This window comes from Roseovarius confluentis (assembly GCF_002917925.1).
GTDB lineage: Bacteria > Pseudomonadota > Alphaproteobacteria > Rhodobacterales > Rhodobacteraceae > Roseovarius > Roseovarius confluentis.
Genome location: NZ_PPFE01000013.1, coordinates 1 through 55,328 on the forward strand (window position 1 = coordinate 1; position 55,328 = coordinate 55,328).

The following is a 55,328-nucleotide window of genomic DNA, read 5'->3' on the forward strand; positions in this document are numbered from 1 at the left end:
GTCGGCCGGCGCGGGCTTCGTCGTCGTCGTCTGCGGCGAGATCATGACCATGCCGGGCCTGCCCAGCCGCCCCGCGTCCGAATCCATCCGCCTGAACGACCAGGGCGAAATCGAAGGATTGTTCTAAAGGACCGGTTTTCCCCACCCCATGCGAGCGGTATAGGGTGGGGGACCATTTTCGGGCCGGGAGGAAAGACATGACGGCAGAGATTATCGACGGCAAGGCGTTTGCCGCAAAAGTGCGCGAGAAGGTGGCGGGCCACGTGGACCGCCTGAAGGAAGAACACGGCATCACGCCGGGGCTGGCCGTGGTGCTGGTGGGCGAGGACCCGGCAAGCCAGGTCTACGTCCGCTCGAAGGGCAAGCAGACCGTCGAGGTCGGCATGAATTCCTACGAGCACAAGCTGGAGGCGGACACCTCGGAAGAGGATCTGCTGGCGCTGATCGACAAGCTGAACAACGACAAGGACGTGCATGGCATCCTTGTGCAGCTGCCGTTGCCGGACCACCTGGATTCCGACCTGGTGATCAACTCGATCGACCCGGCGAAAGACGTGGACGGGTTTCACATCTCGAACGTGGGCCTGCTGGGCACGGGACAGAAAAGCATGGTGCCCTGCACGCCGCTGGGCTGTCTGATGATGCTGCGCGAACACCACGGGAGCCTTTCCGGCATGGACGCGGTGGTTGTCGGGCGCTCGAACATCGTGGGCAAGCCGATGGCGCAGCTTTTGCTGGGCGACAGCTGCACCGTGACCATCGCGCACAGCCGCACCAAGGACCTGCCCGAGGTCGTGCGCCGCGCCGATATCGTGGTGGCCGCCGTGGGCCGGCCCGAGATGGTGCCGGGTGACTGGATCAAGGAAGGGGCCACCGTGATCGACGTGGGCATCAACCGGGTCGAGCGCGACGGCAAGAACAAGCTGGTGGGCGATGCCGATTACGAGAGCTGCGCGGCGCGCGCGGGGGCGATTACGCCCGTTCCCGGCGGCGTCGGGCCGATGACCATCGCGTGCCTGCTGGCCAACACGGTGACGGCCTGCTGCCGTGCCAACGGGTTGTCGGAGCCGGAAGGCTTGACGGCGTAAGACCTCTTGCCCGGCGGCCCCCGCCGGGCAGCCCCCGACCGCCCCCACGGGCGGGGGCTTCACCCCCACCCTCGGTCGGGGACTGCCCTCATTTCTTTTCGGCCTTGTCGCAGGTCTTGCGCACGTCGCTAAAGGTCCACCGGGATCATGGTGCCGACCATCATGGCGATGTGGCGTTCCGCACCGTCGGTCACGGCAAAAATATCCGATTGCACCACCATCAGGCGGCGGCCCGGCTTGATCACCCGGCCCCGGGCCACAAGGGTGTCGCCCGCGCCGGGAGCCAGCAGGTTGATCTTCATCTCAGTGGTCATCACCTCCATCCCCTCGGGGATCAGGGTCAGCGCGGAATAGCCCGCGGCACTGTCGCCGATGGCGAAGGTCAGGCCGGCATGGGCGACCCCCTGCTGCTGGCGGCTGCCCTCGAGGATGGGGGCGGTGATCTCGACCCGGCCTTCGGCGATGCCGGTGAGCGTGGCGCCCAGCGTCTGCATCATGGATTGCCGGGCAAAGCTGTCGCGGATGCGGGTCTCGAAGGGAGCAGACATGGGGCTGGGGTCTCCGTAGGGTGTCCGGACAGTCTAGGCCGTGCGCGTGTGAATAGGAACCGCGCCGGTCATGCCTTTGCGCCGCGCGGCATGGGCGCGGGATGGGGGGTCTTGCCCGTCAGGATCGCCAGCGCCTCGGGGCGCATGAGATCGCAGAGCGCGGTGTCGTGGCTGCGCAGGCCGCCGGTATAGGTGCCGTAGGCGGGCATCACCAGCCGGTCGCTGTCGAGCAGGAAGGCGGGCCGGGTGATGGCGCGGCCCCGGACAGGCAGGGTGACCTTGGGGTGATAGTGCCCTGACACCTCGCCGGAAAAGCCCTGTTGCGCGATGTGGCGGAAGGTGAGCGGCGGGACAGGCAACTCGAACAGATGCGCGCCGCCAAGGTCGACGGGGCCGGGATCGTGGTTGCCCTCGATCCAGACCCAGCGGCGGCCGGCCTGAAGGCGGCTGATCCAGAGTTTTTCGGCATCGAGAAGGGCGCGGGCGGCCAGCGCGTCGTCGAAGCTGTCGCCGAGGCAGATGACGGTATGGGCACCGGTGGCTTCCAGGTCGGCCTGCAGCCGCGACAGGGTGTCGTGGGTCTCGTAGGGGGGCAGTTGCGCCTCGCCCAGGCGGGCCCGGCGTTCGGTCTTGCCCAGGTGCATGTCCGACACGCAAAGCAGGTTCAGGTCACGCCAGAAAAGCGCGCCGGAGCCGAGGGCGGTGAGACGGGCGCCTGCCAATGTGAACTCGTAGCCGTTCATGCTTCGTTCATCACGCGGGGCGACTGATTTTGCAAGGGCTTTTCCGGGTGTCAGGCGAGACCGGCAGCCTGCATCAGGCGTTGGGTTTCTTCCTCAATCAGGCGGTCCTGTGCGCTGCCTTCGACGGGGGTGCGTCCGGCCTCGAGGAACAACGGCGCTGCAAAGGGCGTGACGCGGGGCAGGCGGACAAGGTCGACGCGGTTGCCGATGCGGTCGAGCATCTCCTCGATCCGGCCAAAGTCGATCAGGCCGCGCATTGCCTCTTGCCTTGTGATGTCCAGGAGCAGGTGATCGGGGTCGTATTTGGCCAGCGTGTCGTAAAGGATATCGGAGGAAAACGTGGCCTGCCGCCCGGATTTGCGGACCTGGGGCAGGTTGCGCTGGATCAGGCCCGCGATGGTGGCGGAGGCGCGAAAGGTACGTTTTATCAGCTGGTTACCGGCCAGCCACTTGTCGAGGCCTTCGCGCAGGGCGGCGCGGTCCAGAAGGCCGGTGGCGTCGGTCAGCGGTTCCAGCCCCCAGATGAGGGTGGCGTAATCGGTCGAGACGAAACCCATGGGGGCAAGACGCATCTCCTCCATGCGTTTGCTGAGGATCAGGCCCAGCGTCTGTTGCGCGTTGCGGCCGGCGAAGCCGTAGATGCAGGCATGTTCGCGCCCGTCATGGGGGAAGCTTTCGATGAGCAGGCGGCCTACCTTGGGCAGTTGCGACACGTCTTGCTGGAGCGCAATCCAGTCGGCGGTATGGGCCGGAAGGGCGGAGTGGTCGCCGGAATGCAAGAGCGACAGGATGCGCTGGCTGAGCTGGGTGGAGGTGGCGAACTTCGTCCCGGCGAAGGTGGCGATCTTGGGTTTCTTCGCGGCGTCGCGGCTGACCTCGACCACGGTTTCGCGCAGGCCTTCGTATTTCACGATCTGCCCGCCGATCAGGAACGTGTCGCCGGGGGTGAGGGAGGCGGCGAAGCCTTCCTCGACCTCGCCCAGCGGCTTGCCGCCGCGGTTGCGGCGCATCCGGACCTTCAGCAGATCGGCGTCCTGGATGGTGCCTATGTTCATGCGGATCAGGCGGGCGCTGCGTGGATCGCGCAACTGCGACAGGCCGTCGCGATTGAGCAGGCGCTGCCATTGGTCATAGGCGCGCAGGGCATAGCCGCCGGTTGCGCAAAAATCGAGGCAGGCGTCGAACTGGGCGCGGGTGAGGGTGGCATAGGCGCCGACGGTCTTGATTTCCTCGAACAATGCATCTGCATCGAACGGTCCGGCGCAGGCGCGGATGAGGATGTGCTGGCAGAGCACGTCGCGGGGGCCGGGGCCGCGTGGCTCGCCGTCGAGGTCGTGGTCACGGACGGCCTCCAACGCGGCATGGCATTCGATGACCTCGAACCGGTTGGCGGGGACGAGCAGCGCCTTTGATGGCGCGTTGTAACGGTGGTTGGCGCGGCCGATGCGCTGCACCAGCCGCTTGACGTTCTTGGGCGCGCCGACCTGGATCACGAGGTCGACGTCGCCCCAGTCGATGCCGAGGTCCAGACTGCCGGTGCAGACCACGGCGCGCAGCTCGCCGCGCTGCATGGCGGCCTCGACCCGCTCGCGCTGTGCCCGGTCGAGCGAGCCGTGGTGGATGCCGATCGGCAGGGCGTCTTCATTGGCGAGCCAGAGGTTGTGAAAGAAGATCTCGGCCTGGGCGCGGGTGTTGTGGAAGATGAGGGTGATGCGGTGGCGTTTCACCTCTTCCAAAACGGCGGGGATCGAATAGGCCGCACCACCCCCGGACCAAGGTGGGGTGGCATCGGTTTGCAGCATGGCGATATCGGGCTCGGGGCCGGGATCGGCCATGAGGATTTCACAAGGGTCGGGGTGGCGGGCGAGCAGGCGCGCGATGGCGGCGGGGTCCTCGACCGTGGCCGAGAGGCCCACGCGGCGCAGGCCGGGACACATGGCCTGAAGGCGGCTGAGGGCGAGGAAAAGCTGGTCGCCGCGCTTCGACTCGGCCAGCGCGTGGATCTCGTCGACGACGATGCGTTTCAGCCCTGCAAAGATGCGCGGGGCATCTTCGTAGGACGTGAGGAGTGCCAGGCTTTCGGGCGTCGTCAGCAGGATATGCGGCGGGTCGGCGCGCTGGCGGCGCTTGGCCGACGAGGACGTGTCGCCGGTGCGGTCCTCGATGCGGATGGGCAGGTCCATCTCTGACACAGGCGTGGTGAGGTTGCGCTTGATGTCGGCCGCGAGCGCCTTGAGTGGCGAGATGTAGAGCGTGTGCAGCCCCTCGTGGCCGTGCTCGGCGATGTCCACCAGCGTGGGAAGGAAGCCCGCCAGTGTCTTGCCGCCGCCGGTGGGGGCGATGAGCAGCAGGGCGGGGTCATCGGCGCGGTCCAGCATCGCCTGCTGGTGCGGGTGGATGGACCAGCCGCGCGAGGCGAACCATTCAGTGAACACGGGGGGTAACGACGTCATCCGCCAGATGTAGGCGGAACCGCAAAACTTTTCAGGAAAAGTTTTGCCCGGAGTTTTCAAAAACTCCGGGCGGCGCTTACTTCACGATGGTCTCGTCCTTGACGAACATGTTCGCCCAGGCACGGTCCAAGAGGTCGGGACGCATCTGGTAGGGAATGCCCTCGAATTCGCAGATCGAAATCATCTGGTCGATCAGGAAGATCGGCTGGTAGTTGGCGTAGACGTTGTTGATCGTCGGGTACTTGACCTTGAGCAGATGCAACAAGGTGTCCTCGTCCAGCGGCATGCCGCGTTTCTTGGCCACCATGGCGAAGATCTTGAGGAAGTCCTGCTGGTTCGGGCCGTCGATCTTGATCTTGAAGAAGATCCGGCGCAGGGCGGCCTGGTCGAAGATCTCGTTGGGGTGGAAGTTGGTCGAGAAGATCACCAGCGTGTCGAACGGCACCTCGAACTTTTCGCCCGATTGCAGCGCGAGGATGTCCTTGGATTCCTCGAGCGGGACGATCCAGCGGTTGACGAGGCTTTGCGGCGGCTCTGCCTGGCGGCCAAGGTCGTCGACGATGAAGATGCCGCCCGTCGATTTCAACTGCAGCGGTGCCTGGTAGGTTCGCGCGGTCGGGTTGTAGACCAGGTCGAGCATCGACAGGCTGAGCTCGCCCCCGGTGATGACCGTGGGCCGTTCGCAGCGCACGTAACGCGTGTCGAAGGTGCGCTTGCGGCGCAGGGAGTTGGGGTCGTCGACCTCGACCTCGGCCTTGGAATGGACGATCGGGTCGTAGACGGTGATGACCTGGCCCGCGTATTCGATGGCGCGGGGGACATAGATCTTGTCGCCCATGGCGTCGCGGATGCCGTTCGAGATCGAGGATTTCCCGTTGCCGGGCGGGCCGTACATCAGGATCGAGCGGCCGGCCGACACGGCAGGGCCGAGGTGATCGAGCAGATCGTTGGGCAGCACGAGGTGGCCCATGGCGCCGGTCAGCTCGTCCCGGGTGATCTGGATGTTGCGGATCGACTGGCGCTTGACCTGTTCACGGTAAACCGCCAGCGGCACGGGCATGGCGCCGAAATATTCCGATTGCGACAGCGCGTCGAGGGCGCGGGACTTGCCCGCGTCGGTCAGCTGAAAGCCCATCTCGCCGCCCGAATTGGCGTTGAGCGTGCCGGTCGCCTCGAGCAGGCGTTGCTGGCGCGCCATGTCCACCAGTTCCTGCGTGACGGCGCGAGGCAGGCAGATCGCCTCGGAGATTTCGCTGACCATGTCGAGGTTCTTGCGGAACATGGTCTTCAGCAGGATGTCCCGCATCATGACGATGGGGAGCTGCATTTCGTCGAGCCCGGAGGGTGGCGGGGGCGGCTGAACGCCGTTGGTCACTTGCATATTCATGGTTTTCTGCCCGTTTTCTTCGACAAGTTGACATGTCTCAGGCACCGCATACTGCGGCGCAATCCGGGGCAGGATGGCATCAAATCATGCGGAAATTGTGGTCGCGCGCGGGCGTGGTTGGGGCAGGCGCCTCAGGCGCCGTAGGCGGCGCCGAGGCCGAGATAAATCACGAGTGTCGCGCCCAGGGCGAAGCCCATGGGAAACTTCTTGCCGCGGTCCCAGCTGATCCAGTCGGGGGCGAGCCGGCGCAGCGGCGTGTGTTTCGCCAGCCGGTGCGTGACGAAACAGGCCAAAAGGTTGGCGGTAAAGAGAAACATGATGATCCGCCAGTCGGCTGGGGCGATGAAGGGCGCCGCGGCGGCGATGAACTTGCTGTCGCCCGCGCCCATGAGCCCGCCGGCATTGGCGATGAAGCCGATCACGAGGGCGATGAACATGATCGCGATGCGCCATGCGTAGTCGGGCCAGAACGGGGTGACGGCCCAAAGGCCGACGATCACGAAGATCCCCGCCAGCGTCAGCACCGAGGTGTTGGGAATGCGCATGGCCTTGAGGTCACTCCACATCACCCAGAGGCAGACCGGAGTGACGAAGGGCAGGAACCAGAGCGCCGCCCAACTGGTGATTTCAAGGGGCATGACCCGCGCCTCGCACGTCTTTTATTCGACGTTGTTTTCCAGCGCATTCAGGCTGCGCGCGGCGGCCTCGAAATGCTGGGGATGCGTGTCGATGGCGTCGCGCAGAAGGCCCTTGCCGATATTGGTGTCGCCCTGCTTGATGGCCGAAAGACCCAGCGTGTAGAGCAGTTGCGCGCGCTCTTCCTGGCTGGTCTGCAGGACAGGCATGGAATATTTCTTTTGCGCGCCGCGCGCCAGGACAAGGTTGTTCTTGGCGGTGAACAGGCTGTCATCCTGTCGGATCGCGTCGGTGAACAGGCGCTCGGCGGCGGCGAAGTCGCCGCGGGTCAGCTTGGAATAGCCCCAGTTGTTCATGACGCTGGCGGGCTGGGTCGTGAGGCCGACGGCGGTCTCGTAGAAGCTGTCGGCCTTCTGCCAGTTCTGGTTGCTGTCGGCGATCATCGCCTCGAGCCGGTAGCGCTTGAAGGTCTCATGGGTCGGCGGGACGGAATCCAGCACCTCGTCGGCGCGTTTCCATTCGTTGTTGCGAATGAGCGCGTCGGCGTATTCCACCTGGTCGTCATTGGTGGACTTTTCATGCTCGACCACGTTTTGCCAGGCCGCGACGGCCTCGGTGTGGCGCTTGGCGCGAATGAGCGATAGCGCGAGGCCGCGGCGCACGTCGATGCGGTCGGGCTTTTCGCCCAGAGTGCGCTGGAAATATTTCACGGACTCGTTTGGGTCTGCCACGGTCAGCATGACATCGCCGAGATTGCTTTCGTCGACGACGTTGAGATCGGACAAGGCCCGGTCCACATCGGCCTTGCCGGCCTTTTCATCACAAGCGGAAAGGGCAAATGCGCTGCCCACGCAGATGCACATAAGAATAGGGTGGCGCATTTTTTGCGTCCTTTTACTGCCTTTGCCTCAGCCTGGTATACTGCGGATCAGGTAGTCGCTGCTCCCGCGCCGCACCAGTTTATAATCTTGCTCTAACTCTTCACTATAAAGAGAATTTTCCGATTTTGCGAGAACTAACCGCAAATTGTCTCGGATTGAGTCACTTTGGCCATTGTCGAGCGCGTAGGCCTTTTTGAACACCTGTTCGGCCTCGCCGTTTTCGCCCTTTTCCAGCAGGACAACGCCAAGGTTGTTCCAGACTTCGGGCGAGAATTCGTCTTTTTCGATGGCCTGTCGCAGTAGGCGTTCGGCGGTGTGCAGACGCCCCAGGCCGAGATTGGCGGTGCCCAGGCCGCCAAGCACATCGGCGCTCATGCCCTCGTCGAGGGCGGCGCGGGAAAAGGCGTCGATGGCCAGTTCGTACTCGCCGGCGGCCACGAGGCGGTGACCGACCAGCTTGGAGTCGACGGCCTCGCCATCCTTTGCGACGCCGGGGGCGTAGGGGCTGTCGGGATCACGCGAAGCGCCTTCGCCGCAGCCCGCGACGAGAGCGAAGGAAACCAGAAGCCAGACACCTGCTCGTGCCATGCCGGTTATGTCGCCTCTTCGTTGTGGCGGCAGGCCCGCGCGGGACCTGCCTTTCGTTGGTCCGGCCGTTACTGGCCCGCCATCGTGAAGAGTTCCATGATCCCCAGCACCGACGGGCCGACCAGAATGATCAGCAATGGCGGCACTGTAAGCATCATCGTGGCCAATGTCATCTTCGTCGGCAGCTTGTTGGCCTTTTCTTCGGCCCGCATGACCCGTTTGTCACGCATCTCGCCGGCATAGACGCGCAGGGCGTCGGCGATCGAGGTGCCGAAGGATTGTGATTGCACCAGCACGGTCACGAAGCTGGAGATATCCTGCACGCCGCAGCGTTCGGCCATTTCGTTCAGGACCGAGGGTTTGTCCCGTCCGGCCTTGACCTGGTGGGAGACGATCTCGAATTCCTCGGACAACGCAGGATAAGAGGCGCGGATTTCCTTGGACACCCGGATGATTGCCTGGTCGAGCGACTGGCCCGCCTCGACGCAGGTCAGCATCATGTCGAGGCTGTCGGGGAAGCCTTCCTCGATTTCCTGCTGGCGCTGCTGCTGGCGCTTGGTCACCCAGTATTTCGGTATCAGGTAGCCGATCCCGCCAGGGCCGAGGATATACATCATCGTTTGCGTCGTGGTCGTGTCCTCGGCACCCGCCAGGAACACCAGGAAGTACAGCACGCCGAGGATCAGAAACCCGATGCCGAGCGCGAACTGCGCGAAGTGGAAATAGCGCACGGCGTCGCGGCTGCGATAGCCGGCCTGCATCAAGGTCAGGCGGATCTGGCTGAGCTGCTTTTCATCCTCGGGTTCGAGGAACTTCGCATATTTGTCCAGCTTCGCGTTGCGCTGGCCCGAGCGAAGTTTCTTCTTCTGCTCTTCCTGCGACACGCCCGAGCGCGACGCCTTCTTGATCTTGTCCAGAGGGTCTTTCGACTCGCGGATCAGGATCGGGATCGTCAGCAGGACCAAGAGCAGGCCCAGCGTGCCGACCGCGATCAGCGGGCCGAAGGGTCCCAGCGTATCTGTCATGAGTTGTGTCAGGGTATCGAGCATGATCGTGGCCTTACACTTTGATGTTCACGAGGGCGCGCATCACGAAGAGGTTCGCCACGAGGAAGAAGCCCACGGCCAGGCAGGCCGGGATGAAGTAGGGGTGTTCCATCGCCTCGTCGTAATAGTTGGGCTTGATCATCTGGATCGCGATCAGCGCCAGGATCGGGAAGCCCGACAGGAACTTGCCCGACCACTTGGCCTCGGCGGTGATGGCCTTGACGCGGCGGAACAGGCGGAAGCGGGCGCGGATCACCTTGGCCAGACCATCGAGGATCTCGGCCAGGTTACCACCCGATTGCTGCTGGATGGTCACGGCCACGGCGAGGAAGCGCAAATCCTGCATGTCCAGCCGTTCGGCCATGTCCTTAAGCGCCTCGCCCATGTCGCGGCCATAGGCGGCCTCGTCGGCGATGACGCCGAATTCGGTGGCCAGCGGGTCGGCGACCTCGTTGGCGACGATGGAAATGGCCGAGCTGAACGGGTGGCCGACACGCAAACTGCGCACCATGAGTTCGATGGCGTCGGGCAGCTGTTCTTCCAGCATGGCCATGCGTTTGCTGGCCTTCATGTTGACCCAGACAAAGATGCCGCCGACGCCCATCGCGACGGAGACGAGAATGCGCACGGGTAAGGCGGTGCTGGTGCCGACCGACAGGCCGATAAAGGCGATGAAGCCGCAGGCCACCATCAGCATCATCAGCTGCTTGGGCGAGAACGCGATGGCCCCCATCTGGGCCTTGGTGGCGAGGATCGAGTAAAGCGGGATCTTGCGCGCCTTGAGATGCTGTTCCATCTCCTTGCGCAGCTTTTCCATCACCTCCTCGCGATTTCCGCCCTTGTCGAGCATCTCCAGCCGGCGGTTCACGCGGTTGTTGAGGCTGATGGAGCGTCCGAAGACGGTCAGGTAAAGACCCTGAACGAGGACCATGATCCCGATGAAGATCAGGCCGTAAATGATTGGCTCTGCACTGATAGACATAGCGTTTACTCTCCCACGGGTTCATAGATGCTGGGCGGCAGGTCATACCCCCACAAGCGGAACCGTTCTGAAAAATTCGACCGCACACCTGTGCCGGTGAAATGGCCGATGATCTTGTTGTCGGGCGACAGGCCGACGCGCTGGAAGCGGAAGATCTCCTGCATGGAAATCACGTCGCCCTCCATGCCGGTGATCTCGGTGATCGAGGTCATCCGGCGCGAGCCGTCCTGAAGGCGGCTGGCCTGCACCAGAAGGTTCACGGCCGACGCGATCTGCGAGCGCACCGCCTTGAGCGGCATCTCGATCCCGGCCATGGCGACCATGTTTTCCAGGCGGCTGATCCCGTCGCGCGGGTTGTTTGCGTGGATCGTGGTCATCGAGCCGTCGTGGCCGGTGTTCATGGCCTGCAGCATGTCGATCACTTCCTCGCCGCGCGTCTCGCCGACGATGATGCGGTCGGGGCGCATCCGCAGGGCGTTTTTCAGACAGTCGCGCGGGGAAACTTCGCCTTTGCCCTCGACGTTGGGCGGGCGGCTTTCCATTCGGCCCACGTGGATCTGCTGCAGCTGAAGTTCCGCGGTATCCTCGATCGTCAGGATGCGTTCGGCATTGTCGATGAAGGACGACAGCGCGTTGAGCGTGGTCGTCTTGCCCGAACCGGTACCGCCCGAGACGATCACGTTGAGGCGCGTGGCAACGGCGGCCTGAAGATAGGCCGCCATTTCCTCGGAAAAGGCGCCGAAATTCACCAGGTCGTCGATGCCCAGCTTGTCCTTCTTGAACTTACGAATGGACACCAGGCTGCCATCCACCGCGACGGGCGGGACCATGGCGTTGAAACGCGAGCCATCCTGCAGGCGGGCGTCGACGTAGGGGTTGGATTCGTCGACGCGCCGGCCCACGGCCGACACGATCTTGTCGATGATCCGCAGAAGGTGCTTTTCATCCTTGAAGGTCGTGTCGGTCAGTTCCAGCCTGCCCGCACGTTCCACGAACACCTGCTGCGGGCCGTTGACCAGAATATCGTTGACGGTGTCGTCCTTCAGGAGCGGTTCCAGCGGGCCAAGGCCGCGCACCTCGTCATAGAGGTCCTGTGTCAGCGTGGACCGGTCCTCGCGATTCAGAACGATGCTGCGTTCTTCCAGCGCCTCGCCTGCAATCGACGCGATCTCCGCGCGCAGGTCAGCCTCCGTCGCACTTTCCAACGCGCCGAGGTTCAGGTTGTCCAGAAGCGCGCGGTGCAGTTCGATCTTGATCTCGGACAAACGTTCCTTGCGCTTGCGGTCCTTGTCCTGCGGCGACGTAGTTGCCGCCGCTTTCTGAAGCGGTTTGCGCAGCGAGACGCTTTGCGCCTCTTCCACGGGGGCGGTCCGGGGTGCTTCGGCGACGGGCGTCTTGTTGGCCTTGACCGGCTGGGCGCCTTCGGTCGTCTTCTTGTATCGCGAGAACATTGGTTAACTTCCTTTATGCGGCCTGATCGGCGTCGCTTTGGCCAAGCGCGTGCAGCGAGACCGCCAGCTTGGCGATTTCCTTGCGCAGCGGGTTCTTGCCGGCGGCGCTTGCCAGCGGCGTGCCGTGGTCGCCCGCCTGCATCACCGGCTTGCCGCCGTCGGGCAGCTGCACCTCGATGCTGATTTCCAGGCTTTCGGCCATGCGCTTGACCCGGCTTTTGCCGTTCAGGTCGGTGAACTTCGGCGCGCGGTTCAGGCAATAGCGCAGCTTCTCGACCGGCAGGTCCTCGGAGCGCAGCGCCCGCTTGAGGCGCAGGGCGTTCTGGGCCGAGCGCATGTCGAGCTCCAGCGTGGTGAAGTAGATCTGCGCGGAATGCAGCACGGTTTCGGTCCACTGGACCAATGTGCCGGGCATGTCGACGATGACATAGTCGAACTTGGCGCGGGCCATGTCCAGCACACGCTGTACATCCTCGGGCGTGATCATGTCGAGCGGCAGGATGTCGGTGGGTGCGGTCAGAACCCAAAGCTTGTCCTCGTAGGAGACCAGCGCCTGCTTGAAGATATCCTCGTCCATCGAGTCGGTGTCGGCCCACATTTCATAGACGACATCCTTGCGCGGCAGGTCGAGATAGGTGGCGACCGAGCCGGTTTGCAGGCCGAGGTCCAGGATGCAGACGCGCGGGGCGTCGTTCTTGGTGACCGTGGCCAGTTCCCATGCAAGGTTCACCGCCAGGGTCGTGGCGCCGGTGCCGCCGGCAAGGCTCTGAACCGCCAGCAGAACACCGTCGCCCGGGCTGCTCGAATTGCCGAATGGGGCGGCGGCGGCGGCAGAGGCAGAGATATCGGTGCGCTGCAGGCGGTCGATCGCGGCCTGCAGCTCGTTCTCGGGCAGAGGGTAGGGGACGAATTCATCCGCGCCCTGCCGCAAAAGCTGGTGCAGGGATGAGGGGCTGACATCCTCGGCGATCAGGATCACCTTGATCCCGCGTGCCTTGGCCATGGTGATGATTTCGCTGAGCAGGCCGATCTCGTCCTCGTCGCTGGCGTCGATCGCCAGCGCCACGAATTCCAGACCGTCGGCTTCGGGCTGGTTGAAGAAGGCCAGCGCCTCGGCAAAGCCAAGATCGCCCCAAGCCTCGCCCAGGGCGGTTTCCATGTCCTCGATCAACAGGTCGAAATCCTGCACGTCACGGCTGACGGTGCAGGCCGTGATCGGGCTGGACTCGGGTTGTTTTTGCACACTACTCATCTCAGGTCGGCCCCATGCTTGTTGCGACGTCGATGCGTCGGAAACCGTTATCTTTCGGACTTCGGGACGATGCGCATACACGCACGGACCCATTGCCATGCGCTGAAACTGCTGGAAAATCTGGGCAATAATTGGGCCAAAAGATCGTAATTGTGCGATATCTCAGGACAAAAAAAACCCGCCCAACAGATTGTTTCGGGCGGGTTCTTGAGGTGGCCCGGCCTGTGGCCGGACAGGGAGAATTCAGATCATTCCGAACTACCGCTGGTGACTTCACCACCTTCTTGGACCATGATCAGTTCCGAGCGCGGTACGGCGCTGGCGACGTATTCGCGGTAGACCACCTCGGCATATTTGCCGTCCATCACGATGGGATGCGACGCGACAAAGCCGGTGACCTCGGTCACGGTGCGGCGGTTGCGGCGTTCGCGGCCTTGCGTGACGACCAGCGGCTGTGCCTCACCGAAGGAGACGACGGCCTCGAGGCGGCTGCGGCTGATGCCTTGCGATACAAGGAAGTTGACCACCGCGTTGGCGCGTTGCTGTCCGAGGCTCTTGTTATAGCCGGCGGACCCGACAAGGTCGGTGTGGCCGTAGACCCGGAAGCGGACCTCGGGGAACTGCCTGATCCAGCGGGCCTGCTCGCGCAGCGTGTCACGGGCGCCGGCATCGAGTTTTGCGCTGTTGAAGGCGAAGTTGACCGTGCTCAGAACCTCGTTAGAGAAGCGGTTGGCCAGATCGTAGACGTAGCCTTTCTCGCCGCGCATCACCAATTGGTTGTGGACGGTGGCATTGCCGAAGTTGCCGCCGTCGACGAGGCTGCCCGCTTCGCCGAAGTAGGACTTGTAGACCTGCCCCTGCTGCGAACACCCGGCGAGGGCGAGAACCGACGCTGTTATAAGAAACTTTTTCATGGCCTCGTCTCTCCTCAGTCCATCACGTAGCCGTAGGACCCGTTGAAATCCTGCCGGGCGACTTCGCCAGTCGAGCCGCCTGACTGGCGCACGTCCTTGGCGACGCGGCCGTTCAGGAACAGGTCTTTTTCCGTCGGCAGCTTGACCCGGTCGGTCGGCAGGGCAAGAACCGTGCCGCTGGTCGGGGTCACGAGATGCGCGGTGACGATGATCACCAGCTCGGTCTGGGCGCGTTCGTATTCCGCGCTGCGGAAAAGCGCGCCGAGGATCGGGATGTCACCCAGCCACGGGATCTGGCCCGCATTGTCGCGGAAGTCGTCCTGCAGCAGGCCCGCGATGGCAAAGCTTTGCCCGTCCCGCATGACAACGGTGGTCGAGGCGTCGCGGCGGCGGAAGGCGGCGACGTTCAGACCGTTTGTCGTCAGGCCGTTGGCGGGGTCGAGCGAGGAGACGGCGGCGGCCATTTCCAAGTTGATGACCTCGTCGTCCAGCACGCGCGGGGTGAAGTTGAGCTCGACGCCGAAGGGCTTGAACTCGATCGTGGTGGTGCCGTTTTCCTGGGCCACCGGGATCGGGAATTCGCCGCCTGCGAGGAACTTCGCCTCCTGGCCCGAAAGGGCGGTCAGGTTGGGCTCGGCCAGCGTGCGCACGACGCCTTTTTCTTCCAAGGCTTCCAACAGGATACCAACCTCGGTCGAGCCGATGTCGAAGCCGATGGCAAGTGCGCCGAAATTGTTCTGAACGTTCGGGATCGCGCCCGCCAGCGTGCCCAGGACGCCGCCCTGGGTGTTGGTGGTGCCCGAGCCGCCGATCGCGCCGGTGTTGCCCCCGGACCGGCCATCCAGAGACAGCGAGGTGCCCAGTGCCTTGGACACGGTGCGCTGCATCTCGGCAAAGCGGACTTTCAGCATGACCTGCTGTTTGCCCGAGACAGACATCAGGTTCGACACGCGCTCGGGCGCGTAGCGGTTGGCCAGTTCAAGCGCGCGGTCCATCTTGCCGGCGCTGGTGACGGTGCCCGACAGAACGATGCCGTCATTGGCCGACCGGACCTCGATCTTTTCGCCCGGCATGATCTGTTGCAGCCGTTCCTTGAACTCGGAGATATCGGGGCTGACATGCACCTCCACGTTGGTGATCAGCCGGCCCGTCGCATCCAGAAGGGTCAGGGTGGTGCGCCCGGGCGCCTTGCCCAGCACGTATACGGTGCGGTCCGACAATGTCGAAAAGTCCGCGATGGAGGGGTTCGCGATGCTCAGTTCCGCGAAGGGCACGTCACTTTCTACGACGACGGCCCGGTTCATCGGGATGCTGAGATCACGGTTTGCGCCCTTGCGGATCACGGTGATGGATTCCGCCATGGCCATTTCCGCGAGGGGAGAAATCAATACAGCCAGCCCCAACAGGGCAGCCTTACACAAGCTCGAATTTTTCATGTGACCTGCCTTTCCGATCACGCCTCATTAATCGGGTCTTTTCGCCCAGAATTGGCAAGACTGTGGGCCAGTTCAAAAATTTTTTCAAGAATCAACCACTTTCGAGGCGCTGTTGCTGTGGATTTTTGGGGACAGTTGCCGGAAAGAAACGAGGCGCCCTGTGGTGGGGGCGCCTCGGGTATACAAGATGTTGTGTTGATCAGTTCGTGGCGCAGGGGATCGGTGTCGAGATCACTTCACCGCCGCGGCGGGTTTTGATCGTGCAGATCTCTTCCTTTACCTGCGGCGTGGGGGCGGCGGCCTGTTCGATCCCCAGCAGCATGTTCTGGTCGACCTCGATCACCTCGGCCACGGATTCGTCGTTCGCTCCGACCAGCGACAGCGACAGGCTTCCGGTGGATTGGGCCTGCGCCAGGGCAGCGACCTGCTGCGGGTTGACGGCGACGGTGACGGTGCGGGCGATCATCGCCTCGGTGGTGTCGCCGTTGGCCTCCTGATCGACCGCGATCAGGCGGACTCCGGTCTCGATCAGCTTGGTGATCTCGCGGCCACCGCGGCGGCCGTCAATTCCCCGTTCGGAAGCGTCTCTGCCGGTCCAGTAGACATCCACGCGGTCGCCGGGACGCAAAAAGCCCGACACGCCGCTGGCCACGTCCACCTTGATGGCAAATGCACGCATGCCGCGCTGGAGCTGCGAGGTGATGCCGGCATCTTCACCCGGTCCGGTGACCTTGACATCAAGGATCGCTTCCTTGGGTTCCATCGTGCGCAGCACCGTGCGTGGTTCGTCCTCGCCCTCGGGGAAAAGGTCTTCCTCGGTGGAATATGTGCCCTTGGGCAGCGAGCCGACGGGGTAGGTCACCAGCGATACGTGATCCTTCAGCAGGCGCTGACCGTATTCCAGCTTCTGCGTGGCCACGTAGACGTCGACCGTTTCAAAGGCAGGGGCGCTCTTGGCACGTTCCTGTGCAAGCTGGGCCTGATAGCCCTGGATGTAATTCTTGGCCATGTAGACGGCAAAACCCGCCAATCCAATGCCCAGAATGAGTACAAGTCCAAACACCAAACGCATGGCGTGTCCTTTCAAGTTGTGCTGCTCTCGTGGCGTTTCGAGCGCCTTATGCTTTCTAAGCGCAATCCAATGTCTTCAAGCAAAGATCACAGTGTATAGCCTCACCGGATTGACACCGGAAACGCCTTTGAACTGGAATTGCGCACCCTCATGCCACCGCATGTTGATGAGCCTCTTCAAGCTTCATTCTTCGCCCACTGTCTGTTCAGCAATCCTTTGGGAAGTGGACGTTCCGAGTGCTTCGTTGGCGCTACCGATAGTTTGAATGGTACCCGCAGCCAAGCCGACGATTGCCGCTGTCAGAACAACCCAGTCCACGGTGACAGCGCCGGCTTCCGAATTCGAGAAGTGCTTCAGCATCTTCAACATTTTAGACCTCACTCGCTTCTTGATAGTCCGACATTGCTTAATGAATGTGGCCTTAGTTAGGCTCAGGATCGGCAATTTCGCCGGATTTCTCCTTAACCCAATGACAAAACGCCGCATAACTTGTGGTATGCGGCGTTTTGCAAGTCACGAGACTGACTTGTTAGGTGCTGCCGTCGTCGGCGGGCGCGGCGGTACCGACATCTTGGCCCTCAACGCCGCTCGAGATCGCTTGGGCCAGGCTGTTCACGCCACCGGAAACGGCAGTAACGCCAGCAACGCCCAGGCCCACGACAGCTGCGGTCAGCACGACCCAGTCAACAGTCACGGCACCTTCTTCGTCCTTGCGGAATTTTTTGATGAATTTGATCATGGTTGGTCCCTCCAAAGGATCAGTTTTACTCAAGTTGCAACCGCTTGCAGTTGAGTGGGCCGCCTCTCTCTTTGGCCCGCTGCGTTGCGGTATGGGGAGAATATAGCCGTCCGATTCCGGCAAGATTTGGGCGGCATTTGAGCGTTTTTGGACCGCGTTAACTTTTCCGCGAAGAGCTTGCCTAAGGCATTGATTTGCAATGTTTAAAAAAGGTTAAATTTTTTGAATCATTCGTTTGATCGGGGCTTTTCCTGCCGAAAGGCCGGGTTTGGCGTTCGTTATAGAACGACAATTATAGGCAAATGGCGCGATTGGTGTCATACTGGCAAAAAATCAACCGAGGCAGAGCAGGCCCGACCATGCGATTCAAACGACTTCTCGCCCTCGGCGTGTGTCTGGCGTGTGCATTCCCCGTTCATGCAGGCGATCCGCCGCCGTTTCCGGAGTTCACGTTCAAGAAAGGCAAGCCGCCCAAGAAAGGCGGTGGCAAGCTGATCACGGTGCAGATCGATCCCGAAGACCAGGCCCACCTGAAACCCACCGGCAAAAGCAAGAGCGGCGACGACGGGGCCGCGGACATTCCCGTCGTGCCGAGCGTAACCGCCGCCTATGGCTGGTTCTGGACGAAAGTGCCCACCGATGACGAGACCAGCGGGCCGGACCGGCTGCGCCTCGCGTTCGAGAACCTGCGGGACGGGCCCGGCGGTGCGTCGGTCAAGGGGCCACGGTTGCAGCACATGCAGGAGATCGCCCGTGTCCACGGCGCCGACATCCTGCGCGCCACGATCGGGACCGAGGTGTCGCCGGCGCTGGTGCTGGCGGTGATCTCGGTGGAATCGGGCGGCCGCACGGATGCTGTCAGCGGCGCCGGTGCCCAGGGACTTATGCAGCTGATCCCGGCCACGGCGGAGCGTTTCGGCGTGGCGGACTCGCTGCAGGCGGGGCAGAACATCAAGGGCGGGGTGGCCTACCTCGACTGGCTGATGAAGGAATTCCGCGGCGACGCGGTGCTGGCGTTGGCGGGCTACAACGCGGGCGAGAACGCGGTGAAGAAGCACGAAGGCGTGCCGCCCTATGCCGAGACCCGCGATTACGTGCCCAAGGTTCTGGCGGCCTTCAAGGTGGCCAGCGGGTTGTGCAAGACGCAGCCCGAACTGATCACCGATGCCTGCGCGCTGACGCTGGCGTCTTACTGAGAACCGGCGTCACGCTTTCTTCTTGGCGCGGCTTGTTCCCTTCTTCGTGCCCTTTTTCGCGGCCTTCTCGGCGATGAGTTCCACGGCCATATCCATGGTCACGTTGGCTGGCTCCACATCCTTGGGCAGGGTGGCATTGACCTTGTCCCATTTCACGTAGGGGCCATAGCGGCCTTCCATGACATTGACCGGCCCGCCGCTTTCGGGGTGCTCGCCCAGTTCCTTGAGCGGTTTGGCGGCGGTGCGCCCGCGTCCGCGCCCCGGGTTGGCGCGCTTTTCGGCCAGAAGTTCGACCGCGCGGTTCATGCCGATCTCGAAGACGTCCGCAGGATCCTTGAGGTTCACGTAGACCGGCTTCGCCTCGTCCTCGGCCTGGTGCATGACATAAGGTCCGAACCGCCCGAAATTGGATTTGACCTCGCCGCCGTCGGGATGTTCGCCCACGATACGCGGCAGGCTGAGCAGGGTCAGCGCCTTTTCCAGCGTCATCTCGTCCTTGTCCCAGCCCTTGGGCAGCGACGCGCGTGGCGGTTTCTTGTTCTCTGGCGTCGGCTCGCCGCGCTGCACGTAAGGCCCGAAGCGCCCGGACTTCAGCCAGATCTCGTCGCCCTGATCCTCGCCCAGCAGACGCTCGTCACCCTCGGCGCCTTCACCGGCGATGGGGCGGGTATAGGTGCATTCAGGATAGTTGCCGCAGCCCACGAAGCCGCCGGTGCGAGAGGTCTTCAGATGCAGGCGTCCTTCGCCGCATTTGGGGCAGATGCGCGGATCGGACCCATCCTCGCGCGGGGGATAAAGCTGCGGCGCCAGCACCTCGTCCAGCTTGTCGAGCACCTCGGCGATGCGCAATTCCGACGCTTCCTCGACCGCGGCGTGGAAATCGCGCCAGAACTCGGCCAGCACCTTTTTATAGTCCGCGTCGCCGGCCGAGATGACATCCAGCTCTTCCTCGAGGTTGGCGGTGAACTCGTAGCCCACGTATTTTCGGAAGAAGTTCAGCAGGAAGATCGTGACGATCCGGCCCTTGTCCTCGGGGATCAGGCGGTTCTTGTCCTTGCGGACATATTCACGCTCCTGGATCGTGGTGACGATACTGGCATAGGTCGAGGGGCGGCCGATGCCCAGCTCTTCCATCTGTTTCACCAGCGTCGCCTCGGTATAGCGGGGCGGGGGCTGGGTGAAATGCTGTTCGGGGGTGACCGAGCGCTTGTCGGTCTTGTCACCCTCGGCCAGTTGCGGCAGGCGCTTGTCGTCGTCATCGACGACGGCGTCGTCACGGCCTTCCTCGTAGACTCGCAGGAAGCCGTCGAACAGCACGACCTGCCCCGTTGCGCGCAGGCCGACCTGGCCGTCCTTCGAGCCGATCTCGACCGTGGTGCGTTCCAGCCGCGCGCCTTCCATCTGGCAGGCCAGCGTACGCTTCCAGATCAGGTCATAGAGCTTGCGCTGATCCGGCTCGCTGAGTTTCAGGCTGTCCACGTCGCGCGTCATCTCGGTGGGACGGATGCACTCGTGCGCTTCCTGCGCGTTCTTGGCCTTGTTCTTGTAGATGCGGGGGCTGGACGGAACGTAATCCTTGCCGAAGCGCTCGCCGATGGCGTCGCGGGCGGCCTCGACCGCCTCGGGCGCCATGTCGATGCCATCTGTCCGCATATATGTAATGTGTCCCGCCTCATACAGACGCTGGGCCGCGCTCATGCATTGCCGGGCACCCATGCCGAACTTGCGGCTGGCCTCTTGTTGCAGGGTCGAGGTCATGAAAGGCGGGCTGGGGTTGCGGCTGCCCGGCTTGGCCTCGACGCTCGTGACCGTGAGGTCGCGGCTCTCGATTGCCTGTTGCGCCATCTCCGCCTGCGTGGCGTTCTCAAGGTCATACTTGTCGAGCTTGTCACCGGCCAGGCTGACCAGCCGCGCCTCGAACTCTTGCCCGCGGGGCGTGGTGAGCAGGGCCTTCACGCTCCAGTATTCGCGGGGATTGAACGCCTCGATCTCCATCTCGCGTTCTACGATCAGGCGCAGGCAGACCGATTGCACCCGGCCCGCGCTGCGTGCGCCGGGCAGTTTGCGCCAGAGCACGGGAGACAGGTTGAAGCCCACCAGATAGTCCAGCGCGCGGCGGGCCAGATACGCCTCGACCAGCGGGCCGTCCACGTCGCGCGGGTTCTGCATCGCCTCGGTGACGGCGGTCTTGGTGATGGCGTTGAACACCACGCGCTTGACGTCGGTGTCCTTCTTGATGGCGCGGCGCTTGCGCAGGGCCTCTTCCAGGTGCCAGCTGATCGCCTCGCCCTCGCGGTCGGGGTCGGTGGCGAGGATCAGGGAATTGTCGTCCTTCAGCGCGTCGGCGATGGCCTTGATATGTTTCTTGCTGTCGTTGCCGACCTCCCAGGTCATCTCGAAATCCTGGTCGGGATCGACCGAGCCGTTCTTGGCCGGAAGGTCGCGCACATGCCCGTAGGAGGCCAACACGGTGTAGTCCTTGCCCAGGTACTTGTTGATCGTCTTGGCCTTGGCCGGGGATTCGACAACAACGACTGGCATGAACACTCCTATGGTCTGAAAAACGGGGCGGGCGACTCGGCCCGGCCCCATGGCGGCGCAACATGTGGTGTCTGTGCGGGGATTGTCAATGCGGCGCGGAACGCGTGGTTGTCGGGGCGCTTCGTCTCAGTTCAGCGAGACGAGCCCGCCGGGATGGCGCCGGATCTTGCCGTCGACCTCGAGATCGGTGAGCACCGGCGACACTTGCGCGGCGGGGGCCGAGAGGTCGCGGATCAGCTGATCCTCGGCCAGCGGGGCGGGGCCGAGGCGGTTCAGGATGTCGGTATGAAGCCGGGCGGTTTCGGTCAGGCTGCGCTTTTCCGGCGGCGGGGCCAGCCGAAGTTCGGGCTGCGGCGGTGGCGCCGTGTCCGAAAGGGCGGGCAGGGCGGCGAGCACGTCATCTGCGTTGCGTACCAGTGTGGCCCCGTCGCGGATCAGCATGTTGCAGCCCGCGGCGCGGGCGTCGAAAGGATGTCCCGGCACCGCCAGCACGTCGCGCCCCTGATCCAGCGCGTTGCGGGCGGTGATGAGCGATCCGGACTTGGCCGCGGCCTCGACCACCACGACGGCCTGCACGAGGCCGCTGATGATGCGGTTGCGGGCCGGGAAGTGCCGCGCCTGCGGGGTCATGGCGATGGGTTGTTCCGACAGGCGCAGGCCGGTCCGGGCGATATCCTCTGCCAGCTTGGTGTTCTCGGCGGGGTACATGACGTCGACGCCGCCCGCGACGACTGACAGCGTTCCGTGATCCAGCGCGGCCAGATGCGATGCCGCGTCGATTCCCCGGGCGAGGCCGGAGACAACGACATGACCCTGCTCGGACAGCGCGCCCGCCAGTGCCTTGGCCATGCGCAAGCCCAGCGAAGACGCGTTGCGTGCGCCGACAAGCGCCACCATGGGGCGGTGCAGCAGTTGCATGCCCTGTCCGGCGGCCCACAGGAAGGGCGGCGCATCGGGGATGCCTGCCAGAAAGTCGGGGTAATCGGGGCTGCCCATGAAGATCAGCCGGGCGCCAATGGCGGCGCCGGCCTTCAGTTCAGCCTCGGCCACGCCGATGGGGCAGGGGGTATATTTCTCGACGCCCGCGGCACGGGCGACCTCGGGCAAGGCCTCCAGCGCCGCTTGGGCGCTGCCGTGTTCGTTCATCAGCCTGTGGAACGTCGCCGGGCCGACCCGGCGAGAGCGCAACAGACGAAGCCACGCTACCCGATCATCTTCCGTGGTGGGTGGGAGTGGGGGGTGAGTGGAAGGATGTGTTTCCTCGGACATCGTGACTTCGCCTAGCTGCAGGGTCAGTGATACGCGCGGTTGGTTAATAGGGAGTAAACCAAAACCATTCTGGTTGAAGAAATTTTGATTGCATACGCATCAAGGTTCATTCGCGCCGAATGATCGGTTCATACACCGCCAAGAGTACCGGTCACTAGCCAGACCCGGTGCGGCACCTGCAAGGTGCCGTCGGGGAAGTCGCGCGCCAGCAGGGCCGCGAGGTCGGCGTCGAATCGCGCCGTCGCCTCGGCGTCAAGCGAAGCGGCGACGCCGGCGCTTGCCCGGATGCGCCCGCGCCAGGCGGTATGCGTGTAAGGCTGCAACACATCGAAGGAGGCGGTTTCCAACGCGGTGAAGCCTGCGCTGGCAAGATCCGTCAGCCACGCGGGATAAAGACCTGTGCCGCCCGCCCCGGCCCAGCCGGGAGTGTAGTGCAGGATCAGCGCCTCGGTCGCCGCCACCACGTTGCCGGGCAGAGGAAGCCAGTCGAAATGGGCAATCACGACCCGCCCGCCGGGGCGCAGCAGGCGCACGACCTCTGCCGCGGCGGCGGGACGGTCGAACCAGTGCCAGCATTGGCCCGCAGTGACGAGGTCGGCCGAGGCGGCGGCAAGTCCTGTCGCCTCGGCCTTGCCCATCTTGTAGGTGATTTCGACATCCGCAGCTGTGTCCAGCCTCGCCGCTTCGTCGAGAAGCGGCTGCGCCGGGTCTATGCCGGTGACCTGAAGCCCGCACGCCGCCAGTCCGCGCGCGACGGTGCCGGTGCCGCAGCCCAGGTCGATGGCGGTCTGGCCGGGGCTGGCCCAGCCGCGCTCTGCGAGAAGGTCGAAGAAGGCAAGCGGGAAGCCGGCGCGATGGGTGGCATAGTCTGTCGCGGTGCGGCCGAAATCGACGTCCCTGCCGAAGGCGCGGAGGGCACCGGTGTCGAGGTTTTGGGTCGGGTCTGTCATTTTAGTACGTGCTTTCGGAGCTTGGTTCGCGCGGAATAAAGGCCGGAGGCCGCCGCGCGATCGCCAGACCGCCCCCCGGGCTGGCGATTTGGGAATGTCGGCGCTTCGATTTGAAGTCTTGCGGATGTGGCTGCCATAAAGCGCGCTAAACCACTATTGGGTCGCCAGCCCGCGGTCTGGCAATCGCGCGGCTCCTTGCAGTCCTTGGCTCAACTCCCCGCCTGCGAGCCGCCCACGGTCAGCCCGCCGATCATCACCGTGGGCTGGCCCACGCCCACCGGAACCCATTGCCCCTGCTTGCCGCAATTGCCCATGCCGGGATCGAGCGCCATGTCGTTGCCAAGCGCCCTGATCTGTTGCAGCGCCGTGGCGCCGTCGCCGATCAGCGTGGCGCCCTTGACCGGCGCGCCGATCTTGCCGTTCTTCACGCGGTAGGCCTCGGTGCAGGAAAAGACGAACTTGCCGTTGGTGATGTCGACCTGCCCGCCGCCGAAGCCCACGGCATAGATGCCGTCCTTGAGGTTCGACACGATCTCGTCCCGCGTCGCCTCGCCGCCCAGCATGTAGGTGTTGGTCATGCGCGGCATCGGTGCGTGGGCATAGCTTTGGCGGCGGCCGTTGCCGGTGGCCTCGACCCCCATCAGGCGGGCGTTCTGGCGGTCCTGCATGTAGCCCACCAATATGCCATCCTCGATCAGGACGTTCTTGCCCGAGGGCGTGCCCTCGTCATCCACGGTGATGCTGCCGCGCCGGTCGGGAATGGTGCCGTCGTCCAATACCGTGACGCCCGGCGCGGCGATGCGCTGGCCCATCAGACCGGCAAAGGCCGAACTGCCCTTGCGGTTGAAATCGCCTTCCAGCCCGTGGCCGATGGCCTCGTGCAGCAGGATACCGGGCCAGCCGGGGCCAAGGACCACGTCCATCACGCCTGCGGGCGCGGCTTCGGCCTCGAGGTTGACCAGCGCCACGCGCAGCGCCTCGCGGGCCTTGGCCTGCCAGTCTTCGGGGGCGATGAGCCCGTCGAGCATGACGCGCCCGCCGCCGCCGACACTGCCGGTGTCGCGGCGGCCGTCCTTTTCGACGATGACACTTATATTGAGGCGCGTCATGGGCCGGGTGTCGGAGACCTCGTGCCCGTCTGCCCGCAGGATCACGACCTCCTGCAGAGAGGCGGCGATGGTGGCGGTGACCTGCACCACGCGCGGGTCCATGTCGCGCAGGTAGGCGTCGATCTCGCGCAGGGTGTCGAGCTTTACCGGGAATTCATGCCCGGCAATGGGGTCGGCGTCGGAATAAAGCCGCTTGTTGGTAGGCGAAGGGGCGTCGGCCATCGTGCCGCCGCCATCACCCACGGCAAGGCGCGCGGTTTCCACCGCGCGGCCCATAGCGGCCTCGGAAATCTCGGACGAATGGGCATAGCCCGCCACCTCGCCCCGCACGGCGCGCAGGCCGAAACCTTGCGCGGCGTCGTAGGAGGCGGTCTTGACCCGGCCATCGTCGAAGACCAGCGATTCCGCCCGGCGGCGTTCCAGGAAAAGCTCGCCATCGTCCGCGCCGGCCACCGCCTCGCGCAGCTTGGTCAGGGCCGCCTCGCGCTCGATCTGGGTCTCGAAGGGGCGAAAAACGTCTGCTGTCATCTGCTTGCTCCTGCTCCTGGCGGCTGAAACGCCAATATTTTAACGGTTTCAAAAGCGTCCGTTTGCCGCAACGCATTTCCTTGTACGCCCCGTAAGAATATTGTTATTTACACCGCGAACAACGGGATTCCATGGCCTGCGCCTTGGAACGTTCTGCAAAGACAAAACCGAACTAACGGGATCAGGGTGCAACATGCGCAAATTCACCAGCTTTCTGGCGACCATGATGGCCGCCGCAACGGCGCTTCCGGCGATGGCTCAGGAAAATCTTGAAATCATCGGCAAGCCCGAAACGGGCGGGATTGGTTTTCAACCGGCGGCAACCGAGCTTGCGCGGGACCTGCAATGGCTGGACGGCATGGTGCTGGTGATCATCACCGCGATCACCATCTTCGTCTGCGGCCTGCTGGGCTATTGCATCGTGCGCTACAATGCGAAAGCCAACCCGAAACCGGCCAGCTTTACCCACAACTCGCCGATCGAGGTGGCGTGGACCGTCGTGCCGATCGTGATCCTGGTCTTCATCGCGGCGTTCTCGCTGCCGGTGCTGTTCAAGCAGCAGGAAATCCCCGAGGGCGACGTCAACATCAAGGTCACCGGCTACCAGTGGTACTGGGGCTATGAATACATGGACCACGACTTTGCCTTCGACAGCTACATGATCGGTGCACCGGCCACGGGCGGCGACAACCGCCTGACCGACGACGTGCGCGCGCAGCTGGAAGAGGCAGGTTACTCCGAGGACGAGTTCCTGCTGGCCACCGACACCGCCGTCGTCGTGCCCGTGGGCCAGACGGTCGTGATGCAGGTCACCGGCGCGGACGTGATCCACAGCTGGACCATCCCCGCCTTCGGCGTGAAGCAGGATGCGGTTCCGGGCCGGATCGCGCAGCTTTGGTTCACCGCCGAGAAGGAAGGCATCTATTTCGGCCAGTGCTCGGAACTGTGCGGCCAGGCGCATGCCTACATGCCGATCACGGTCAAGGTCGTCAGCCAGGAAGAGTATGACGCGTGGCTGGAAGGCGCGATCGACGAATACGCCGGCGACCCCTCGACGCTGCCCGACCGCGTGAAGCTGGCCTCCGCCGAGTAAAAGACAGCCGGGGCGCGCAGCACGCGCGCCCCATGCCATCCCCCGCAGGATGCGCCCCCGGGCGCATCCCGTGTTTCGGAGACGACATGAGCGACGCAAGTCTGAACACCACCAGTGTGAAGAGCCTCGAGGACGAGGCCACCTTCGGCGATTTCTTCGCGTTGCTGAAGCCGCGCGTGATGACGCTGGTGGTATTCACCGCCTTTGTCGGACTGATCGCCGCGCCCGTGTCGGTGCACCCGGTGGTGGGCTTTGCCGCGATCCTGTTCATCGCCGTGGGCGGCGGTGCGTCGGGCGCGCTCAACATGTGGTGGGATGCCGATATCGACGCGGTGATGAAACGCACCGCCAAGCGCCCCATCCCGGCGGGCAAGGTCACGCGGGACGAGGCGTTCGCCTTCGGCGTGGCGCTGTCGGGCTTCTCGGTGGTCATGCTGGGGCTGGCGACCAACCTGCTGGCGGCCGGTCTGCTGGCCTTTACCATCTTTTTCTACATCGTGATCTACACCATGTGGCTGAAACGCTGGACACCGCAGAACATCGTGATCGGTGGCGCGGCGGGCGCCTTCCCCCCGATGATCGGCTGGGCCGCGGCCACTGGCTCGGTCTCGGTCGAGGCGGTGCTGATGTTCTGCCTGACCTTCATGTGGACGCCGCCGCATTTCTGGGCCTTGGCGCTTTTCACCAAGATGGATTACGACAACGCGCAGGTGCCGATGCTGACCGTGACCCACGGCCGCCGGTCGACCCGCGTGCACATCCTGGTCTATACCATCCTGCTGGCCGCGCTGGCCATCGGGCTGGGCTTTACCAGCGTGGGCGGCCCGCTTTACCTGGCCGTTGCCGTGGTGCTGAACCTCAACTTCCTGAAAGGGGCCGTGGACATCTGGCGCCGGGACGAGGCCGCCTCGGAGGCCGACAAATATCTGGCCGAGCGCAAGTTCTTCAAGGCGTCGCTGCTGTACCTTTTCGCCCATTTCGGCGCAATTGCCGCCGAGGCGCTGCTGGCGCCCTACGGATTGGGAGGCTGGTAAGCCATGTCCCTGTCGCGCCAACACGAAATGCACAAGCGCCGCTTTTCGCGGAACCTTGGCCTTGGCCTCGTGCTGGCCGCTTTTGTCGCACTTGTGTTCGGGCTGACCATTGCCAAGGTTTCTGACGACGATTTCGCGGTGACGACGGAGGAGGCAAGCTGATGGCGATGGACCGGAATACCAAGACGGTGATGCGGCTGGTGGCGGTGGGCGTCACGATGGGGGCGCTGGCCTGGGCGTCAGTGCCGCTGTACGACTGGTTCTGCCGGGTCACCGGCTATGGCGGCGAGACCAACGTGGCGGATCTCGGCTCGGACGAGATCCTGGACCGGACGATCAAGGTGCGGTTCGACGCCAGCAACGAGCGCGGCTTCCCGTGGGAGTTCAAGCCGGTGCAGCGCGAGATGGAGATCCGCATCGGCGAGACGGGCCTTGCCTTCTACGAGGCGTATAACCCGACCGATCGTCCGATTGCGGGATCGGCCACCTATAATGTCACCCCGTTCGAGGCCGGCGGCTTCTTTACCAAGATCGATTGCTTCTGCTTTACGCAGCAGGTTCTGCAACCGGGCGAACGCGTGCAGATGCCGGTGACGTTTTTCGTCGACCCCGAGATTGTCGACGACCGCGACGCCAAGTACACCAAGACAATTACTTTGGGCTACACGTTCTACGAGACGGAGATGCCCGAAGACGAAACGCAGGCCGCGCTCGACAAGGGCGAGACACCTGATAATAACGTGAACTGAGAGCCACCGACGAGGGACCAAGCCAGATGGCACATGAAAAAAATCACGACTACCACATTCTGAACCCCTCAATCTGGCCCTTGCTGGGCGCACTTGCCGGGTTTGTCATGCTGTTCGGCGCGGTGCTGTTCTTCCACGGCAGCGGGCCGTGGATGCTGCTGGCCGGCTTCGTGGGCGTCGCCTACGTGATGTTCGGCTGGTGGGCCGACACGATCAAGGAGAACCACGCAGGCGATCACACGCCGGTGGTGCGGATCGGCCTGCGCTACGGCTTCATCATGTTCATCATGTCCGAGGTCATGTTCTTCGCGGCCTGGTTCTGGAGCTTCTTCAAGCACGCGATCTACCCGATGGGCGAGATGTCCCCGATCCAGGACGGCGTCTGGCCTCCGGCGGGGATCGAGACGTTCGACCCCTGGCACCTGCCGCTGATCAACACGCTGATCCTGCTGTGCTCTGGGATGGCGGCGACCTGGGCGCACCACGCGCTGGTGCACGAGGACAACCGCGACGACATCAAGTGGGGCCTGACCATCGCCATTGCGCTGGGCGCGATCTTTACCGTGTTGCAAGCCTATGAATACAGCCACGCGGCCTTCGGCTTCTCCGGCAACATCTACGGCGCCAACTTCTTCATGGCGACGGGCTTTCACGGGGCGCACGTGGTGATCGGCACGATCTTCCTGTTCGTCTGCCTGATGCGGGTGCTGAAGGGCCATTTCACCCCGGAAAACCACATCGGCTTCGAGGCCGCCGCCTGGTACTGGCACTTCGTCGACGTGGTGTGGCTGTTCCTGTTCGCCGCGGTCTACATCTGGGGCGGCTGAAGAATTTTCGTACGAAAATTCTCTGCCTCCGGCGGGGATACTTGAAGCCAGAGGAAGATGCGGAGGGGGTGCCTTCCGCAATTTCGCGTCAGATGGGGCGTCATGCAGAGAAACCTGTTACTTCCGCTGATCTTCGGCCTGGCCGGTGCGGCCGTGCTGAGCTGGCTGGGCGTGTGGCAAATGCAGCGGCTGGAGTGGAAGGAAGGCATCCTGTCGCAGATCGAGACGCGGATCGCCGCTGAGCCTGTGGCCCTGCCCGAGAGTTTCGATCCCGAGGCCGACAGGTACCTGCCGGTTACCGTGACCGGGCAATTCGGCGAGGGCGCGCTGCGGGTTCTGGTCAGCCGCAAGCAGGTGGGGGCGGGATACCTGGTGATCTCGCCGTTCGAGACCGCGACGGGGCGGCGCATCCTGGTGGATCGCGGCTTTATCCGGCAAAGTGACACGCTGGAGCCTGCGCCCGACAGCGAACTGACCGTCGCCGGCAACCTGCACTGGCCCGAAGACCGCAACAGCTCGACGCCCGAGAACGATGTCGCGGGCAACACGTGGTTCGCAAGGGACCTGGGCCAGATGGCCGACGTGCTGGACACCGAGCCGGTGTTGCTGGTGGCACGTGAATTGTCGCAACCTGAGGACGCCGTGACGCCCTTGCCGGTGGACACCGCGCACATTCCGAACGATCACTTGCAATATGCGATCACCTGGTTCTCGCTGGCCGCCATCTGGCTGGGGATGACCGCATTCTATATCTTCCGCGGCCGTGGCGCCGCAAAAGGACTGGACCGATGAAATACATCTCGACCCGGGGCAACGCGCCCGTCTTGAGTTTCGAGGAAGCCATGCTGACCGGGCTGGCGCGGGACGGGGGGCTCTACCTGCCCGAGAGCATCCCGGCGCTTTCGGCGGACGACATCAAGGCGCTGCACGGCGTCAGCTATGAAGAGGCGGCGTTTAGCATCATGCGGCCCTTCATTGGCGACGCCTTCACCGATGACGAGTTCCGCACCATCATCGCCAAGACCTATGCCGGGTTCGGCCACGCCGCACGCGCGCCGTTGAAGCAACTGGACGCCGGGCATTTCCTGCTGGAGCTGTTTCACGGCCCCACGCTCGCGTTCAAGGACTTTGCGATGCAACTCATCGGTCAGCTTTTCGAGGCGTCGCTCAAACGCTCGGGCGACCGGGTGTGCATCGTGGGCGCGACCTCGGGCGATACCGGCTCGGCCGCGATCGAAGCGTTCCGGGGGCTGAACAAGGTGGATGTCTTCATCCTCTACCCCCATGGTCGGGTCAGCGAGGTGCAGCGGCGGCAGATGACCACGCCCACCGAGGACAACGTGCACGCCATCGCCGTGGACGGCGATTTCGACGCCTGCCAGGCGCGGGTGAAGGACATGTTCAACGATTTTCAGTTCCGCGATGCGGTCGGCCTGGCCGGGGTGAACTCGATCAACTGGGCGCGGGTTCTGGCGCAGGTGGTGTACTATTTCACCTCCGCCGTGTCGCTGGGCGCGCCGGAGCGCAAGGTCAGTTTCACCGTGCCCACGGGCAATTTCGGCGACATCTTCGCAGGCTACATCGCCAAGCGCATGGGCCTGCCGATCGATCAGCTGATCGTCGCCACCAACCAGAACGACATCCTGCATCGCTGCCTGACCACGTCGGAATACCGGCCCGACGGCGTGATCCCGTCGATCAGCCCGTCGATGGATATCCAGGTCAGCTCCAATTTCGAGCGGGCGCTTTACTATGCCTACGATCAGGACGGCGCGGCCGTGGCGCAGCTGATGGACGAGCTGAAGGCCGGCGGCTTCTCGGTCAGCCAGGGCGCGCTGGAGGCCTTGCAGGAGAGCTTCGCCTCGGGCCGCTGCGCTGAGGACGAGACCCGCGCGACGATCTTGGAGACGTGGAACGCCGCCGGGGAACTGCTGTGCCCGCATTCCGCCGTGGGCGTGAAGGTGGCCGAGGAAATGCGCGACGCGGCCACCCCGATGATCACGCTGGCGACGGCGCACCCGGCGAAATTCCCGGCGGCGGTGGAAGAGGCCAGCGGCCAACATCCCCCCTTGCCGGAACGTATGGCCGACCTGTATGAGCGGTCGGAACGCGTGACGCGGGTCGAGAACGACCTTGCCGCCATCGAAACCCTCATCAAGGACCGCATCCCGAATTGACCGTCAACCTGACCACTCTCGACAACGGATTTCGCATCGTCACCGAACATATGCCCGGCCTGCAATCGGCGGCCATCGGCGTGTGGGTTCTGGCTGGCGCCCGGCACGAGGACGCCGCGCAGAACGGTATCGCGCATTTCCTCGAACACATGGCCTTCAAGGGCACCAAGCGGCGCAACGCGCTGGAAATCGCAGAGGCGATCGAGGATGTGGGCGGCTATATCAATGCCTATACCAGCCGCGAGGTGACGGCCTATTATGCCCGCGTTCTGGCCGATGACGTGCCGCTGGCGCTGGACGTGGTGTCTGACATTCTGCGTAACCCGGTGTTTGACGCGCGCGAGATCGAGGTGGAGCGGGGCGTGATCCTGCAGGAGATCGGGCAGGCGCTGGACACGCCTGACGACATCATTTTCGACTGGTTGCAGGAGCAGGCCTATCCCAACCATCCGCTGGGCCGCACCATCCTTGGCCCCGAGGAACGGGTGCGCAGCTTTTCGCGGGATGACCTGACGCGGTTCGTCGATCAGCGCTATCGTCCGGGGCAGATGATCCTGTCCGCTGCCGGTGCCGTGGATCACGATGCGCTGGTCAAACTGGCCGAAGAGGCGTTCGGCGACATGCAGCCCTCCAAAACCATCGCGCCGCCGACTGCCAAGTTCGCCGGTGGCGAGACGCGCACCGTGCGCACGCTGGAGCAGGCGCATTTCGCCATGGCGTTCGAAAGCTCGAACTATTCCAGCCCGGACATTCACACCGCGCAGATCTATGCCTCGGCGCTGGGCGGCTCGATGTCCTCGCGCCTGTTCCAGGAGATCCGCGAGCGGCGGGGGCTGTGCTATACGATCTTCGCGCAGGCCGGGGCCTATTCGGATACCGGGATGCTGACGATCTATGCCGGGACCTCGGCGGACGAGATGGCAAGCCTTGGCTGGCTGACGGTGGACGAGATGAAGCGCGCAGCCGAGGATTTCAGCCAGGCCGAGCTGGACCGGGCGCGCGCGCAGATGAAGGCCGGGTTGCTGATGGGGCTGGAAAGCCCGTCGAACCGGGCCGAGCGGTCGGCGCGCATGATGCAGATCTGGGGCCGGGTGCCCGACCTCGACGAAGTGGTCGAGCGGATCGACGCGGTCACGCTTGCAGATCTCAAATCCCATGCCGAGGTGATCGCGACGCAAGCGCCTGCCGCGCTGGCGCTTTACGGGCCCGTGAGCCATGCACCGTCACTGCAGACCTTGCAGGAAAGGCGCGCGGCCTGATGTTCCTGCCGCGCCGGAAGATCCGGATCGAGACGGAACGCCTGACCTTGCGCGAGCCCGTCCTGACCGACTTCCGCGAGTGGTCTTCCTTGCGCGAAGGCAGCGCCGATTTCCTGACCCCGTGGGAGCCGCAATGGGCCGCCGACCACCTGTCGCGCAAGGGATTTGCGAACCGGGTCTACTGGTCGCAGCGGTCAATCTCCTCGGGGTCGGCGGTGCCGCTGTTCCTGTTCCGGCGCGAAGATGATGCGCTGGTGGGCGCGATCACGCTGGACAATATCCGCCGTGGCCCGGCTCAATCGGGGACGCTGGGTTACTGGACAGGCCAGCCCTATGCGCGGATGGGTTACATGCGCGAGGCATTGCAGGCGATGTCGCATTATGCGTTCGAGCGGTTGGACCTGTCACGGCTGGAGGCGGCCTGCCTGCCGGAAAACGCGCCGTCTCGGAGGCTTTTGGAAAGCTGCGGGTTCAAGTACGAGGGCGTGGCGCAGAGTTACTTGCAGATCGCAGGGCGCTGGCGGACGCATGTTCTGTATGCCGCGCTGCGCGGCGACCGGCGCGGGCGGACGGATGTGGGGTAGGGCGGGGTTTCACCCCGCCGCGACGACTAACTGATCCTTCGCGCGGAATAAAGGCGCGGCGTAGACGCGCAGCCGCGCGATCGCCAGACCGCCCCCCGGGCTGGCGATTGTTTAACGTTGGTGCTCCGATTGAGTTTTTGCGGATTTGGCTGCGATAAAGTGCTCTGAATACCAGTTGGTTCGCCACCCCGCGGTCTGGCAATCCCGCGGCTACACTTAAGACGTAAGCATAAAAAGAGGGGAGCCCGAAGACCCCCCTCATCACTCGTTACGAACCCAACAGAGAACTCGTTACGCAAGTCTTGGCTTAGCGCGCCTGTGCGATGGCCAGCGCGGTGAAGCCGCCCATGCCCAGATCGGCCTGCATCATGGCTTCACCCGTTTCCAGGTTGATGGTGTAGAAGCCGGCGCTGTCTGCGCCTTCCATCTGCAGGATGGCATAGGCCATGTCCTCGCCCTCGGACGGCGACATGATGTCGAAGCCGCCCCAGTCGCTCAGGTCCACGGCTTCGCCGTCGACGGTGACTTCCGCGATGGTTTCCAGCGTGCCTTCGTTGTTGGCGAGGCTGACCAGCGAATCCGTCTCGGCATCCAGCGCGTACTGGAACGTGCTGCCGGCGGTCTCGCCGTTGATCGCGTTGGTATAGGCGTTGGCATAGATCACCGGGTCGGCGCCGGCATTGGCGTCGCCTTCGGCATAGGCCAGATCATCCACGCGAACGACCTTGCCGGCCTTGTCCTCGGCGCTGAAATCCTTGGGAAAATAGACCAGGTTGTCTTCTTCCGAAGACACGGCGCGGACGGCGTCGATCTTGTTGTTGAAGTCGAACGCGACCTTGGAGCCGTCAGCGACCATGGCGTCTTCGTTGAACGACGCTTCGAGATCGGTCATTTCACCGCTCGCGGGGTCGATGGTGACGACCATGCCGTTCTTGAAGCCCAGAAGTTCGCCGGTGACGGGGCGCCATGCGATGGCATCCAGCGCCTCGCTCAGGTCCATGGTCTGCACGTCGGTCGGCGACGTGATGTCGGCCATGGAAACAAGGGTCATGCCGTCATTGGCAAGGGCAAAGCCCATATCTGCGGCATGATCGTCTGCAAGAGCGGCACCCCCCAGCATCGACAGGGCGGAAACAGCGGTAATGGTACGAGTATACATTGTAATCCTCTCTCTTTCTTAGCTTGCGCAACCAGCCTTCCTGGCCGGCGCTTGATCAGAAACACGGACCGTGATCGAGAGAAGTTTCAGTGCGCACAATTTTTTTTCGGCACTACACGTTCGCGGTTTCACGCAGGGGTGTTGACGGTCCTGTTGAAGCGCATGCAAAGGCTGTGTAGCGTTGGGCAACTCACAACGGAGAGCTGCATCATGTCATTCCGCGCCTTTCTAACTGCCGCGTTGGCCGCGTTCAGCGTGTCTGGGAGCGCCATGGCCGCGCCCGACACCGTGCCGTTGACCGACGATATCACGCTGGGCGGCGGCGATTTCAGCACCGGCGGCGGCATCACCGTGGCGGTCGAGCCGCGCCGGGCCATCGACGGGCAGTTGGCGCTTTGCGGTGTCTGGGCGCAAAGCGAGCGGCTGACAGCCTATGTGCGCCCGCATGTGCGCGACCTTCTGGCGCCCGGATCGTTGGCCGTGGACGGGCAGGTGGTGCTGCACGATCTCAGGGTGTTCAACGAGGTTGCGCCGGCCGAAAGCTATGTCGGCGCCTCGGCCACCTGCATGGGCACGGGCCAGCCGTATCGCGATGGTGTCCGCGTGGAAATCCGCATTCCGCGCCGCGCCGTGGTGCGCGAGCGCGACAGCGACGGCATCGGGGCCGAGATCTGGTTCATGCCGGCCAACGGCGAAAACCTGGCGCTCACTTCGGGCTCGATCCTGCCGGCGCGGTGGACACGCTTTACCTCGCCCGGCGATCAGTACGAGACCACGCGCCCCGAAGAGAACCCGTCGCAGGACTGAGCGTCGCGGCCCGCGTCATCCCGATTGAAAAACCCCGGGCGATGGGGCAATATCAACCTCATTGAAGGTTAACGAAACGGTGCGGCCAAGACGGGGCAAACCCGCGATCCCGCCGCCACCTCGAGGACAGAGCAGGACAGTCCTGATGAAAAAATTATTGATGACTCTCATGGCGCTCGGTCTTGCCGGCTGTGGCCAACCAGACCGCTTCGACGGGCGCAGCGGCACGGTCAGCCGGGCCGCGCCGATGGCGTCCGGCCCGATCGCCAATGCATGCATGGCGTCGGACCGAAAGGGCCGGTCGCGCGCGCTCTGCGGCTGTATCCAGGCGGCGGCGGACCAGACACTGAACGGTTCCGACCAGCGCCGTGCGGCGGCGTTCTATCGCGACCCGCACAAGGCACAGGAAATCCGCCAGTCGAGCCGGACCCGGGATGAAAGCTTCTGGAAGGCGTACCGCGCCTATGGAGAACGCGCCGAGCGCCTGTGCCGATGAGCGGATTGTTCGACTTTCTGGCCGAGCTCCCCCCCTATGACGACAACGCAACCACGATCTACCGGCTGAACCAGCGTCACAAGCTGATCATCGAGCCGTTCCGGCCGCAGATCGAAGGCGCCCGCGTGCTGGACATCGCCGCCCATGACGGGCGGTGGTCCTACGCGCTGGCCGCCGCCGGCGCGTCCGAGGTCGTGGGGGTCGAGGCGCGGTCCGAACTGGTGGCGCGGTTCGACGCCTTCCCGGACACCGACTTCAAGCCGCGCGTGCGGCTGACCTGCGGCGATCTTTTCGCCGATTTGGAGGCGCGGGGCGCGGCGGGCGAGCGGTTCGACGTGGTGGCGCTTTACGGTATCTTTTACCACGTGATGGACCACTTCCGCCTGTTGTCGCTCATTCGCGCGCTGGCGCCCGGGCTGGTCGTCATCGACAGCGAGTTCATCGTCCTGGACAACGCCATGATCCAGGTGCTGAAGGAAGAAGTCTCGAACCCGCTGAACGCCGTGACCGAGGTCGAGGGGCGCAGCCATACCGTGGTTGGCGTGCCGTCGCGCAAGGCCACCGATTTTATGGCCGAGGCGCTGGATTACGAGACGACCTGGATCGACCACGAATTGATCCTGGGCGAGGACCGGCGGGGCATGCACGACTATTTCCGCGACGGCCGCAAGGTGCGCCATGTCTGCGCGCTGAGCCCGCGATAGGCTCAGGCCTTCAGGCGGTACCCTTTGCGAAAGAGCGCCCAGGCCAGGGCCGAGACGACCAGTGTCGAGCCCAGCACGATCACCGCGCCCAGCGACACGCTGCTGTCCGACACGCCGATCATGCCGTAGCGCCCCCCGTCCATCAGGTAGAAAACCGGGTTCACGTGGCTGATCGTGTAAAGCGCGCCGGGCAGCGCCTCGACCGAGTAGAACGTGCCGGACAGGAACGCGAGCGGCGTGACGATGAAGTTGGTGATCGCCGCCATCTGGTCGAACTTCTGCGCGAAGATGCCCGCGACCATACCAAGCGCGCCCAGAAACGCCGCGCCCAGCGTCACGAAGCCCAGCCAGATTAGCGGATGCGCCGGTACGATCCCCAGGAACAGCGCCAGCCCCACCGCGATGGCCAGCGCCACCAGTACGCCTCGCGCCACGGCCCCGGCCAGGTAGCCCAACACCAGCTCGGCCGGCGACAGGGGCGGCATCAGCGTGTCGACGATATTGCCCTGCACCTTGGAAATCACGATCGAGGACGACGTGTTGGCGAAGCTGTTCTGGATCACCGTCATCATCAGGATGCCGGGCGCGATGAAGGTGGTGAAATCCACGCCCATCACGTCGCCCCGGCGCTCTCCGATGGCGATGGAAAAGATCACCATGAAAAGCCCCGCCGTTGCCAGCGGCGCCATCAGCGTCTGCGTCCAGACGGCGAGAAACCGCTGCGTCTCGCGCTTGGCCAGCGTGGCCAGGCCAAGCCAGTTGACCCGCCCGAAGCGGCGGCTGCCCATTTCGTGGAATTCCTGCATCTCTGCCTCGATTGTCGCCTTCGGACGCCTTGTAACTCAACGCCCAGTGATTAGAATAGGGCAACTGGAAAAAAGACCACGCCCCCGATGCATCGGCGGCGTGACGAACCAATGAAAGGTGGCTCATGTCCTGGAGTGACGAGCGCGTCGAACTGCTGAAGAAGATGTGGGGCGAGGGCCAGTCGGCCAGCCAGATCGCCAAGGAACTGGGCGGCGTGACCCGCAACGCGGTGATCGGCAAGGTGCACCGCCTTGGCCTGTCGAACCGCAGCGGGTCGGGCAACGGGGCCGCGGCCTCGGACAGCACGGCCAAGGCCAAGCCCGCCGCCAAGGCCAAGCCCGCTCCCAAGCCCAAGGCCGCCGCTCCGAAGGCTGAACCGAAGGCGCCCGAGCCCAAGGAAGAGCCGGCGCCGACCGCCGCGGCAAGCCGCATCAAGGCGATCATCCCGGCGGGCCAACCCCTGCCGCCGCAGCCGTCCGCGAACGAGATCGACCCCGAGGCGCTGGCCAAGGTCAGCGAAATCGAGAAGAAGGCGAAGAAGCTGTCGCTGATGGAACTGACCGAGCGGACCTGCAAATGGCCCGTGGGCGACCCGGCGACGCCGGATTTCTGGTTCTGCGGTCTGCCTGTGAAATCCGGCAAGCCCTATTGCGAGGCCCATGTCGGCGTCGCCTTCCAGCCCATGAGCTCGCGCCGCGACCGGAAACGCTAGGCATTAGTCCGGCTCTGACAGCCACCGGGGCCGCAGCACCATGACGGTGGGCTGCCCCGGAAGTGTATCCAGCGACACGGTCAGCGCGCTGTCCTCGGTGCGCACCACGGCGAACTCCTCTTCCATCGCGGCCAGAAACGCCTGAAGCGTGCCGTCGCCGAACCAGTGCATCGGGATGACGATGGACGACCGCAGGCGTTTGACCGTCTCGATCATCCGGGGCAGGGGCAGCGTGTAGCCCCCGTCGACCGGCGCCAGCAGCACATCCACCCGGCCCAGGGCCGCGAATTGCTCATCCGTCGGCATGTGGTGCAGGTGGCCCAAGTGGCCGATGCACAGCCCCGCCGTTTCGAACACGAAGATCGAGTTGCCCTCGGGCTCGGCCGGCGCGCCATAGCGCGAGCGGATATCGGTCGAGACATTGCGGATCACCATGTCGCCCAGATCGACATAATGATCGACCCCTGCGCCATGCTCTTCGCCCCAGCCGGGCAGGACGTTGGGGATGGCGGGGTCGGGAAAGGGCGTCCAGTGGGTTTCGTGGGCGTGGTTCATCGTCACGACATCCGGCAGGAAATCCACGTTGCCGATAAAGCCTGTGAAATCGGTGATGGCACTGGTGCCGGTATGAGCCTGGATCAGGAAAGAGGCGTGGGCGATGTAATGCAGGCGCACGCGGTCCTGCGGCACCGGATCACGAAAACTGGCCTGTTGGATATACTCAAGCCCCGGCGCGGACTGGGCGATCGACAGACAATGGCTGGGCTTGCGCTCGGCCTCTTGCGCCACGACGTCCTGGACCAAGACTGACGTTGCAAGCGTGGCGAGCAAAATGGCGAGTCGGACCATCGGCAGTACCTCCTGCCGAGAAGTGTAGCGCATGGGGCGCGAAAGTCAGCTATACGCGGGCGGCGACGCTGCACGGTGTGGTGCAATGCCTGTTTCAGAAGCATATCGATGGCGCGTTGGCCGTCGCGTCGTGCCCACGAGCAGGAGATCCCGGATCAAGTCCGGGATGACGTCGCGCCAAGGACGCGCCGTCAGCGCAGGATCTCGAACCCGTCCTGATCCGGTGCCTCGGCGGGCTCCGGCTCCACCCGCGCGACATTTGCCGCCGGTGGGCCCTTTTCCATCGCGCGCAGCATGTCCGCCACGGCCTCTTCCGGACCTGACAGAACGGCCCGGACCGACCCGTCCGCCTCGTTCTTGACCCAGCCGCGCAGACCGCGTGACCGCGCCTCTTCCTGCGTCCAAGCGCGGTAATTCACGCCCTGCACCTTGCCGGTGACCAGAACTCCGGTCAGTGTCGTCTCGTTATGCATGGTCGCCTCCTGTTCTCGGGAATGACATAGGGCGTTTCGCGCTCGTGTCCCGCGTGCTCAAGCCACCTTGACCACCTTTGATTTCCGCTACATACCCTGCCCATGACACCGCTTTCGCATATCCGCAATTTCTCCATCGTGGCGCATATCGACCACGGGAAATCGACGCTGGCCGACAGGCTGATCCAGGCCACCGACACGGTGCCGGACCGGGACATGAAGGAACAGCTTCTGGACGCGATGGATATCGAGCGCGAGCGCGGCATCACCATCAAGGCCAACACGGTGCGCATCGAGTATACCGCGCTCGATGGCGAGGATTACGTGTTGAACCTGATCGACACGCCCGGCCATGTCGATTTCGCCTACGAGGTCTCGCGCTCCATGCGGGCGGTCGAGGGCTCGCTGCTGGTCGTGGATTCCACCCAAGGTGTCGAGGCGCAGACCCTGGCCAACGTGTACCAGGCGATCGACGCCGATCACGAGATCGTTCCGGTGTTCAACAAGATCGACCTGCCCGCCTCGGATATCAGCCGCGTGGCCGAGCAGGTCGAGGATGTCATCGGCATCGACGCCTCGGGCGCGATCCCGGTGTCGGCCAAGACGGGCGAGGGCATCCGCGAGGTGCTGGAAGCCATCGTCAAATTGCTGCCTCCGCCCACGGGCACCCGCGACGCGCCGCTGAAGGCCATGCTGGTGGACAGCAAGTACGACCAGTACCTGGGCGTGATCTGTATCATACGCATCGTCGACGGCGTGCTGAAAAAGGGCGACCGCATCCGCATGATGAAGACCGGCGGCATCTATGACGTGGACGATATCGGCGTCTACCGCCCGTCGATGAAGGCGGTCAAGGAACTGGGACCGGGCGAGATCGGCTATCTCAACGCCTCGATCAAGCAGGTGCGCGACACCCGTGTGGGCGACACCATCACGCTGGAAAAGAACCAGACGCCCGAGCCGCTGCCGGGCTTCAACCCGTCGCAACCCGTGGTCTTCTGCGGGCTTTTCCCGGTGGATTCGGCAGAGTTCGAGGACCTGCGCGACGCCATCGAGAAGCTGGCGCTCAACGACGCGTCATTCAGCTACGAGATGGAAAGCTCCACCGCGCTGGGCTTCGGGTTCCGCTGCGGTTTCCTTGGCCTTCTGCACCTCGAGGTGGTCCGCGACCGGATCGAACGGGAATACGATATCGAACTGATCACCACCGCGCCCTCGGTGATCTACCACGTCTACATGAAGGACGGCACGCAGATCGACCTGCACAACCCGGCCGACATGCCCGACTCGTCGGTCGTGGCCCATGTGGAGGAGCCGCGCATCAAGGCGACGATCCTGGTGCCAGACGAATTCCTGGGCGATGTGCTGAAGCTGTGCCAGGACCGGCGGGGCATCCAGCTTGACCTGACCTATGCCGGCAGCCGCGCGATGGCGGTCTATGACCTGCCGCTCAACGAGGTGGTGTTCGACTTCTACGACCGGCTGAAATCGGTGACGCGCGGCTATGCGTCCTTCGATTACCAGTTGGAAGGCTACCGCGAGGACAACCTGGTGAAGATGTCCGTGCTGGTGAATGACGAGCCTGTGGACGCGCTGTCGATGATGGTGCACCGCGACCGGGCCGAGATGCGCGGTCGAGCGATGTGCGAAAAATTGAAGGACCTGATCCCGCGCCACATGTTCAAGATCCCGATCCAGGCGGCCATCGGCGGCAAGGTGATCGCGCGAGAGACGTTGTCGGCCCTGCGCAAGGACGTGACCGCCAAGTGCTATGGCGGCGACGCCAGCCGGAAGCGCAAGCTCTTGGACAAGCAGAAGGCCGGCAAGAAGAAGATGCGCCAGTTCGGGAAAGTGGATATCCCGCAGGAAGCGTTTATCAGCGCATTGAAAATGGACAGCTGAGGGCGCCCATCCCGGTGAAAAATCGGCGTAGGGTGGGTGATAACCCACGCGGCGCGACGTTCCTTAGCGCGTGGGTTATCACCCACCCTACGCAGCTGCGCGGATAGTTCGATGTATCGTCGAATAAGGCCAATCCTCAGGGTGCTCGACCAATCCGTGTTTTACCGGGTTGAAATGGCAATAGTTCACATGCGCGACAAAGTCCGCGTCATCGCGGATCGCGTGTTCCCAGAATCGCCGCTGCCAGATCCCTTTCTCATCTTTGCGCATTCGGCTTCGGTTGGCATATCCGCTGGCCACGCAGTGCCGTGAAAACACGGACTTGATCTTTTTCCACCGTATCGAGAAATCAGCGTCGTCGGGCGGCAACGTCCAGACCGCATGGATATGATCGGGAAGAATGACCATCGCGTCGCAGTGCACAGGGTGTTGCGCTGTGACCGAGGCATAGACCGACCGCAGAAGATCTATTTCATCGGTGAGGGTCGTCGCGGACCTGTCTGCAAGTGTGACAGTGAAGAAGTATGTCCCAGCTGGAACATGAAGGCGTCGGTATCTGGGCATACGCCCATAATTCCGCGACAAGGTTAATAAACCATGTAGGGTGGGTGATAACCCACGCGCGATGACGCGTTTTGCTTCGTGGGTTTTCACCCACCCTACGAATGCAGGAAATTGAAACCGGGCGTCACCACCCGGCCTTATACCTCACCCCCGCGGTGCGGCTCTCACCGCTGCCCGCACTTCCTTCGCCAGTGCGATCGGGTTGTCCACCAGCCTCGGGTCGCGGCAGATATAGTCGGCGATGCTGGTGGCCTCGGTCGTATTGTAGCCCGCGTCGATCAGTGACTGGACGAAGTTCGGGTTCGCCTTGTCCCAGATCACCTCATTCCACGGGCCGCGATAGCAGCTGACCAAGATATACGAGTCCGCCTTGGCCGTGTCGGCCATGACCAGAAATGCCGCTGTCGCGGCGCATAATGTTGTTTTAAGCATGGGTCCCCACCCTGGTGTAGTGTCTCACCAACATATCACGTGAGTCGTTCTTCTCTGAGTCAATTTTGCGAGAAAGGTTAATTTGCAACTGCAGAATCCTTGCCGGTGCACGCGCTCTCCGAATGATTGCGTTTGTCCCCGACCAAGTGTGCTGGATCACAAGCGTTTTCTGACTTATCCACAGAAATTCCCATTGGGATATCAACAGGTTATCCCCAAGAAGTTTTGATGCCGCAGTGCTTTTTTCTTGCCCGACGGCGGTTTCGGGTGTGTCATTCCAATGACTGCAACGGGTCGCTGACCCAACGCAGCGCCGCAAAGGCCCCTCGGGACCGGCGCGGGCGGAACCGGGGGCCGCAGGGCCTTAGCGACCGCTCAAGCCAGTTCAGGCCGATGCCCGGGATGTCCGTCGCTTTCGAGAGAAGGACAAGCCGCGTGTCGCGCCGGGTCGATGCAAACGGACCGGGGCCTGCCCCGTGTTCGTGGCCAAGGCGCCTTCGGGTGCCAAGGCGGCCATGTCCGGCGACGGGGATGGTACGATGTCGTTGCCTTCGGGTGGCGGGATCGCCAAGGGTCTCTTAGAGGCCGGCGGCAAAGCCGGGCCGGATGCCCCTCGGGGTGGTCAGTTCGGCAAAGGCGTCAGGGTGCGGGGTGACCCCCGCGATGCAAAGACCGCGTCTGAGCACCTGGCGCCTTTATTTCTTCCGATGCGCCGAATGGCAGTAGGTCGGAACGCGAACGGGGTCCGTGGCCAATGGCCGCCGGACCCCGCTGTCAGTTGATGCTACCGCGTCTAACACCTGTACCATCGCGATATAGCGCGCTTTGTCGGCGGTCAACCAGATCTGGCGGCTCGGATTGCAAAATTCACCATATCTGCGCAATTTGGTCACAGATCACGTGACCCAGATCAAGGTTGCTGCGCCGCTGTCGCGCTATGGTCCGGCTGCGCAACATCCTGACTGAGGAGACCCATCATGATCTGGTTGATGGTTATCTTGCACGTTTTCATCGGATCCACCCTAGCCGGCTCGTTCGTCATCGCGGCGCTGGCCATGGGCTATGACACGCTGACGCCGATCCTGGTCACAGCGGCGGCGGGGTTCGTCGTGGCATTTCCGGTATCGTGGATCGTGGCGAAACAGCTTTATCAGGCCCGCTGACGCCGGGGATATCGCACCGACGCGATGCCACCCGGATACCGACGCTATACCGATGCGGTATTTTCCAGCCATCCGCGCACGGCGGATTCAAATTCGCGCGGCCGCTCGGCGTGCAGCCAGTGGCCCGCGTCCTTGATCTTGATGAAGGTCGCGTCGGGGAACAGGTCCTTGATACGGGCGCGGTACTCTCGCGCGACGTAGTCGGAATTCGCACCGGACAGAAACAGCGTCTTGCCGTCGAACCGGCCGTCCAAGTCGGGAAAGCTGAGGATCTTCGGCATCTCGGCCTCGAGCGTATCGAGGTTGAGGCGCCATTTTTTTTCTTTCACATCAAGCGATTGCGTGAAGAAGGGAATGAGCGCCGGATCATCGACGACGCCTTTCAACTGCGCCTCCGCATCCGACCGCTTGGTGATCGCCGACAGGTCCACGCTGCGCATCGCGTCGATATACTGCGCCTGGCTGTGACCATAGCTGACCGGCGCGATGTCGGCCACGATCAGGCGGTGCACAAGGTCGGGCCGGGTCAATGCCAGCACCATCGCCGCCTTGCCGCCCATGGAATGCCCGAGCACGTCAATCGGACCGTCAGTTTTGGCCTCGATCACCTCGGCGAGGTCAGCGGCCATGTCCTCGTAGGAATGCTCGGAAAACCAAGGGCTTGTGCCGTGATTGCGCATGTCGACGGCCATGACCGGGCCCCTGTCGGACAGCCGCTTGGCGATGACTCCCCAGTTGCGGCCCGAACCATAAAGGCCGTGAGCGATGAGAAGCGGCGGCTTCGTGCCTTGGGACGCGTGGTGAATGACGTTCAGCATGGCACAAGCCAATACACGCCATTGCCCCCGCAATCAATTGCGCCTAGTGTGCGCCGCCGAGAGGTGGCTTAAGTGATTGATCGCAAACAATTTGGCACACGGCGCGAGGCGCTTGAAAAGCAGCTTCACGAAAAGCTGGGGCTTCGGGGCAAGACGCTTGCTACGCGGCTGCGCCGCGCCGGGCGGCTTTTGCCCAAGCGCCTTCGGGACGAAGGCCGGTTCCTGGTGGACGCGGAGCGGAAATTGGCGCATCCGCGGTTGGCCACCCAGGTCGATGAGGCGCGTGTCGAGAAGGCTTTCGAGGCTTTGGAGACGCACCTGAAAGCCATCGACGCGGCCGACCGGCGGCGCAGTCGACTGATCCACTGGCTGGCCGGTTTGGTGTTCAACCTGTTGATCCTTGGCGCGCTGGTACTTGTCGCGCTGCGCTGGCAGGGCGTCATATAAAAACCCGCGCAAGCAATGGCTTACGCGGGTTTCCAGGATCGATCAGACCGAGATCAGAGGTTCGGGTAAAGCGGGAAGCGGGCGCAAAGGTCCGCGACCTCGGCTTTGACTTTGGCCTCGGCATCGCCGTTCCCGTCCTCACCGTTGGCTGCAAGCCCGTCGACCACCTCGACGATCCAGTCGGCGATCTGGCGGAATTCCGCCTCGCCGAAACCACGGGTCGTTCCGGCGGGCGAGCCGAGACGGATGCCGCTGGTGACGGTGGGCTTCTCGGGGTCGAAGGGAACGCCGTTCTTGTTGCAGGTGATGTGGGCACGGCCCAGCGACTTCTCGGTCGCGTTGCCTTTGACGCCCTTGGGCCGCAGGTCGACCAGCAGGACGTGGGTGTCGGTGCCGTGGGTCACGGTATCCAGCCCGCCCTTGATCAGTTGGTCGCTCATCGCCTGCGCGTTGGTGATGACCTGCTGGATATAGGACTTGAACTCGGGCCGCAGGGCCTCGCCAAAGGCGACGGCCTTGGCGGCGATCACGTGCATCAAGGGACCGCCCTGGATGCCGGGGAAGATGGCGGAGTTGAACTTCTTCGCCAGCGCCTCGTCATTGGTCAGGATCATGCCGCCGCGCGGGCCGCGCAGTGTCTTGTGCGTTGTGGTCGTGGCGACATGCGCGTGCGGGAAGGGCGAGGGGTGCAGGCCTGCGGCCACCAGGCCGGCAAAGTGGGCCATATCCACGTGCAGGTAGGCGCCGACCATGTCGGCGATCTCGCGCATGCGGGCAAAGTCGATCTGGCGCGGTACGGCGGAGCCACCGGCGATCAGCATCTTGGGCTGGTGTTCCTTTGCCAGCGCCTCGACCTGGTCGTAGTCGATCAGGTTGTCTTCCTTGCGGACGCCGTATTGCACGGCGTTGAACCACTTACCCGATTGGTTGGGGGCCGCGCCGTGGGTCAGGTGGCCGCCTGCGTCGAGGCTCATGCCCAGGATCGTGTCGCCCGGTTGCAGAAGGGCGGTGAACACGCCCTGGTTCGCCTGGCTGCCCGAATTGGGCTGCACGTTGGCAAAGCCGCAGTCGAAAAGCTTGCATGCGCGCTCGATGGCCAGATTCTCGGCAATGTCGACGAACTGGCAGCCGCCATAGTAGCGCCGGCCGGCGTAACCTTCGGCGTATTTGTTGGTCATCACGCTGCCTTGCGCTTCCATCACGGCGGCAGAGACGATGTTTTCCGATGCGATAAGCTCGATTTCGTCGCGTTGACGACCGAGCTCTTTCTGGATGGCTTCGGCGATATCGGGGTCGCGAGACGTCAGCGATTCCGTGAAAAAGCCTTCTGAAACAAATTCTTGATTTCCGTCGTGCGCCATTTTTGATGTCCTCCACATTGCGAGCCAAGCGATTTCGTATCGGATACACCGTCTTTTTGAAAGGCGGTAATGCGACACATGTCACCTGCGGACCGGCATCGCTGGTACGAAGGCGCATTTTATGCTTCGATCAACTTTCGGAACAAATCAAGGTAGCCAAAATGGGCAATCCGCACAAAATCGCCTTTGTCGCCAGCAACGTGCCCATTGCACAGACCGCCCGAGCGGCGCTTGCTGCGCGGTTCGGCGATGCCACGCCCGAGGACGCGGATCTGATTGTGGCGCTGGGCGGCGACGGGTTCATGCTCGAGACGCTGCACGCGGTACAGAAGCTGGGAAAGCCGGTTTACGGGATGAATCGCGGTACTGTCGGCTTCCTGATGAACGAATACAGCGAATCGGATCTGCTTGAGCGGTTGGAAGAGGCCGAAGAAGAAGTCATCAACCCGCTGTGCATGTCTGCCACGGATAAAAACGGGCAAACGCATGAGGCGCTGGCGATCAACGAGGTGTCTCTGCTGCGGGCGGGACCGCAGGCGGCCAAGCTGCGGATCACGGTGGACGGGCGGTTGCGCTTGGAAGAACTGAGCTGCGACGGCTGCTTGTTGGCGACGCCTGCCGGGTCCACGGCCTATAACTACAGCGCGCACGGACCGATCCTGCCGATCGGGTCGGACGTTCTGGCGCTGACCGCGGTGGCGGCGTTCCGGCCCAGGCGGTGGCGCGGGGCGCTCTTGCCCAAGAACGCGCATGTGCGGTTCGACGTGTTGGACCCCGAAAAGCGGCCGGTGATGGCGGATGCGGACAGCAGTTCCATCCGAAATGTCCTGTCGGTCGAGGTGCGGTCCGATCCTACCATTCAGCACCGGATATTGTTCGATCCGGGACACGGGCTGGAGGAACGGCTGCTGCGGGAGCAGTTCAGCTAAGCCCTACTTCGCCAGGCCGATGGTTTGCAGCGCGTCGCGGATCTCGTCCAGGATGGCGGGATCGTCGATCGTCGCTGGCATCTTGTAGTCCTGATTGTCGGCAATTTTGACCATGGTGGCGCGCAGGATCTTGCCCGAGCGGGTCTTGGGCAGACGGTCCACGACCACGGCCAGCTTGAAGGCCGCGACGGGGCCGATCTGGTCGCGCACCAGCTTGACGCATTCGGCAGTGATCTCTTCATGCGGGCGGTCGACGCCCTTGGTCAGGCAAACGAAGCCCACGGGAAGTTGCCCCTTGAGTTCGTCGCTGACACCGATCACCGCGCATTCGGCCACGTCGGGGTGGCTGGCCAGAACTTCCTCCATCCCGCCGGTCGAGAGGCGGTGACCCGCGACGTTGATGACGTCATCGGTGCGCGCCATGATCCAGACATAGCCGTCTTCGTCGACCATCCCGGCGTCGCCGGTCTCATAATAGCCTGGGAAATGGTCGAGGTAGCTTTTTCGAAAACGGTCCTCGGCGTTCCAGAGCGTGGGCAGGGTGCCCGGGGGCAGGGGCAGCTTGATGGCGATGGCGCCCAGTGTGCCGGGGGCCACGGGGTGCCCCGCATCGTCGAGGATCTGGATGTCGTAGCCGGGCATCGCCACGGTGGGCGAGCCGATCTTGACCGGCAGCGCCTCGATCCCCGCCGGCATGCCCGCGATGGTCCAGCCGGTTTCGGTTTGCCACCAGTGGTCATAGACCGGCTTTCCGGTCATTTTATGCGTCCATTCAATGGTATCGGGGTCGGCGCGTTCGCCAGCGAGGTAGATGGCGCCCAGACCTGACAAGTCGTATTTCTTGAGGTATTCGCCATGCGGGTCCTCGCGCTTTACCGCGCGGAAGGCGGTGGGCGCGGTGAAGAAGGACTTCACCTTGTGCTCCTCGATCACCCGCCAGAACGTGCCGGCGTCAGGCGTGCCGACGGGTTTGCCCTCGAACACGATGGTGGTGTTGCCGTGAATGAGCGGCGCGTAGCAGATATAGCTGTGTCCCACGACCCAGCCCACATCGGACGCGGCCCAGAACACGTCGCCCGGATCGACATTGTAGATGTTCTTCATGCTCCAGTTCAGCGCCACAAGGTGGCCGCCCGTGGCCCGGACAACCCCCTTGGGTGCGCCGGTGGTACCGGAGGTGTAGAGGATATAGGCGGGGTGGTTGCCCTCGACCGGCAGGCAATCGGCGGGTTCGGTGCCTTTCTGGAAGTCGTGCCAGTCGACATCGCGCCCCTCGGTCAGGGTGGCCGTCTCCTGTTCGCGTTGAAAGATCACGCAGAAATCGGGCTTGTGTGTAGCCTGGTCCACTGCGCCGTCAAGCAGGGGCTTGTAGTGGACGACGCGGCCGGGCTCCAGCCCGCAGGAGGCGGCGATAATGCATTTCGGCTTGGCGTCGTCGATACGTACGGCCAGCTCGTGGGCCGCGAAGCCGCCGAATACAACCGAGTGGATCGCGCCGATGCGGGCGCAGGCCAGCATCGCCTCCAGCGCCTCGGGGACCATGGGCATGTAGATGATGACGCGGTCGCCCTTTTGCACGCCCTTGGCCCGCAGCGCCCCGGCAAGGCTGGCGACACGGTCCTTGAGTTCGGCATAGGTGATCTTGGAGATACTGTCGGTGATCGGGCTGTCGTGGATGATTGCCACCTGATCGCCGCGTCCGGCCTCGACATGACGATCAACTGCGTTGTAGCAGCCGTTCACCTTGCCGTCGCTGTACCACTCATAGAAAGGAGCCTTGTCATCGAAAAGCGCCTTGGAGGGTTTTTCGTCCCAGTCGATAGCTTCGGCGGCCTGCATCCAGAAGCCTTCAGGATCGCTTTTCCAGCCTTCGTAAACATCATTGTATGCCATTGTATCCCCTCCACGGTCCTCGCGCCTCGTTTACGCCAGGGCAATGCGCCAAGACAAGGCTGTCCGGACGGCCCGTGGCACAATACCGCAAGCCGCCCGGATAAGGGAATATCCCGGATGCGTCAGCCGTAATGGGCCACCGGGGTGCCGGCGATGGCGGCCATGTTGAGCAATCCGCGTGCGGTGATCGACGGTGTCACGATATGTGCCCGATTGCCCATGCCCATCAGGATCGGCCCGACCTCGAGCCCGCCGGCCTTCATTTTCAGGATGTTGCGCACGCCCGAAGCGGTGTCGCCATTGGAAAAGAGAAGCACGTTGGCGGCGCCTTCCATGCGGTTGTCGGGCAGGAGCCGTTGGCGCAGGTCCGGGTCAAGCGCGGCGTCGAGGTTCATCTCGCCTTCGTAGCAGAAATTGCGCGGCTCGCGGTCGAGGATCTGAAGTGCCTCGCGCAGACGGTTGCCGGAATCGCTGCCCTGGTTGCCGAATTGCGACTGCGAGCAAAAGGCGACGCTGGGCTCGAGGCCGAAGCGCTTGACGTGGCGAGCCGCGCCGATGGCGGTTTCGGCCAGTTCCTCGGGTGTCGGGCGGATGCGCACATGGGTGTCGGCGATGAAAAGCGGGCCGTCCTCGAGGATCATCATCGACAGGGCGCCGTGCGGGTGATGTTCGGCGTCGCCCAGCACCTGTGAGACGTAATTCATGTGCCAGCGGTATTCGCCGAAGGTGCCGCAAATGAGCGAGTCCGCCTCTTCGCGGTATACCATGATCGCGCCGATGGCGGTGGTGTTGGTGCGCATGATCGCCTTGGCAAGGTCAGGCGTGACGCCGCGGCGTTTCATGATGTCGTGATAGGTGGCCCAGTAGTCGCGGTACCGGTGGTCACGCTCCGGGTTCACGATGCTGAAATCCTTGTCGGGGCGGATTTCCAGGCCGATGCGTTCGCAACGCGCGGCGATCACGTCAGGACGGCCAATGAGGATTGGCAGTTCGGTCGTTTCCTCGAGGATGGCCTGAGCGGCGCGCAATACGCGCTCGTCCTCGCCCTCGGCAAAGACGATCCGCCGGGCGGCCGTGGCCGCGGCCTCGAAGACCGGGCGCATCAGGAGGGCGGATTTGAAAACAGACGCCTGAAGGTTGGCCGAATAGGCGTTGAGATCCTCGATGGGCCGCGCGGCAACGCCCGACTCCATCGCAGCCTTGGCCACGGCGGTGGGCACGACGCTGGACAGACGCGGATCGAAAGGTTTCGGGATCAGGTAGTCGGGCCCGAAATTCATCTGCTCGCCCTGGTAGGCGGCGGCAGCCTCGGCTGACGTGGTGGCGCGGGCCAACTCGGCAATGGCCTCGACGCAGGCGATCTGCATGGCGTCGTTGATGTCCGTGGCGCCCACGTCGAGCGCCCCGCGGAAGATGAACGGAAAGCAGAGCACGTTGTTGACCTGGTTCGGAAAGTCGCTTCGGCCCGTCGCGATGATCGCGTTGGGCGCGATCTTGCGCACTTCGTCGGGCATGATTTCCGGCATCGGGTTGGCCAGCGCGAGGATGATTGGGCTGTCGGACATCCGGGCGACATGTTCGGGTTTCAGCACGCCCGCGCCAGAAAGGCCGAGGAAGAGGTCTGCGCCCTCGATCACATCGCCGAGCGTGCGCAGATCGGTTTTCTGGGCGAAGGCGGCCTTTTGCGGGTTCATGTCTTCGGTGCGGCCTTCGTAGACCAGACCGTGAATGTCGCAGAGCCAGATGTTTTCGCGTTTCACGCCGAGTTTCAGCAGCAGGTTGAGGCAGGCGATGCCGGCGGCCCCGCCCCCGGTCGAGACGATCTTGATATCCTCGAAGGATTTGCCCGCCACGTGCAGCGCGTTGGTGGCGGCGGCGCCGACGACGATGGCGGTGCCGTGCTGGTCGTCGTGGAAGACGGGAATGTTCATGCGCTCGCGGCAGATCTTTTCCACGATGAAGCAGTCGGGCGCCTTGATATCCTCAAGGTTGATGGCGCCGAAGGACGGCTCCAGCGCGCAGACGATCTCGGCGAGGCGCTCGGGGTCCTGCTCGTCCAGTTCGAGATCGAAGCAGTCGATATTGGCAAATTTCTTGAACAGGACTGCCTTGCCCTCCATCACCGGCTTGGAAGCGAGGGCGCCGATGTTGCCAAGACCCAGCACGGCGGTGCCATTGGTGACAACGGCCACCTGGTTGGCGCGGCTGGTATAGCGGCTGGCGTCGGTGGGATTGGCCTTGATTTCGAGACAGGCCTCGGCGACGCCGGGCGAATAGGCGCGGGCCAGGTCGCGCCCGTTGGCCAGCGGTTTCGTCGCACGAATCTCGAGTTTTCCGGGCTTGGGAAACTCGTGATAGGTCAATGCCGCCTGGCGAAGGCTTTCGTTCGCGTTGTCTGCCATGAGGTCCTCTGCAAGAATTAGTTTAAGGGTAAACTATATCCGATCGACCGGATGTTCCAGCCCTGTTGATGCCGGGCCACAGTTAGCTTGCATATCAGGGCGTGGCGACGCAATCTCAAATGAGCGAGGAGGCAGGCAGCATGCCGGGAGGCCGAATGAGTTTGCTGGACGAGGCGCAGCGTGTGCGGAAGAATGCCCATGCCCCGTATTCGGGCTTCAAGGTCGGGGCGGCACTGACGACGCGCACGGGCCGGGTGTTCGCCGGGTGCAACGTCGAGAACGTGGCCTATCCCGAAGGCACCTGCGCCGAGGCCGGGGCGATCGCCGCGATGGTCGCGGCCGGCGAAACAGAAATTGCCGAGATCGTGGTCGTCGCCGACAGCCCCGAGCCTGTGACGCCTTGCGGCGGGTGTCGGCAAAAGCTGGCGGAGTTCGGCAGCGGCGAGATGCTCGTCACCATGGCAACGCTCGGCGGTGTCACCGTCACGCGGACGTTGAAGGAATTGCTGCCCGGTGCCTTTACAACACATCACATGGCGAATGGCTGACCCTTGGAGGCACGACAGGTCATAGCGGCGATACGCGACGGGGACGCGCTGTCCGGTGAGGCGATCACGAGTTTCGTGCAAGGTCTGACCGATGGCGGAGTGAGCGATGCGCAAGCCGGGGCCTTTGCCATGGCGGTTTTGCTGAAATCGCTTGCGCCCGAAAGCCGCCGTGCACTGACGCTGGCGATGCGAGACAGCGGGCAGATCTTGCGGTGGCGCACCGACCGCCCTGTCCTCGACAAGCACTCGACCGGTGGTATCGGGGATTGCATCAGCCTGGTGCTGGCGCCGGCGTTGGCGGCCTGCGGCGCGGCTGTGCCGATGATCTCGGGGCGCGGCCTGGGCCATACCGGGGGCACGCTGGACAAGCTGGAGGCCATTCCAGGCGTTTCGACCGAGTTGGAGACCGGGCGGTTGCAGAGGGTCGTCGAGGAAATCGGCGTCGTGATCGCTTCCGCCAGCGCCGAGATCGCCCCGGCGGATCGGCGTCTTTACGCGGTGCGGGACGTGTCGGGGACGGTGGAAAGCGTCGATCTAATCACTGCCTCGATCCTATCCAAGAAGCTTGCGGCGGGGCTGACAGGCCTGGTTCTGGACGTCAAGCAGGGCTCGGGCGCGTTCATGAAGGACATCGGCGCGGCGCGGGCGCTGGCCGAGTCACTGGTGGAGACGGCGAATGCGGCGGGATGCCGGTGCAGTGCGTTGATCACTGATATGAGCCAGCCATTGGCGCCGTCGGCGGGCAATGCCGTGGAAGTGGCCGAGGCGATGCGCGTCCTGTCCGGAACGGTCGAGGGGCGGCTGGCGAAGCTGACCTGCTATCTGGGCGGCGAGGCGCTTTATCATGGCGGGCTTTGCGCAAGCCCGGAAAGCGGCGCGCGCGAGGTGCTGAAAGTTTTGAAGAACGGGCAGGCGGCAGAAGTCTTTGGACGGATGCTGCGTGCGTTGGGCGGGCCGGTGCAGTTCGTCGATACGTGGCAGCGTTTCCTGCCCGAGGCGACGATCATCCGCGAGGTCCCGGCCGAAGCGCCGGGTTTTGTCGCCTCCATAAATGGCGAGGCTCTTGGCCATGCGGTGATCGCGCTGGGCGGCGGGCGGAAGCTTGAAACCGACCGGATCGACCCGGCGGTGGGTCTGTCCGACATCCTGCCCTTGGGCACGGAGGTGATCGCGGGACAGCCCTTGTTGCGCATCCACGCCAGCCGTGCGGCCCATGCCGATGCCGCCGAGGCCATCGTGCGCGACGCGATGGCCATCGGTCCGTCGGCCCCTGCCGAGAAACCCCTGGTGATCGAGCATGTCGGTCCATGACCCGTGCGTTTCTGGTGGTGATGGACTCGGTGGGAATCGGCGGGGCGCCCGATGCCGACAGGTTTTTCAACGGGCCTGTTCCCGATACCGGCGCCAACACGCTTGCCCACATCGCGCAGGCGCGGGCTGGTGGGCTGAGATTGCCCAACCTTGACCGGCTTGGGCTTGGGGCGGCGGTGACGCTGGCATCGGGCGCGGTGGCGCCGGGGCTGGGCGCGACGCCCGAAGGATGCTGGGGTGCGGCACAGGAAATCTCGCCGGGTAAGGATACGCCGACGGGTCATTGGGAGCTGGCCGGGGTGCCGATGCCGTTTGCCTGGCACGTCTTTCCCCAGACGATACCGGCCTTTCCAGAGGCGCTGGTGGCGGCGGTCCAAGAGGCGGCAGGGGTCGATGGGATTCTCGGGAACTGCCACGCGTCGGGTACAGAGATCCTGAAGGCGCTGGGGGCTGAGCACATGCGTACGGGCTGGCCGATTTGTTATACGTCGACCGATAGCGTGTTCCAGGTCGCCGCGCACGAAGAGCGGTTCGGGCTGGATCGGTTGCTGGAGCTTTGCCGCACGATCGCACCGCGCTTGCACGAGATGGGCGTCGGGCGGGTGATCGCGCGGCCCTTCGTCGGGTCCGCCTCCGAGGGGTTCGAGCGCACGGGCAGGCGCAGGGATTACGCCATGGCCCCGCCTGCGCCGACCTTGTGCGACTGGGCCAGTGCAGAGGGGCGCGGGGTGCACGGGATCGGCAAAATCGGCGACATCTTTTCGATGCAGGGGATCGACGACGTCGTGACCGGCAGCGATGCGACGCTAATGGAGGCGCTGGAACAGGCGGTGGCCGGGGCCGAAGAGGGCAGCCTGACATTCGCCAATTTCGTCGAGTTCGACAGCAAATACGGGCATCGGCGGGACGTGAAAGGCTACGCCGAGGCACTGGAGAGGTTCGATGCTGGCATCGGCCGGTGCCTGGCGTGCCTGCGGCCCGGAGATCTGATGATGATCACCGCCGACCATGGCAACGACCCCACCTGGCCCGGCACCGACCACACGCGCGAGCGGGTGCCGGTGCTGGCGGCCGGGGTCGGGCCGCATGAGGCGGGGATCGTGGATTTCGTCGATGTGGCCGCGAGCGTGGCCGCGCATCTTGGGCTGGTCGAGTGCGGACCGGGGCGGTCTTTCCTTCCCTGAGCTCTGCGTTGCCCTTTGCGGGTTTTTCTGGAAAGAACGCTCTAGCCATACCTGCCTTGCCGAACGGAGCCGAGATGAAAGAGCACCTGACCGTCGTGACCCACCCACTGGTGCAGCACAAGCTGACCCTGATGCGCGACAAGCATACCCCGACCGCCGTCTTTCGGCAGCTTCTGCGAGAGATCAGCCAATTGCTGGCCTACGAGGTTACGCATGAGCTGAAGATGACCACGCAGACCATCGAGACACCGTTGCAGGAGATGGACGCACCGGTTCTGGCGGGGCGCAAGCTGGCGTTGATCTCGATCCTGCGGGCGGGCAATGGGTTGCTTGACGGGATGCTGGAGCTGATCCCCTCCGCCCGGGTCGGGTTCGTCGGGCTGTACCGCGACGAGGAAACGCTGAAGCCGGTAAAGTATTACTTCAAGGTGCCGGAGCAGTTGGACAAACGGCTGACCATCCTCGTCGATCCGATGCTGGCCACCGGCAATTCCTCGGCGGCGGCGGTCGATATGGTGAAAGAGGCGGGCGCGACCGATATCCGGTTCCTTTGCTTGCTGGCCGCCCCCGAAGGCGTGGCCCGGATGAAGGAGGCGCACCCGGACGTGCCGATCGTGACGGCGGCGCTGGACGAGCGTCTGAATGACATCGGATACATTCTGCCTGGTCTAGGTGATGCGGGTGACCGGATGTTCGGCACTAAATAGGCTAAATGCTGTTTACTCAGTGAAAATAATAAGGCAATCTTTCCCCAACTGTCTTGGGGGCAAAATGAAACTGACGCGTGTTCTGGCGATAGCTGCAATCGCCACAACTGTCGTCCACGGCGGAGCCGTGGCGCAGAGTGATTCAGGGGCAAGAGTTCCGGCGGAGTTTCCACCGTCCAGTTACACCGGACGCCAATATGTCGACAGCCGGGGGTGCGTGTTCATCCGCGCCGGGATCGACGGTCAGACAACCTGGGTGCCGCGTGTGACGCGGGGGCGCAAGGTGATCTGCGGGTTCAAGCCGTCACAGACACAGGGAACCGCCACCGCAGCCGCGCGGCCCGCCCCGGCGCAACCCGAGCCCGAGGTCATTACCGTACCGCAACAGCCCGCCGCGGCGTCGAAGGCGGCCCCGACGACCAGGCGTGTGGCGACTGCGCCGAAGAAAGTCGTACGCCCGGCACCGGCGTCGAAGCCCGCCGCGCCCAGCACGGCCGCGACCTCGCCCAAGATCATCACGGTCTCGCCCAGAACGGCGGCCGCGCCGAAGCCGGCCCCGAAAACCCGGCGCGTGGTGCAGAGCCAGCCCGCCTGTCCCGGCGCGAGCGCGATCTCGCAACGCTACGTCCAGAGCAGGCCCGGCCTTGCGGTGCGGTGCGGTCCGCAAACCACGCCGCATGCCAACGTGATTTCAGGCGGGTCCGGGACCGGCACTGCCATCCGCGTCGTCACAGCAACCCCGGCGCCGCAGACGCGGCCCGCGCCCACGTCGGTGGTACGGCCCGGGCAGGTGGTGACCCCAAGGGATGTGCCGTCGCCGCCCGTGCGCGTGGCGCCGCGCCACGTCTACGAGCGGCAAGTCAGCAGTACGCGTAGCGTGTTCGTGCCCGAAGGCTATCAGCCTGTCTGGGAAGACGATCGTCTGAACCCGCAGCGCGCGCACCAGACCTTCGCCGGCAAGGCGATGATGGAGGTCGCCTGGACCAAGACCGTACCGCGCCGCCTGATCGACCGCCGCACTGGGCGTGAAGTGACGCATAACTATCCCGGGTTGCAGTATCCCTATACCAGTTTTGAACAGCAGCGGGCGGCGGGCGTGATTGTAGCGACGCGGGGCCAGATGGTGCC

General features: G+C 63.8%; 55 protein-coding genes (1 of these 55 running past the window's edge). 25 read left to right on the top strand and 30 right to left on the bottom strand.

Annotation, left to right across the window (positions count from 1 at the left end):
- Positions 1-127 (top strand): formate--tetrahydrofolate ligase (locus C2I35_RS19985; RefSeq protein ID WP_146049968.1); only part of this gene is annotated, 127 nt, incomplete at its 5' end.
- Between the two features lie 70 nt (positions 128-197).
- Complete coding sequence (gene folD, locus C2I35_RS19990; RefSeq protein ID WP_103764810.1) at positions 198-1,088, top strand: bifunctional methylenetetrahydrofolate dehydrogenase/methenyltetrahydrofolate cyclohydrolase FolD; 891 nt, start codon at positions 198-200, stop codon at positions 1,086-1,088.
- Positions 1,089-1,216: 128 nt separating this feature from the next.
- Here the strand turns inward: folD and C2I35_RS19995 are convergent, their stop codons facing one another.
- The 16 genes from C2I35_RS19995 to C2I35_RS20070 form a co-directional block, all read right to left on the bottom strand.
- Positions 1,217-1,636, bottom strand: coding sequence for a PaaI family thioesterase (locus tag C2I35_RS19995; protein ID WP_103764811.1), 420 nt, complete (start codon positions 1,634-1,636; stop codon positions 1,217-1,219).
- Between the two features lie 68 nt (positions 1,637-1,704).
- Positions 1,705-2,379, bottom strand: coding sequence for a ligase-associated DNA damage response endonuclease PdeM (pdeM, locus tag C2I35_RS20000; protein ID WP_103764812.1), 675 nt, complete (start codon positions 2,377-2,379; stop codon positions 1,705-1,707).
- A 50-nt stretch (positions 2,380-2,429) separates the two neighbouring features.
- Positions 2,430-4,832 carry a ligase-associated DNA damage response DEXH box helicase gene (locus C2I35_RS20005; protein ID WP_103764813.1) on the bottom strand — a complete coding sequence of 801 codons (2,403 nt, stop codon included), beginning with the start codon at positions 4,830-4,832 and terminating at the stop codon, positions 2,430-2,432.
- Between the two features lie 76 nt (positions 4,833-4,908).
- Positions 4,909-6,219 carry a DUF8689 domain-containing protein gene (locus C2I35_RS20010; RefSeq protein WP_103764814.1) on the bottom strand — a complete coding sequence of 437 codons (1,311 nt, stop codon included), beginning with the start codon at positions 6,217-6,219 and terminating at the stop codon, positions 4,909-4,911.
- Positions 6,220-6,350: 131 nt separating this feature from the next.
- Positions 6,351-6,857, bottom strand: a complete 507-nt coding sequence (locus C2I35_RS20015) for a prepilin peptidase (protein ID WP_103764815.1) — start codon at positions 6,855-6,857, stop codon at positions 6,351-6,353.
- A 21-nt stretch (positions 6,858-6,878) separates the two neighbouring features.
- Positions 6,879-7,736, bottom strand: a complete 858-nt coding sequence (locus tag C2I35_RS20020) for a tetratricopeptide repeat protein (protein WP_103764816.1) — start codon at positions 7,734-7,736, stop codon at positions 6,879-6,881.
- Between the two features lie 27 nt (positions 7,737-7,763).
- Positions 7,764-8,324: a tetratricopeptide repeat protein gene (locus tag C2I35_RS20025; RefSeq protein WP_103764817.1), complete on the bottom strand. Its 561-nt coding sequence runs from the start codon at positions 8,322-8,324 to the stop codon at positions 7,764-7,766.
- A 68-nt stretch (positions 8,325-8,392) separates the two neighbouring features.
- Entirely contained in the window at positions 8,393-9,373 is a 981-nt protein-coding gene (locus tag C2I35_RS20030) for a type II secretion system F family protein (protein ID WP_103764818.1), read from the bottom strand.
- 10 nt (positions 9,374-9,383) lie between these two features.
- A complete protein-coding gene (locus tag C2I35_RS20035; RefSeq protein ID WP_103764819.1) occupies positions 9,384-10,352 on the bottom strand; it encodes a type II secretion system F family protein in 969 nt (322 codons plus the stop codon).
- A gap of 5 nt (positions 10,353-10,357) precedes the next feature.
- Positions 10,358-11,803 carry a TadA family conjugal transfer-associated ATPase gene (locus C2I35_RS20040; RefSeq protein WP_103764820.1) on the bottom strand — a complete coding sequence of 482 codons (1,446 nt, stop codon included), beginning with the start codon at positions 11,801-11,803 and terminating at the stop codon, positions 10,358-10,360.
- Positions 11,804-11,816: 13 nt separating this feature from the next.
- Positions 11,817-13,055: a CpaE/TadZ family protein gene (locus C2I35_RS20045; RefSeq protein WP_103764821.1), complete on the bottom strand. Its 1,239-nt coding sequence runs from the start codon at positions 13,053-13,055 to the stop codon at positions 11,817-11,819.
- A gap of 248 nt (positions 13,056-13,303) precedes the next feature.
- The gene (locus tag C2I35_RS20050; protein ID WP_103764822.1) at positions 13,304-13,969 is read right to left on the bottom strand and encodes an OmpA family protein; all 666 of its coding nucleotides are present in this window, start codon (positions 13,967-13,969) and stop codon (positions 13,304-13,306) included.
- A gap of 14 nt (positions 13,970-13,983) precedes the next feature.
- Positions 13,984-15,405: a type II and III secretion system protein family protein gene (locus C2I35_RS20055; protein WP_103764885.1), complete on the bottom strand. Its 1,422-nt coding sequence runs from the start codon at positions 15,403-15,405 to the stop codon at positions 13,984-13,986.
- Positions 15,406-15,604: 199 nt separating this feature from the next.
- Positions 15,605-16,477 carry a Flp pilus assembly protein CpaB gene (gene cpaB / locus C2I35_RS20060; protein ID WP_103764823.1) on the bottom strand — a complete coding sequence of 291 codons (873 nt, stop codon included), beginning with the start codon at positions 16,475-16,477 and terminating at the stop codon, positions 15,605-15,607.
- 183 nt (positions 16,478-16,660) lie between these two features.
- Positions 16,661-16,846, bottom strand: a complete 186-nt coding sequence (locus C2I35_RS20065; RefSeq protein ID WP_103764886.1) for a hypothetical protein — start codon at positions 16,844-16,846, stop codon at positions 16,661-16,663.
- A 160-nt stretch (positions 16,847-17,006) separates the two neighbouring features.
- Complete coding sequence (locus C2I35_RS20070) at positions 17,007-17,216, bottom strand: Flp family type IVb pilin (protein WP_103764824.1); 210 nt, start codon at positions 17,214-17,216, stop codon at positions 17,007-17,009.
- Between the two features lie 359 nt (positions 17,217-17,575).
- Here C2I35_RS20070 and C2I35_RS20075 point away from each other — a divergent pair, with 359 nt between their 5' ends.
- Positions 17,576-18,412 carry a lytic transglycosylase domain-containing protein gene (locus tag C2I35_RS20075; RefSeq protein ID WP_103764825.1) on the top strand — a complete coding sequence of 279 codons (837 nt, stop codon included), beginning with the start codon at positions 17,576-17,578 and terminating at the stop codon, positions 18,410-18,412.
- A 9-nt stretch (positions 18,413-18,421) separates the two neighbouring features.
- Here C2I35_RS20075 and topA read toward each other — a convergent pair whose 3' ends face one another.
- From topA to tldD, 4 genes are all read right to left on the bottom strand, one after another.
- Complete coding sequence (gene topA / locus C2I35_RS20080; protein ID WP_103764826.1) at positions 18,422-20,953, bottom strand: type I DNA topoisomerase; 2,532 nt, start codon at positions 20,951-20,953, stop codon at positions 18,422-18,424.
- A 126-nt stretch (positions 20,954-21,079) separates the two neighbouring features.
- Entirely contained in the window at positions 21,080-22,222 is a 1,143-nt protein-coding gene (gene dprA, locus C2I35_RS20085) for a DNA-processing protein DprA (RefSeq protein ID WP_103764827.1), read from the bottom strand.
- 128 nt (positions 22,223-22,350) lie between these two features.
- Positions 22,351-23,172, bottom strand: a complete 822-nt coding sequence (locus tag C2I35_RS20090) for a class I SAM-dependent methyltransferase (RefSeq protein ID WP_103764828.1) — start codon at positions 23,170-23,172, stop codon at positions 22,351-22,353.
- A gap of 209 nt (positions 23,173-23,381) precedes the next feature.
- Entirely contained in the window at positions 23,382-24,809 is a 1,428-nt protein-coding gene (tldD, locus tag C2I35_RS20095) for a metalloprotease TldD (RefSeq protein ID WP_103764829.1), read from the bottom strand.
- Positions 24,810-25,002: 193 nt separating this feature from the next.
- Here tldD and coxB point away from each other — a divergent pair, with 193 nt between their 5' ends.
- The 9 genes from coxB to C2I35_RS20135 all read left to right on the top strand — a co-directional run bounded on the left by coxB (position 25,003) and on the right by C2I35_RS20135 (position 32,532).
- Positions 25,003-25,902 (top strand): cytochrome c oxidase subunit II, encoded by a 900-nt coding sequence (gene coxB, locus C2I35_RS20100; protein ID WP_103764830.1) that lies wholly within the window; start codon positions 25,003-25,005, stop codon positions 25,900-25,902.
- 86 nt (positions 25,903-25,988) lie between these two features.
- Complete coding sequence (gene cyoE / locus C2I35_RS20105; protein ID WP_103764831.1) at positions 25,989-26,936, top strand: heme o synthase; 948 nt, start codon at positions 25,989-25,991, stop codon at positions 26,934-26,936.
- Between the two features lie 3 nt (positions 26,937-26,939).
- Positions 26,940-27,098, top strand: a complete 159-nt coding sequence (locus C2I35_RS22240; protein WP_170067268.1) for a cytochrome c oxidase system small membrane protein — start codon at positions 26,940-26,942, stop codon at positions 27,096-27,098.
- On the top strand, positions 27,098-27,685 hold the full coding sequence (locus tag C2I35_RS20110; protein ID WP_103764832.1) for a cytochrome c oxidase assembly protein: 588 nt from the start codon (positions 27,098-27,100) through the stop codon (positions 27,683-27,685). The genes C2I35_RS22240 and C2I35_RS20110 overlap by 1 nt, the downstream gene beginning before the upstream one ends.
- A gap of 26 nt (positions 27,686-27,711) precedes the next feature.
- A complete protein-coding gene (locus tag C2I35_RS20115; RefSeq protein WP_103764833.1) occupies positions 27,712-28,512 on the top strand; it encodes a cytochrome c oxidase subunit 3 in 801 nt (266 codons plus the stop codon).
- Between the two features lie 102 nt (positions 28,513-28,614).
- Complete coding sequence (locus C2I35_RS20120) at positions 28,615-29,304, top strand: SURF1 family protein (protein ID WP_103764834.1); 690 nt, start codon at positions 28,615-28,617, stop codon at positions 29,302-29,304.
- The gene (gene thrC, locus C2I35_RS20125) at positions 29,301-30,689 is read left to right on the top strand and encodes a threonine synthase (protein ID WP_103764835.1); all 1,389 of its coding nucleotides are present in this window, start codon (positions 29,301-29,303) and stop codon (positions 30,687-30,689) included. Before C2I35_RS20120 ends, thrC begins: the two co-directional genes overlap by 4 nt.
- On the top strand, positions 30,686-31,948 hold the full coding sequence (locus C2I35_RS20130) for a M16 family metallopeptidase (RefSeq protein ID WP_103764836.1): 1,263 nt from the start codon (positions 30,686-30,688) through the stop codon (positions 31,946-31,948). Before thrC ends, C2I35_RS20130 begins: the two co-directional genes overlap by 4 nt.
- Positions 31,948-32,532 carry a GNAT family N-acetyltransferase gene (locus C2I35_RS20135; RefSeq protein ID WP_103764837.1) on the top strand — a complete coding sequence of 195 codons (585 nt, stop codon included), beginning with the start codon at positions 31,948-31,950 and terminating at the stop codon, positions 32,530-32,532. Before C2I35_RS20130 ends, C2I35_RS20135 begins: the two co-directional genes overlap by 1 nt.
- Before the next feature lie 307 nt (positions 32,533-32,839).
- Here C2I35_RS20135 and C2I35_RS20140 read toward each other — a convergent pair whose 3' ends face one another.
- The gene (locus tag C2I35_RS20140; RefSeq protein ID WP_103764838.1) at positions 32,840-33,691 is read right to left on the bottom strand and encodes a DUF4394 domain-containing protein; all 852 of its coding nucleotides are present in this window, start codon (positions 33,689-33,691) and stop codon (positions 32,840-32,842) included.
- A gap of 210 nt (positions 33,692-33,901) precedes the next feature.
- Between C2I35_RS20140 and C2I35_RS20145 the strand changes: the two genes are divergently transcribed.
- The 3 genes from C2I35_RS20145 (at position 33,902) to C2I35_RS20155 (ending at position 35,698) form a co-directional block, all read left to right on the top strand.
- Complete coding sequence (locus C2I35_RS20145) at positions 33,902-34,498, top strand: hypothetical protein (protein WP_146050096.1); 597 nt, start codon at positions 33,902-33,904, stop codon at positions 34,496-34,498.
- Between the two features lie 145 nt (positions 34,499-34,643).
- Positions 34,644-34,994: a hypothetical protein gene (locus tag C2I35_RS20150; RefSeq protein WP_245890571.1), complete on the top strand. Its 351-nt coding sequence runs from the start codon at positions 34,644-34,646 to the stop codon at positions 34,992-34,994.
- On the top strand, positions 34,991-35,698 hold the full coding sequence (locus C2I35_RS20155) for a class I SAM-dependent methyltransferase (RefSeq protein WP_103764840.1): 708 nt from the start codon (positions 34,991-34,993) through the stop codon (positions 35,696-35,698). The genes C2I35_RS20150 and C2I35_RS20155 overlap by 4 nt, the downstream gene beginning before the upstream one ends.
- A 2-nt stretch (positions 35,699-35,700) precedes the next feature.
- Here the strand turns inward: C2I35_RS20155 and C2I35_RS20160 are convergent, their stop codons facing one another.
- On the bottom strand, positions 35,701-36,504 hold the full coding sequence (locus C2I35_RS20160; RefSeq protein WP_103764841.1) for an ABC transporter permease: 804 nt from the start codon (positions 36,502-36,504) through the stop codon (positions 35,701-35,703).
- A 125-nt stretch (positions 36,505-36,629) separates the two neighbouring features.
- Between C2I35_RS20160 and C2I35_RS20165 the strand changes: the two genes are divergently transcribed.
- Positions 36,630-37,217, top strand: a complete 588-nt coding sequence (locus C2I35_RS20165) for a GcrA family cell cycle regulator (protein WP_103764842.1) — start codon at positions 36,630-36,632, stop codon at positions 37,215-37,217.
- A 3-nt stretch (positions 37,218-37,220) separates the two neighbouring features.
- Here the strand turns inward: C2I35_RS20165 and C2I35_RS20170 are convergent, their stop codons facing one another.
- A complete protein-coding gene (locus tag C2I35_RS20170; RefSeq protein ID WP_103764843.1) occupies positions 37,221-38,066 on the bottom strand; it encodes an MBL fold metallo-hydrolase in 846 nt (281 codons plus the stop codon).
- Positions 38,067-38,257: 191 nt separating this feature from the next.
- On the bottom strand, positions 38,258-38,539 hold the full coding sequence (locus C2I35_RS20175) for an acylphosphatase (RefSeq protein ID WP_103764844.1): 282 nt from the start codon (positions 38,537-38,539) through the stop codon (positions 38,258-38,260).
- Between the two features lie 102 nt (positions 38,540-38,641).
- On the opposite strand from C2I35_RS20175, the gene lepA reads away from it, so the two are divergent.
- Entirely contained in the window at positions 38,642-40,441 is a 1,800-nt protein-coding gene (gene lepA / locus C2I35_RS20180; protein WP_103764845.1) for a translation elongation factor 4, read from the top strand.
- An 87-nt stretch (positions 40,442-40,528) separates the two neighbouring features.
- Here lepA and C2I35_RS20185 read toward each other — a convergent pair whose 3' ends face one another.
- Positions 40,529-41,005 carry an REP-associated tyrosine transposase gene (locus C2I35_RS20185; protein WP_103764846.1) on the bottom strand — a complete coding sequence of 159 codons (477 nt, stop codon included), beginning with the start codon at positions 41,003-41,005 and terminating at the stop codon, positions 40,529-40,531.
- A 144-nt stretch (positions 41,006-41,149) separates the two neighbouring features.
- Entirely contained in the window at positions 41,150-41,437 is a 288-nt protein-coding gene (locus C2I35_RS20190) for a hypothetical protein (protein ID WP_146050097.1), read from the bottom strand.
- A gap of 977 nt (positions 41,438-42,414) precedes the next feature.
- On the opposite strand from C2I35_RS20190, the gene C2I35_RS20195 reads away from it, so the two are divergent.
- Entirely contained in the window at positions 42,415-42,600 is a 186-nt protein-coding gene (locus C2I35_RS20195; RefSeq protein WP_103764848.1) for a CTP synthetase, read from the top strand.
- A gap of 44 nt (positions 42,601-42,644) precedes the next feature.
- Here C2I35_RS20195 and C2I35_RS20200 read toward each other — a convergent pair whose 3' ends face one another.
- On the bottom strand, positions 42,645-43,418 hold the full coding sequence (locus C2I35_RS20200) for an alpha/beta fold hydrolase (protein WP_103764849.1): 774 nt from the start codon (positions 43,416-43,418) through the stop codon (positions 42,645-42,647).
- 72 nt (positions 43,419-43,490) lie between these two features.
- On the opposite strand from C2I35_RS20200, the gene C2I35_RS20205 reads away from it, so the two are divergent.
- The gene (locus tag C2I35_RS20205; protein ID WP_103764850.1) at positions 43,491-43,865 is read left to right on the top strand and encodes a hypothetical protein; all 375 of its coding nucleotides are present in this window, start codon (positions 43,491-43,493) and stop codon (positions 43,863-43,865) included.
- A 53-nt stretch (positions 43,866-43,918) separates the two neighbouring features.
- On the opposite strand, the gene glyA is transcribed toward C2I35_RS20205, so the two are convergent.
- Positions 43,919-45,226, bottom strand: a complete 1,308-nt coding sequence (glyA, locus tag C2I35_RS20210; protein ID WP_103764851.1) for a serine hydroxymethyltransferase — start codon at positions 45,224-45,226, stop codon at positions 43,919-43,921.
- 161 nt (positions 45,227-45,387) lie between these two features.
- Here glyA and C2I35_RS20215 point away from each other — a divergent pair, with 161 nt between their 5' ends.
- Positions 45,388-46,155, top strand: coding sequence for an NAD kinase (locus tag C2I35_RS20215; RefSeq protein WP_103764852.1), 768 nt, complete (start codon positions 45,388-45,390; stop codon positions 46,153-46,155).
- A gap of 3 nt (positions 46,156-46,158) precedes the next feature.
- Here C2I35_RS20215 and prpE read toward each other — a convergent pair whose 3' ends face one another.
- Complete coding sequence (prpE, locus tag C2I35_RS20220) at positions 46,159-48,048, bottom strand: propionate-CoA ligase PrpE (protein WP_103764853.1); 1,890 nt, start codon at positions 48,046-48,048, stop codon at positions 46,159-46,161.
- A gap of 122 nt (positions 48,049-48,170) precedes the next feature.
- Positions 48,171-50,450 (bottom strand): NADP-dependent malic enzyme, encoded by a 2,280-nt coding sequence (locus tag C2I35_RS20225; protein ID WP_103764854.1) that lies wholly within the window; start codon positions 50,448-50,450, stop codon positions 48,171-48,173.
- Between the two features lie 140 nt (positions 50,451-50,590).
- Between C2I35_RS20225 and C2I35_RS20230 the strand changes: the two genes are divergently transcribed.
- The 5 genes from C2I35_RS20230 to C2I35_RS20250 all read left to right on the top strand — a co-directional run.
- Positions 50,591-50,998: a cytidine deaminase gene (locus C2I35_RS20230; protein WP_103764888.1), complete on the top strand. Its 408-nt coding sequence runs from the start codon at positions 50,591-50,593 to the stop codon at positions 50,996-50,998.
- Positions 50,999-51,001: 3 nt separating this feature from the next.
- Complete coding sequence (locus C2I35_RS20235; RefSeq protein ID WP_103764855.1) at positions 51,002-52,309, top strand: thymidine phosphorylase; 1,308 nt, start codon at positions 51,002-51,004, stop codon at positions 52,307-52,309.
- Positions 52,306-53,493 (top strand): phosphopentomutase, encoded by a 1,188-nt coding sequence (locus C2I35_RS20240; protein WP_103764856.1) that lies wholly within the window; start codon positions 52,306-52,308, stop codon positions 53,491-53,493. Before C2I35_RS20235 ends, C2I35_RS20240 begins: the two co-directional genes overlap by 4 nt.
- Before the next feature lie 74 nt (positions 53,494-53,567).
- Positions 53,568-54,200 (top strand): uracil phosphoribosyltransferase, encoded by a 633-nt coding sequence (gene upp, locus C2I35_RS20245; protein ID WP_103764857.1) that lies wholly within the window; start codon positions 53,568-53,570, stop codon positions 54,198-54,200.
- 64 nt (positions 54,201-54,264) lie between these two features.
- A protein-coding gene (locus C2I35_RS20250) for an SPOR domain-containing protein (RefSeq protein ID WP_103764858.1) crosses the window boundary here: on the top strand, positions 54,265-55,328 show its 5' portion. Its footprint extends 379 nt past the window's final position; the window shows 1,064 of its 1,443 coding nt (coding positions 1-1,064); its start codon is at positions 54,265-54,267; its stop codon lies beyond the right edge, outside the window.

Bases quoted from the DNA above. Each gene is read 5' to 3' on its own strand.
- folD (WP_103764810.1), top strand. From the start codon at position 198: ATGACGGCAGAGATTATCGACGGCAAGGCGTTTGCCGCAAAAGTGCGC.
- C2I35_RS19995 (WP_103764811.1), bottom strand. From the start codon at position 1,636: ATGTCTGCTCCCTTCGAGACCCGCATCCGCGACAGCTTTGCCCGGCAA.
- pdeM (WP_103764812.1), bottom strand. From the start codon at position 2,379: ATGAACGGCTACGAGTTCACATTGGCAGGCGCCCGTCTCACCGCCCTC.
- C2I35_RS20005 (WP_103764813.1), bottom strand. From the start codon at position 4,832: ATGACGTCGTTACCCCCCGTGTTCACTGAATGGTTCGCCTCGCGCGGC.
- C2I35_RS20010 (WP_103764814.1), bottom strand. From the start codon at position 6,219: ATGAATATGCAAGTGACCAACGGCGTTCAGCCGCCCCCGCCACCCTCC.
- C2I35_RS20015 (WP_103764815.1), bottom strand. From the start codon at position 6,857: ATGCCCCTTGAAATCACCAGTTGGGCGGCGCTCTGGTTCCTGCCCTTC.
- C2I35_RS20020 (WP_103764816.1), bottom strand. From the start codon at position 7,736: ATGCGCCACCCTATTCTTATGTGCATCTGCGTGGGCAGCGCATTTGCC.
- C2I35_RS20025 (WP_103764817.1), bottom strand. From the start codon at position 8,324: ATGGCACGAGCAGGTGTCTGGCTTCTGGTTTCCTTCGCTCTCGTCGCG.
- C2I35_RS20030 (WP_103764818.1), bottom strand. From the start codon at position 9,373: ATGCTCGATACCCTGACACAACTCATGACAGATACGCTGGGACCCTTC.
- C2I35_RS20035 (WP_103764819.1), bottom strand. From the start codon at position 10,352: ATGTCTATCAGTGCAGAGCCAATCATTTACGGCCTGATCTTCATCGGG.
- C2I35_RS20040 (WP_103764820.1), bottom strand. From the start codon at position 11,803: ATGTTCTCGCGATACAAGAAGACGACCGAAGGCGCCCAGCCGGTCAAG.
- C2I35_RS20045 (WP_103764821.1), bottom strand. From the start codon at position 13,055: ATGAGTAGTGTGCAAAAACAACCCGAGTCCAGCCCGATCACGGCCTGC.
- C2I35_RS20050 (WP_103764822.1), bottom strand. From the start codon at position 13,969: ATGAAAAAGTTTCTTATAACAGCGTCGGTTCTCGCCCTCGCCGGGTGT.
- C2I35_RS20055 (WP_103764885.1), bottom strand. From the start codon at position 15,405: ATGAAAAATTCGAGCTTGTGTAAGGCTGCCCTGTTGGGGCTGGCTGTA.
- cpaB (WP_103764823.1), bottom strand. From the start codon at position 16,477: ATGCGTTTGGTGTTTGGACTTGTACTCATTCTGGGCATTGGATTGGCG.
- C2I35_RS20065 (WP_103764886.1), bottom strand. From the start codon at position 16,846: ATGTTGAAGATGCTGAAGCACTTCTCGAATTCGGAAGCCGGCGCTGTC.
- C2I35_RS20070 (WP_103764824.1), bottom strand. From the start codon at position 17,216: ATGATCAAATTCATCAAAAAATTCCGCAAGGACGAAGAAGGTGCCGTG.
- C2I35_RS20075 (WP_103764825.1), top strand. From the start codon at position 17,576: ATGCGATTCAAACGACTTCTCGCCCTCGGCGTGTGTCTGGCGTGTGCA.
- topA (WP_103764826.1), bottom strand. From the start codon at position 20,953: ATGCCAGTCGTTGTTGTCGAATCCCCGGCCAAGGCCAAGACGATCAAC.
- dprA (WP_103764827.1), bottom strand. From the start codon at position 22,222: ATGTCCGAGGAAACACATCCTTCCACTCACCCCCCACTCCCACCCACC.
- C2I35_RS20090 (WP_103764828.1), bottom strand. From the start codon at position 23,172: ATGACAGACCCGACCCAAAACCTCGACACCGGTGCCCTCCGCGCCTTC.
- tldD (WP_103764829.1), bottom strand. From the start codon at position 24,809: ATGACAGCAGACGTTTTTCGCCCCTTCGAGACCCAGATCGAGCGCGAG.
- coxB (WP_103764830.1), top strand. From the start codon at position 25,003: ATGCGCAAATTCACCAGCTTTCTGGCGACCATGATGGCCGCCGCAACG.
- cyoE (WP_103764831.1), top strand. From the start codon at position 25,989: ATGAGCGACGCAAGTCTGAACACCACCAGTGTGAAGAGCCTCGAGGAC.
- C2I35_RS22240 (WP_170067268.1), top strand. From the start codon at position 26,940: ATGTCCCTGTCGCGCCAACACGAAATGCACAAGCGCCGCTTTTCGCGG.
- C2I35_RS20110 (WP_103764832.1), top strand. From the start codon at position 27,098: ATGGCGATGGACCGGAATACCAAGACGGTGATGCGGCTGGTGGCGGTG.
- C2I35_RS20115 (WP_103764833.1), top strand. From the start codon at position 27,712: ATGGCACATGAAAAAAATCACGACTACCACATTCTGAACCCCTCAATC.
- C2I35_RS20120 (WP_103764834.1), top strand. From the start codon at position 28,615: ATGCAGAGAAACCTGTTACTTCCGCTGATCTTCGGCCTGGCCGGTGCG.
- thrC (WP_103764835.1), top strand. From the start codon at position 29,301: ATGAAATACATCTCGACCCGGGGCAACGCGCCCGTCTTGAGTTTCGAG.
- C2I35_RS20135 (WP_103764837.1), top strand. From the start codon at position 31,948: ATGTTCCTGCCGCGCCGGAAGATCCGGATCGAGACGGAACGCCTGACC.
- C2I35_RS20140 (WP_103764838.1), bottom strand. From the start codon at position 33,691: ATGTATACTCGTACCATTACCGCTGTTTCCGCCCTGTCGATGCTGGGG.
- C2I35_RS20145 (WP_146050096.1), top strand. From the start codon at position 33,902: ATGTCATTCCGCGCCTTTCTAACTGCCGCGTTGGCCGCGTTCAGCGTG.
- C2I35_RS20150 (WP_245890571.1), top strand. From the start codon at position 34,644: ATGAAAAAATTATTGATGACTCTCATGGCGCTCGGTCTTGCCGGCTGT.
- C2I35_RS20155 (WP_103764840.1), top strand. From the start codon at position 34,991: ATGAGCGGATTGTTCGACTTTCTGGCCGAGCTCCCCCCCTATGACGAC.
- C2I35_RS20160 (WP_103764841.1), bottom strand. From the start codon at position 36,504: ATGCAGGAATTCCACGAAATGGGCAGCCGCCGCTTCGGGCGGGTCAAC.
- C2I35_RS20165 (WP_103764842.1), top strand. From the start codon at position 36,630: ATGTCCTGGAGTGACGAGCGCGTCGAACTGCTGAAGAAGATGTGGGGC.
- C2I35_RS20170 (WP_103764843.1), bottom strand. From the start codon at position 38,066: ATGGTCCGACTCGCCATTTTGCTCGCCACGCTTGCAACGTCAGTCTTG.
- C2I35_RS20175 (WP_103764844.1), bottom strand. From the start codon at position 38,539: ATGCATAACGAGACGACACTGACCGGAGTTCTGGTCACCGGCAAGGTG.
- lepA (WP_103764845.1), top strand. From the start codon at position 38,642: ATGACACCGCTTTCGCATATCCGCAATTTCTCCATCGTGGCGCATATC.
- C2I35_RS20185 (WP_103764846.1), bottom strand. From the start codon at position 41,005: ATGCCCAGATACCGACGCCTTCATGTTCCAGCTGGGACATACTTCTTC.
- C2I35_RS20190 (WP_146050097.1), bottom strand. From the start codon at position 41,437: ATGCTTAAAACAACATTATGCGCCGCGACAGCGGCATTTCTGGTCATG.
- C2I35_RS20195 (WP_103764848.1), top strand. From the start codon at position 42,415: ATGATCTGGTTGATGGTTATCTTGCACGTTTTCATCGGATCCACCCTA.
- C2I35_RS20200 (WP_103764849.1), bottom strand. From the start codon at position 43,418: ATGCTGAACGTCATTCACCACGCGTCCCAAGGCACGAAGCCGCCGCTT.
- glyA (WP_103764851.1), bottom strand. From the start codon at position 45,226: ATGGCGCACGACGGAAATCAAGAATTTGTTTCAGAAGGCTTTTTCACG.
- C2I35_RS20215 (WP_103764852.1), top strand. From the start codon at position 45,388: ATGGGCAATCCGCACAAAATCGCCTTTGTCGCCAGCAACGTGCCCATT.
- prpE (WP_103764853.1), bottom strand. From the start codon at position 48,048: ATGGCATACAATGATGTTTACGAAGGCTGGAAAAGCGATCCTGAAGGC.
- C2I35_RS20225 (WP_103764854.1), bottom strand. From the start codon at position 50,450: ATGGCAGACAACGCGAACGAAAGCCTTCGCCAGGCGGCATTGACCTAT.
- C2I35_RS20230 (WP_103764888.1), top strand. From the start codon at position 50,591: ATGCCGGGAGGCCGAATGAGTTTGCTGGACGAGGCGCAGCGTGTGCGG.
- C2I35_RS20240 (WP_103764856.1), top strand. From the start codon at position 52,306: ATGACCCGTGCGTTTCTGGTGGTGATGGACTCGGTGGGAATCGGCGGG.
- upp (WP_103764857.1), top strand. From the start codon at position 53,568: ATGAAAGAGCACCTGACCGTCGTGACCCACCCACTGGTGCAGCACAAG.